This window comes from Streptomyces sp. NPDC060184, from assembly GCF_042728795.1.
Lineage (GTDB): Bacteria > Actinomycetota > Actinomycetes > Streptomycetales > Streptomycetaceae > Streptomyces.
This window is the reverse complement of the sequence record NZ_JBHWYX010000023.1, coordinates 55,200-112,458: the sequence shown is the minus strand read 5'-3', so window position 1 is coordinate 112,458 and position 57,259 is coordinate 55,200. Positions and strand designations below refer to the sequence as shown.

The window sequence follows — 57,259 nt, the reverse complement described above, 5'->3', positions numbered from 1 at the left end:
GCCGGCGCCTTCGTCAACACCTCGGTGATCTGGGAGTCGCGCGGACAGGCGCACCTTTTCGGAGCCCGTGGTGTCTCCGGAATCCTGAACGTCGAAATCACCCCGGAACTCGCGGTCCGTCTCGCCGGCGCCTACGCGACCACCCTGAAGAAGGGGTCGACCGTCACGACCGCACGCGACCACTCCCGTGGTGCGCGAGCGCTGAAGCGCGCGGTCATCTCCGCGCTTCAGGCCAGCGCGATCGACGTCCGCGACCTGGAGAACGTGCCGCTGCCGGTGGCCCGTCAGCAGACGGCCCGCGGAAGCGCCGGCGGGATCATGATCAGAACGTCTCCCGGTGTCCCCGACTCTGTCGACATCATGTTCTTCGACGAGCGGGGTGCCGACCTTTCGCAGGCCCGGCAGCGGAAGCTGGACAGGGTCTACGCCCGCCAGGAGTACCGCAGGGCTTTCCCCGGCGAGATCGGGGACCTGCACTTCCCGTCGAGCGTCTTCGACTCGTACACGGGCTCCCTGCTCCGCAACGTCGACACGACCGGCATCGCCGAATCGGGGCTGAAGGTCGTCGTGGACGCCTCCAACGGCAGTGCGGGGCTCGTTCTGCCCAGCCTCCTCGGACGGCTCGGCGTCGACTCGCTCACCATCAACCCGGGACTCGACGAGTCGCGGCCCACCGAGTCCGCCGAGACCCGGCGCGCCGGGCTGGTCCGGCTCGGCGAGATCGTGTCGTCTGCGCGGGCCGCGTTCGGCGTACGGTTCGACCCGGTCGGTGAGCGGCTCTCCCTCGTCGACGAGCGGGGCAGGATCATCGAGGACGACCGGGCGCTGCTGGTCATGCTCGACCTGGTGGCGGCCGAGCGGCGGAGCGGACGGGTGGCGCTGCCGGTGACCACCACGCGGGTCGCCGAGCAGGTGGCCGCGTACCACGGCACGCAGGTGGAGTGGACGACGACCTCGCCGGACGACCTGACCAGGGTCGGCCGCGAGGAGAGCACGATCTTCGGCGGCGATGGGCGCGGTGGATTCATCGTCCCCGAGTTCAGCAGCGTCTTCGACGGGTCGGCCGCCTTCGTCCGGCTCATCGGGCTGATCGCCCGGACCCAGCTCACCCTGAGCCAGATCGACGACCGTATCCCGCGCGCCCATGTGCTCCGCCGCGACCTGGCCACCCCCTGGGCGGTCAAGGGGCTCGTGATGCGGCGGGTCGTCGAGGCCGCCGGCGACCGGGACGTGGACACCACCGACGGGGTCCGCGTCGTCGAGGCGGACGGCCGCTGGGTCATGGTGCTGCCCGACCCGGCCGAAGCCGTCACCCACCTGTGGGCCGAGGGTCCCGACGACGCCTCCGCCCAGTTGCTGCTGGACGAGTGGGCCGCGGTCGTCGACAGCGCCGGGGACTGATCGCCCGCACCCGTTCCGGGGAGCCGCCGCACGCCGGTGGTTCCCCGGACCCGTGTGGTCAGGCCCATTCGGCGGTAGCCGGGGTGACGTGCGACGATGTGCGGCATGCCGCAGCCGCCCCCCGAACGGAGTAGTTCCGCTCCGCCCGCCCGCCCCGACGCCTCCATGTCGCTGCTGACCCAGGTGATGGACCACAGCCTGGACGAGGGGTACGCCGAGGCGGCGGCGCGCCGCGAGTCCGGCGGGGCCGCGGGGCTGCCCCGCTCGCTGCGGGCCAAGCTGGGCCTCGCCGCCGGACTCGTGGTCATCGCGGTCGTCGTCACCCTCGGTGCCGCTCAGGCCAGGGTGTCGGCCCCGGTGGTGGCCAAGGAACGCCAGGAACTCATCGACCGCATCGACGGCGAGACCCACGCCGCCGACTCCCTCGAATCCGAGGTGGAGAAGCTCCGCACGGACGTCGGGGAGCGGCAGCGGGCGGCTCTCCTCCAGCACGGCGGGGACCAGGGCGAGCTGGTCGCCCTCCTCTCGGGGGCCACCCCCGTCGAGGGCCCCGGGGTGAAACTCGTCGTGGACGACGCCGACGAGACCGACCAGGGCGACGACGGGCCGCGCGGCACCAGCGGGTTCGCGGACACCGGCCGGGTGCGGGACCGGGACCTGCAGCGGGTCGTCAACGGCCTCTGGGAGTCCGGCGCGGAGGCCGTGGCCATCAACGGGCAGCGGCTGACGGCACTTTCGGCGATCCGTGCCGCTGGAGACGCCATACTGGTCGACAACAGGCCCCTCGTGCCGCCCTATACGGTGCTCGCGGTGGGGGACGGGAAGAAGCTGGCCGCGACGTTCCGGTCCAGTGCGGACGGCCAGTACCTCCAGGCCCTGCACGACGGCTTCGACATCCGGACCAGCCTGTCCGACCAGAAGACGGTACGTCTCCCGGCCGCGCCGAGCCTGATCGTACGCACAGCAGAACCGAAGGCCGCAGACACCGGCAGTGGTGCGGCAGACACAGGGAAGGGCACATCGTGATCGCCGTACTGGGCCTCGTCGTGGGAGTCGTGGTCGGACTGTTCGTCCGGCCCGAGGTACCGGCGGTGGTCGAGCCCTACCTCCCGATCGCCGTGGTGGCCGCGCTCGACGCGGTCTTCGGCGGACTGCGCGCGATGCTGGACGGGATCTTCGTGGACAAGGTCTTCGTCGTGTCGTTCCTGTCCAACGTCGTGGTGGCCGCGCTCATCGTCTTCCTCGGCGACAAGCTCGGCGTGGGCGCGCAGTTGTCGACCGGTGTGGTCGTCGTCCTGGGCATCCGGATCTTCTCCAACGCCGCCGCCATCCGCCGGCACGTCTTCCGGGCCTGACGCCGATGAACGACGAAGAGACGCCCCGGGACGAAGCGATGGACCACCAGGCTCCGGAGACGGCTGCCGTACGCCCTGCGCAGGAGAAGGGGCTGAGCGGACGTCAGCGGCTGCGCGCCGGGCTCTGGCCGCCCCGGGTCACCCGGGCCCAACTCGTGGTGGCGCTGCTGCTGTTCGGGCTGGGACTGGGCCTGGCGCTCCAGGTACGGTCCAACAACGACGACAGCGCGCTGCGCGGCGCCCGCCAGGAGGACCTGGTACGCATCCTCGACGAGGTCGACGACCGGACCCAGCGGCTGGAGGACGAGAAGCAGCGTCTCGACGCCCAGCGGACGGAACTGGAGAACAGTTCCGACCAGGCAGAGGAGGCGCGCAAGCAGACGCTGGAGAAGGAGCGGCAACTGGGTATCCTCGCGGGTACCGTCGCGGCCCACGGGCCGGGAATCACGCTCACCGTCGACGATCCGACCGAGTCGGTCGCCCCGGACATGCTGCTGGACGCCGTCCAGGAGCTCCGTGCGGCCGGCGCCGAGGCCATCGAGGTCAACGGGGTACGCGTGGTCGCCAGTACCTACTTCTCCGGGGACGCCGGGTCGGTGAAGGTCGACGGCCGTGCGGTCGAGGCGCCGTACGCGTTCGAGGTGATCGGCAGGCCCGAGGATCTGGAGCCGGCGCTCAACATCCCGGGCGGGGTGGTCCAGACGCTGGAGAAGGAGCAGGCGACGGCGGTGGTGGAACGGGCCGACGACATTGCGGTGGACGCCTTGCGACCTGCGAAGCAGCCTGACTACGCTCGGTCGTCGTCGTAGTGGTTCACCGGCGGGGCAAGGCCCTCGGCAACTCCAAGCAGGTGTGCGGGGTTACGGGGGGTCGCCGCACCGTATCCATGGTGCGTGGTGGAAACTGTCGGGTGGATACGGACGTTGTGAGAATGTCCGGGTCGGCAGGTGTGTTCAGTCAGGGTTCGTCCTGCCCCACGGGCGGGTCTATGTCGGTCAAGGGGAATCGCCCGTGAAGTTTTTTGCGAAGTTGTTCGGAAAGAGCGCACGCGAGGACAGCAACAGTGCTGCCCGCCATCGCGCGCCGCGGCACGGCCAGGAAGAGGAGCAGGGCGGCGACCGTCCCCTCTTCCGCGACGAGTTGTCCGCCTCGGGCGGCGGCTCCGGAGCGCAGGCGGGTGCCCCCGGCATAGGTTCCGGTGACTCCGGGCCGAGCACCGGATTCCACCCCGCCCCGGCGGGCTCCGGCGTGGCGCTCTGCGCGAGGTGCGGTCACCGGAATCCGGCGACCAGCCGGTTCTGCTCCAACTGCGGCGCGCCGCTGAAGGGCGGAATCCCCGAGCGCGCCTCCGAGACCACGTCGACGATCTCGATCTCCGGACTGGAGGCGTACGACGCCGAGGTCACCGGCCAGACCATGCTGCCCTCGCTCTCTCCCGAGGCGCAGGCGGCCGTGGACGCGCTGCCCGCGGGGAGCGCGCTCCTGGTGGTCCGCCGCGGCCCGAACTCGGGCAGCCGCTTCCTGCTGGACGGCGACCTGACGACGGCCGGCCGTCACCCGCAGAGCGACATCTTCCTCGACGACGTGACCGTGTCGCGGCGTCATGTGGAGTTCCGCCGGGTCGCGGACGGTAGCTTCACCGTGGGGGACGTCGGCAGCCTGAACGGCACCTACGTCAACCGTGAGCGCATCGACTCCGTCGCACTGACCAATGGTGACGAGGTCCAGATCGGTAAGTACCGGCTGGTCTTCTACGCGAGCCAGCGGAGCGTGTGACCCTGCCCCGGACCACCACGTCCGGGGGAACCCCAGGAAGGCCCATGCTGCGAACATCCCAGGGCGGTGCCGGTAACGGCACCGCCGCCGCGGACCGCCGCGCGGTGAGCATCGGCGCGGTGCTCGCCCAGCTCCGCGAGGAGTTTCCGGAAGTCACGATCTCGAAGATCCGCTTCCTGGAGGCGGAAGGGCTCGTCGAGCCCGAGCGCACGCCTTCCGGATACCGGAAGTTCAGTTCCGAGGATGTGGAGAAGCTCGCGCAGGTGCTGCGCATGCAGCGGGACCACTACCTCCCCCTGAAGGTCATCCGGGAGTACCTGGACGCCCTCGCCCGGGGGGAGCAGGTCGCCCTGCCCTCTCCGGGGGGCCAGAAGGACCTTGCCGACAGCTGCTGGGACGCGGCGACGGCCGGGGCGCCCACAGCGGCCCGTATCGGCCGTGCCGAGCTCCTCGCCCTCACCGGCGCGGACGAGCGGCAGCTCACCGAATGGGAGTCCTACGGCCTCATCGTGGCCGAGCCCGAGGGCGGGTACGACACCGAAGCGGTGAACGTCGCGAAGCTCGTTTCCGACCTCGGCCGATTCGGTCTCGAACCGCGGCATCTGCGCGCCGTGCGGGCCGCCGCCGAGCGGGAGGCCGGGCTGGTCGAGCAGGTGGTGGCACCCCTGCGCCGGCACCGGAATCCGCAGACCAGGGCACGTGCCGAGGCCACCGCACAGGAGCTCGCCGAGCTGTCCGTGCGGCTCCACGCGGCACTCGTGCAGACCGCCCTGCGCATGCGTTCGCACTGACCTCGGCGGAGCCCGACTACCCAAACATGGCGAGCACGTCCTAGGGTTGCTGTGTGAACGAGCTCGACGTTGTCGGTGTCCGGGTGGAAATGCCCTCCAATCAACCGATCGTTCTCCTGCGTGAAGTGGGAGGCGACCGGTACCTCCCCATCTGGATCGGTCCCGGCGAGGCCACGGCCATCGCCTTCGCCCAGCAGGGGATGGCTCCTGCCAGGCCGCTGACCCATGACCTTTTCAAGGATGTCCTCGACGCGGTCGGCCAAGAGCTCACCGAAGTCAGGATCACGGACATCCGGGACGGGATCTTCTTCGCGGAGCTGGTCTTCGCCAGCGGTGTGGAGGTGAGCGCACGGCCGTCCGACGCCATAGCGCTGGCGCTGCGCACCGGAACGCCGATCTACGGCAGCGACGGCGTGCTCGACGACGCGGGAATCGCCATCCCGGACGAGCAGGAGGACGAGGTCGAGAAGTTCCGCGAGTTCCTCGACCAGATCTCGCCCGAGGACTTCGGTACCAACAGCCAGTGACCCGTCCCGGCCGGGCGGCGGGCGCGCATTCGAGAAGCCCTTCCCGGTCCGACGTCACGGGAAACCACCCTCAGGGTGATTATCACTCGGCGTGCCGAGTGTGGCGATCGTTGACGCACCCCCGGTGACTGCCTACCTTCGAGGGGGCAGGTCAAGGACGGAGGTCGGCGTGAGAAGCAGCGGCGACGGTGCGGCGGCGGGCGGGCCGTATCCGCAGCACGGCAGTGGGGCCGACCACACCATCAGGCAACCGGTTCACCCGGTGGCCCCGGTGGGGGACGGTGTCCCAGGGGCGAACGGCATCGGCTACCGCGGGCCCACAGCGTGCGCGGCGGCCGGGATCACCTACCGGCAGCTCGACTACTGGGCGCGCACGGGACTGGTCGAACCGAGCGTCCGGCCGGCCTACGGCTCGGGCACCCAGCGTCTCTACAGTTTCCGGGACGTGGTGCTCCTCAAGATCGTGAAGCGTTTCCTGGACACGGGCGTCGCCCTGCAGAACATCCGCACCACGGTGCAGCATCTGCGGGCCCGGGGATTCCAGGACCTCGAACGCATGACGCTGATGAGCGACGGAGCCACCGTCTACGAGTGCTGCTCGCCGGACGAGGTCGTGAACCTGCTCCAGGGCGGCCAGGGCGTCTTCGGCATCGCCGTGGGGGTGGTGTGGCGGGACGTGGACGCGGCCCTCTCGCAGTTGCACGGGGAGCGCGTGGACACGGGGGAGACCCTCGTCGGCCACAACCCCACCGACGAACTGGCCCGGCGCCGCAACCGCGCCGTCTGACGCTCCGCCGTCCGAAACCGGGGACGGACACGCTTCCGGATGCCCGGCCCCCGGCGAACGGGTGCCGGGCGGTGTCGTTGTCAGTGGCGTAGGGCACCATCGGCGGTGTGAGATCCGCGCCCACCATCCTCCACCTCGACATGGATGCGTTCTTCGCCTCCGCCGAGCAGGCCGCCAAGCCCAGCCTGCGCGGCAAGCCGGTCGTGGTGGGCGGCGTCGGCCCGCGCGGGGTCGTCGCCACCGCCTCGTACGAGGCGCGGCGCTTCGGCGTGCACTCGGCGATGCCCACCGCCCAGGCGCGCCGGCTGGCGCCGAACGCCGCCTACCTGGTGCCGCGCTTCTCCCTGTACCGCTCGGTCAGCGACCAGGTGATGGAGCTCCTGGGACGGCTCTCCCCGCTGGTCGAGCCGCTCAGTCTCGACGAGGCCTTCGTGGATCTGGAAGCCGGTGGGGCCGCCGACGACTCCGCGTCGGCCCGCGCCACCGGCGAGCGGCTGCGGGAGGCCATCCGCACGGTCACCGGACTCAGCGGGTCGGTGGGGCTCGCCGGGTCCAAGATGCTGGCGAAGATCGCCTCCGAGGAGGCCAAGCCGGACGGGCTGATGCTCATCGAGCCGGGCACCGAGCGGGAGCTCCTGGCGCCCATGCCCGTACGCACCCTGCCCGGGGTCGGTCCGGCCACCGGGGACCATCTGCGGCGCGCCGGGATGACCACGGTCCACGACCTGGCCGAGGCGGGCGAGGACGAGCTCGTACGACTGGTGGGCAGGGCCCACGGGCTCTCGCTGTACCGGATGGCGCTCGGCCTGGACGACCGGCCCGTGGTCGCCGAACGCGACGCCAAGTCCGTCTCGGTCGAGGACACCTTCGAGGTGGACCTCCACGACCGCACGCGGGTGCGGACGGAGGTCGAGCGGCTGGCCGGCCGGTGCGTCGAGCGGCTGAGGAAGGCCGGGCGCTCCGGGCGCACCGTCGTGCTCAAGGTGCGTCGCTACGACTTCTCCACCCTGACCCGCTCCGAGACGCTGCGCGGCCCCACGGACGACCCCTCCGTGGTGCGTGAGGCCGCCGCCCGCCTCCTGGAGGGGGTGGACACCACCGGCGGAGTGCGGCTGCTGGGCGTGGGGGTCACGGGCCTGGCGGACTACACGCAGGAGGACCTCTTCGCGCAGGCGGCGCAGGCCGAGCGCGAGGCCGGGGAACCGGCGGAGCCGGCCTCCGGGGCGGGCGCGCAGGTGGACCCGGTGGCGGAAGCCCGCCGGGGGACGTCCGACCCACCGTCCGGGCTCCCGGGTGCACCGCCCGGCCCGCCGGGGAGCACCGCGGCCGACGCGCCCGGGGACGAGGCCGCCGGGCTCGCCGCGCGGCGCTGGTCCCCGGGCCACGACGTGCGGCACGGGACGTACGGGCACGGCTGGGTCCAGGGCAGCGGCGTCGGCCGGGTCACCGTGCGGTTCGAGCGGCCGGGCGACCCGCCCGGCCGGGTGCGCACGTTCCGGGTGGACGACCCGGAACTGCACCCCGCCGATCCGCTGCCACTGGTGGCGGAGCCGGTGGACTACTCGTCCTGGCCGGCCAGCCTGCCGAAGTCGCGGTCCGGGCCGGGATCGGTCACGGAGGAGGAGTCGAGTCCGTAATGCCGGTACAGCTGAAGCTCCTGCTCGGGCGAGAGGTGCCGCCCGACACCGAAGTCCGGCGCGTCCCGGATCAGCGCGCGGTCGAACGGAACACGCAGGGTGTCCTCGACGAACTCGCTCGGCTCCAGCGGGACGAAGGCGTCCCTGCTGAACAAGCCGGTGCGGACGGCGGCCCACTCGGGGACGCCGGTGGCGTCGTCGAGGTAGACCTCGTCCACCGTGCCGATCTTGACGCCTGCGCGGTCGAATGCCTTGCGGCCGATCAGGCTGCGCGGATCGATGTCGGTCTGCACGGTGCCTCCCGCTGGTCGCGACGACTGGGGCCGGGCCGTGTCGTCGAAGTGCCGTCTGCCGGGCGGCGCCCGGCACGCGCGCTCGCCGCGTCGCCGGAACCGTCCCCGTACGCCCCGTACGGGGACGGTCCGCCGCCCTGCGATCGCACGCACCGGGCGCCGTCCGGCCCGGCCTCCGGCCGAGCGACGCCACTTCGGCGACGCGGCCCAGCAACTACTCCACTGCCACTACAGAAGTGCAGATTCCGGATATCGGCCACTCGAAGAAACGGCGAAGATCCCCGCTGGTAGGCTGGCACATGGCTGCTGACCCCGTGCGGGAGAGCCTCCGGTGTCGATTCCGGAGGCGCCGAAGGAGCAAATCCTCCCCGGAATCTCTCAGGCCCCCGTACCGCATGGACGAGGTCACTCTGGAAAGCAGGGCGGTCCCACCCGGCACGTGCCCGGTGCGGCCCGCCCTCACCGACGGTGAAAGCCGGTACGCCCCAGGGCGCGCCGGTGAAGCTCTCAGGTCGAGATGACAGAGGGGGAGGCCGTACGGGCAGCCGCGCCGCGGTGCCCCTCGCAGGTCGTGTCAGACCAGGAGGCCTCCATCATGACCCCCCGCCGCACCCCGCTCTCCCAGCTGGAGCAGGGCATCCCCTTCGAACAGCGCCACATCGGGCCGGACGGTGAGGCCCGGGCGAAGATGCTCGCGCAGGTCGGATACGGCTCGCTCGACGAGCTCACCGCCGCCGCGGTGCCCGACGTGATCAAGAGCGCCGAGGCGCTGAACCTGCCGTCGGCGCGCACCGAGGCCGAGGTACTGGCGGAGCTGCGCGCGCTCGCCGACCGCAACCAGGTGGTCGCCCCGATGATCGGGCTCGGCTACTACGGCACCTTCACGCCCCCGGTCATCCTCCGCAACGTCCTGGAGAACCCCGCCTGGTACACGGCGTACACGCCCTACCAGCCGGAGATCTCGCAGGGCCGGCTGGAGGCCCTGCTCAACTTCCAGACCATGGTCGCCGAGCTCACCGGCCTCCCCACCTCGGGCGCCTCGCTGCTCGACGAGGGCACAGCCGCCGCCGAGGCCATGGCGCTCGCGCGGCGGGTCGGCAAGGTCAAGGGCGGGGTCTTCCTCGTCGACGCCGACACCCTGCCCCAGACGATCGCGGTCATCGAGACCCGCGCCGAGCCGACGGGCGTCGAGGTCGTCGTCGCCGACCTCACCGACGGCATCCCGGCGGACATCGCCGAGCGCGGCGTCTTCGGCCTGCTGCTCCAGTACCCGGGCGCCTCCGGGGCGGTACGGAACATCGGCCCCGTGATCGAGCGCGCCCACGAGCTCGGCGCCGTCGTCACCGTCGCCGCCGACCTGCTGGCCCTCACCCTGCTCACCTCGCCCGGCGACCTCGGCGCGGACATCGCCGTCGGCACCACCCAGCGCTTCGGTGTCCCGATGGGCTTCGGTGGACCGCACGCCGGCTTCATGGCCGTACGCGAGAAGTTCGCCCGCTCGCTCCCCGGCCGTCTGGTCGGTGTGTCGGTGGACGCGGACGGCGACAAGGCCTACCGCCTGGCCCTCCAGACCCGCGAGCAGCACATCCGCCGCGAGAAGGCCACCAGCAACATCTGCACCGCGCAGGTCCTGCTCGCCGTGATGGCCGGCATGTACGCCGTCTACCACGGCCCCGACGGGCTGCGGACGATCGCCCGGCGCACCCACCGCTACGCGGCGATCCTCGCCGACGGTCTGCGGGCCGCCGGCGCCGAGGTCCTGCACGACTCCTTCTTCGACACGCTGACCGTGCGGGTGCCCGGCAAGGCCGCCGAGGTCGTCGCCGACGCCCGCGCCCGCGGGGTCAACCTGCGGCTGGTCGACGCCGACCTGGTCTCCGTCGCCTGCGACGAGACGACCACCCGCGCCCACCTCGAATCCGTCTGGGCCGCCTTCGGCGCGCGGGGCGACGTCGAGGCGCTGGACGCCACCGCCGGTGACGCGCTCCCCGAGCAGCTGGTGCGCACCGACGACTTCCTCACCCACCCGGTCTTCCACCAGCACCGCTCGGAGACGGCGATGCTGCGCTACCTGCGGCGGCTCGCCGACCGCGACTACGCGCTCGACCGCGGAATGATCCCGCTCGGCTCCTGCACCATGAAGCTGAACGCGACCACCGAGATGGAGCCGATCACCTGGCCCGAGTTCGGTGCGCTGCACCCCTTCGCCCCGGCCGAGCAGGCGGAGGGCTTCCTCACCCTCATCCGCGAGCTGGAGGAGCGCCTCGCCGAGGTCACCGGTTACGACGCGGTGTCGATCCAGCCCAACGCCGGTTCGCAGGGCGAGTTCGCCGGTCTGCTGGCGGTCCGCGCCTACCACCGTGCCAACGGCGACGACCAGCGCACCGTCTGCCTCATCCCGTCCTCCGCGCACGGCACCAACGCGGCCAGCGCCGTGATGGCCGGGATGAAGGTCGTCGTGGTGAAGACCGCGGACGACGGCGAGGTCGACATAGAGGACCTGCGCGCCAAGATCGAGAAGCACCGCGACGAGCTTGCCGTGCTCATGATCACGTACCCGTCCACGCACGGTGTCTTCGAGGAGCACGTCGCCGCCATCTGCGGCGAGGTGCACGACGCGGGCGGTCAGGTCTACGTCGACGGAGCCAACCTCAACGCGCTGGTCGGCCTCGCGCGCCCCGGCAAGTTCGGCGGCGACGTCTCGCACCTGAACCTGCACAAGACCTTCTGCATCCCGCACGGCGGCGGCGGCCCCGGCGTCGGCCCGGTGGGCGTGCGCGCGCACCTCGCGCCGTACCTGCCCAATCACCCGCTCCAGCCCTCCGCCGGTCCGGAGACGGGCGTCGGCCCGATCTCGGCCGCTCCCTGGGGCTCGGCCGGCATCCTGCCGATCTCCTGGGCGTACGTCCGGCTGATGGGCGGCGAGGGGCTCAAGCGCGCCACGCAGGTGGCGGTGCTCGCGGCGAACTACATCGCCAAGCGGCTGGAGCCGCACTTCCCGATCCTGTACACCGGCCCGGCCGGCCTGGTCGCGCACGAGTGCATCGTCGACCTGCGGTCGATCTCGAAGGAGACGGGCGTCAGCATCGACGACGTCGCCAAGCGGCTGATCGACTACGGCTTCCACTCGCCGACCATGTCGTTCCCGGTCGCCGGAACCCTGATGATCGAGCCGACCGAGAGCGAGGACCTCGCCGAGATCGACCGGTTCTGCGACGCGATGATCGCGATTCGCGGCGAGATCGAGAAGGTGGCCTCGGGGGAGTGGAGCGCGGACGACAACCCGCTCGCCAACGCCCCGCACACCGCGAACGCGCTCGGAGGGGAGTGGAACCACTCCTACAGCCGTGAGGTCGCCGTCTTCCCGGCCGGCGTCTCGGCCGCCGACAAGTACTGGCCGCCGGTGCGCCGCATCGACGGCGCCTTCGGCGACCGCAACCTGGTCTGCTCCTGCCCGCCGCTGGACGAGTACGACCACTGACGGGCACAGCGGGCGTACGAGCGCCCGGGCACACGCGGACATGCGTCGGGGCCGGTTCGGAGATCTCTCCGGGCCGGCCCCTGTCCGTACCGCCGGGGCCCACGGGTCCTCGGACGGCTCTCGGCCGGCCTTCTCAGGCGGCCTTCACCACGCGGCCGGTGGCCAGCGGGCGGTGCGGGGCGATGATCTGTCCGTCCGGGAGGAGTTCGCCGGTGTCCTCGAAGAGCAGCACGCCGTTGCAGAGCAGGCTCCAGCCCTGCTCGGGGTGGTGTGCCACGAGCCGGGCGGCCTCCCGGGCGGCTGATTCGGCGGTGGGGCAGGGGGGTTGATGCTGGCACATGGAGGGTTCTTTCGCTGTGTCGAGTGGTGGACGCGGGGTGTGCGGGTGAGTGCCGAACGGCCCTTTGGTACAGGCCGGTCGGTCTCAGTGTTGCGCCACGCGCCGCGTTCCGCAGGGATTTCGGCTCAGCTCGTTTCACGCTCCGCCGTGGTGTCACCCGCGCGGACGGCTCACCGCGCGACCCCCGCCTCTTCGGGGGGTCCGGGGTAGTCCGAGTGGGCCATGGGCGCGTCTCGCCGGGGTGTGCGCCGAGCGGGCGGACGTGCGAAGGCCCGCCCCCGCGCGAGGCGGGGACGGGCCTGCGGGAGCGGCGGGTCAGGCCGAGCCGACGAGGGGCCCCGGGCGGGGCGCGATGCGCAGGGAGAGCACCGGGAGCAGATCGGCGGCCCGGTAGGGCCGGTGGGCGGCGATCCCGGTCGGTGCGGGCGCGAGGGGAACGAGGATGTCGTTGGGCGCGACCGTGCCGGAGGCCGGGTCGGCTCCGGTGTCACCGTGCAGCCAGAGGGTGAGCATGTAGAGCTCGGGTACGGAGAGCAGCCTCGGCTGGTGGAGCGTCGCCGTCGACTCGGCCTGGCGCAGGGCGCGTTCGGTCGAAGCGAGATAGGGGCCCTCGAAGAAGTGCGAGAAGGCCCAGCCGTCCGCGGTGAGGACGGTGTCGGCGGCGGCGACGACACCCGACTCGGCGCGGATCAGGAACCGCCAGCCGGTGAGTCTGGTCGCCGGCGCGGGTGCGTCCGCGGCCGACCGGTCGAGAACGTGTACGGGCAGGGGGAGTTCGGGGCTCAGCGGTCCCTGGACGGAGCGCAGAGCGGGGGTGTGGGCTTCGCGGACCGCGGTGGGAGAACCGAGTGCCGTGAGAACGCTGCGCAGTGCGGGCGCGGGGGCCGGGGGAACATGCAGCGGCATGGTGGGTCGCCTCTCGCTTCGGAGACACGGTGATGCGTGGGTGGGTGCAGACGGCGCTGTCGGCGTGCGGGACGTCAGAAGGAGGCTGGTCGACGGCTGGACGCATCGACAATCGGCCTCGTCAGCGGAGTTTATATGACAAGTGTTCGCCCGGTGTTTCCACTAGCTGTCGGTCATATGACGTGCAAGGACCTTTTGCGTCTTTGAAATGCGGAGTTTCTGGTGATTCGCGATGGGTGCCCCAGCTTCCGCCTGCGGGCTTTCACATTTCGCGGTCGGCTCAAAAAGATCGGTGTTTCCGCCACCTGTGCGAAGGGAACGCGGGTCAGAATGAGCCGCCCGCCGCATGCCTCCGGAATGTGCCTGATGACCGAGCGGCCCCAGCCTATCCGGTGCCGGACGCTTCCGCAGGCGTTATGGATCACCTCTGCGGGGCATTATCGATCGAGATGCGAGCGACCTGGCCGCGGGCCGCCACTGATGGAGGGACTCTTCGATGGGGGAGAAGGTCGTGGCGCACGCCTTTGACCTGTCCGACCGCCCGGCGTACCGGCGCAAGCTGACCCGGTGTCTGGAAGGGCTGGAGAGGCTGCTGGAGGAGCGGAGGTTCGACCGTCCCCGAAATTTCATGGGGCTGGAGATCGAGCTGAATCTCGCCGCCTCGGACGGCACGCCCCGGATGATGAATGCCGAGGTGCTCCAGCGGATCGCCAGCCGTGATTTCCAGACGGAACTCGGGATGTTCAACCTTGAGGTGAACATCGTTCCGCACCGGCTGAGCGGCCGGGTTTTCGATCAGCTGGCGGAAGAGCTGCGCACGGGTCTTGCCTATGCCCATCGCAAGGCCGCCGAGGTCGACGCGGGCATTGTCATGATCGGAATTCTTCCCACGCTGGGACCGGACGACCTGGTCTTCGGCAACCTCTCGGACGTGGACCGCTACACCCTTCTCAACGACGAGATGGTCGCCGCGCGGGGCGAGGATTTCGCGATCGACATCGAGGGCGTCGAGCACCTCGTGTGCGCGTCCCCGTCGATCGCCCCCGAATCGGCCTGCACCTCCGTGCAGTTGCACCTCCAGGTCACCCCCGCGCGGTTCCCCGACGTGTGGAACGCGGCGCAGGCGGTCGCCGGGGTGCAGATCGCGCTCGGCGCGAACGCGCCGTTCCTGTTCGGCAAGGAACTGATGCGCGAATCGAGGCCGCCACTGTTCCAGCAGGCCACGGACGTACGGCCGCCCGAACTGCGGAACCAGGGAGTGCGCCCGCGGACCTGGTTCGGGGAACGCTGGATCGGTTCGGCGCACGAACTCTTCGAGGAGAACGTCCGCTTCTTCCCGCCGCTGCTGCCGATCCTCTCCGACGAGGACCCGCTGCGGGTGCTCGACGAAGGGGGCGTACCGACACTGGCCGAACTCGTCCTGCACAACGGGACGATCTACCGCTGGAACCGGCCCGTCTACGGAGTCGCGGACGGGGCGCCCCACCTGCGGGTGGAGAACCGGGTGCTGCCCGCCGGCCCGACCGTCGCCGACGTGCTCGCCAACGCCGCCTTCTACTACGGGCTGGTGCGCGCGCTCGCCGACGAACCCCGCCCGGTGTGGAGCAAGCTCTCCTTCGAGGCCGCCGAGGAGAACTTCGACAACGCCTGCCGGTACGGCATCGAGGCCGAACTGCTCTGGCCGCGCCCCGGCCGGTCCGGCGGCGTCGCGAAGGTTCCCGCCGTCAAGCTCGTACGGGACGAACTGCTGCCCCTCGCGTCCGCCGGGCTCGACGCGTGGAACATCGAGCCCGCCGACCGCGACCGGTACCTCGGCATCATCGAGGAGCGGTGCCGCCGCCGTACCAACGGAGCCTCCTGGCAGGTCGACACCTACCACCGGGCGCAGGAGGCGGGCCTGGGACGGGAAGCCGCTCTCGCGGCCACCACCCGCAGGTACGGCGAGCTGGCGCGCAGCGGCGAACCGGTGCACACCTGGCCCGTCGGCTTCCCCAAGCCGTGAGCGCGGGCGCGCGGCGGTCGGGGAAGTCCGCCGCCCCGTGCCCGCGCGGGTCGTACGCCTGCCGGGCGGGCCGGTGCGGACGCCCCGTGCCGCGGCCGGGTGGACCGCCGCCGTCTACTCCGGGACGCCGGCCTGACTGGCCGTCATGATGGCCTGCAGGATGACCGACTGGATCTCGGCGGGGTCGCTCACCTCGTAACCGCCGCCGCCCGTCACCTTCGCGATCTCCGCGACCTCCTCGCGGTCCGCGTCCGGACCCACGGCGATGGCGAGGATCGGCACCGGGCGCTCCGGGTCCGCGAGCGCCCTGAGCTGCTGGACCAGGCCGGTGCGCGAGATGCCGTGGTCGTCCTGGTCGGAGCCGTCCGTCAGGATCACCAGGGCGTTGAACTTGCCCGGCACCCAGCTCGCCACCGCCGCCCGGTACGCGGCGAGCGTGGTGTCGTAGAGCCCGGTGGCGCCGTTCGGCACGGGCTCCAACTCGTCGAACGCCGCGGCGAGTTCCTTCCGATGGGTGGTGCCGTTCGCGGTGCGGTCGCCGAGACGGCGCGTCGGGGTCAGCTCGCGGTAGTCCTTCTCGCCGTCGAGCGTGGTGGCGAACTCCCACAGGCCGATCTCGTCGTCGTCCGTGAACTGGCTCAGCGCCCGCAGCAGCGACTCCTTCGTCACCTCCATCCGCGACTCGCCGCTGCCTGGGACCGGGGTCGCCATCGAGCCCGAGGCGTCGACCACCGTGGAGAGCCGGGCGCTCTGCACCGTGATGGTCCACATGCCGAGCACCTCCTGGAGCTCGGCGGCGGTGGGCGCGGTCGCGGGAGCCCCGGCGTACGGCTGCGGGTCCTCGCCGCCCGCCGCCCGGACGACCCGCGCCTCCGCGTCGCCGTCGGGGGACCGGAACCCGTGGGCGGGCAGGACGGCGCCGGGCCCGCCCGCCCCGCTCTCGCGGAGCAGCGTCATAAGGCGCAGCGCGGTCCGGCTCTGCTCCACGCTCATCGCCGTCTCGTCCACCAGCGTGTACGGGTAGTTGAGCTGCGGAGCCCCGTCCTTCGGGTAGAAGAGGTCGACCTTGCCGCCCGCTCCGGCCTTCTCGTTGTGCGTGAAGGCCGCCTGCTCCGACAGGATCAGCGCCTGGTTCCGCTTTACGTCGTTCCGCTCGGCGGCCACATCGTCGTGCGCGAGTGTCCCGGCCGCCTGCGGGTCGCTCCGCGACATCCGCTCGGAGAGGAGCTTCGCGGTCTGCGCGGCCCGGGTGTCGCTGTCGCCGCCCTGGTCCGCGGAGGCCGCGCCGATGGCCGCGAGCGCCAGCAGCCCGGTGGCGCTGCGGGCCGGATCGGCCGCCCCGAGCCGTACGGCACCGTCCGACCCCAGGGCGGCGGCGACCAGTTCGGCCCAGCCGAGCTGCTTGTCCGGCCAGCCCAGGGCCTTCGCCGCGGACGGCACCACCGCGAACCCCACCGGGGAGGTGGCCACCGAATCGCCGGGCGTGAGCGGGATGCCGTCCCCGGCCCCCTTCGCCCGGTCCAGCCAGAGGTCCGAGTCCGGAAGCCAGACCTGGTACGGGGCCTTGCCGCCGGCCGCCACGGTGTTGGCGACCTTGTACGAGTCGGCGGCCACCACCCGGACGTCCATGCAGCGGCCGTCCGTACGCACCTCGTCCTCGCGCGCCCGGTCGGCGACGGCGCGCACGGCGGGGGCGATGTCGGGCGAGGCGGCCACGGTGAGCCGGACCGCGTCGCTCCCGCACGGCTCGGAGAACGGGATCAGGCCGCCGCGCGCGACCACCGCCGTCCCGGCCGCGACCGCGACCGCGAGTGCGCCGGTGACGGCGATCGCGCGGCGGCGGGGCGGTGTCGACGCCGCCCCGGGTCTGTCCGCCGCGGAGCGGTCGGGCAAGCTGTGACGTCCCATGTCGGTGGTGCCCTCCTTGAGAATGAAACAAGGAAAGGGGGACCACACCATCGGTGATGGTGCTCGTCCCCCGGCCTGTCGCGCATGATCTTCGTACTTGCTTTCGAGACCCTAGCGGTGCGGCGGGTGGCATGGGACGCGATTGCAGAACTAAAGGCGGTGTACCGGTGGAGGTGGGGCGTGTGGCTGATTCTTGTCCCCAAGAGTCGCTTTCCCGAAGGACTTTGCGGTCCGAGACGGTGTTGGTCCTCGCGCTGTCGTTGGGCGCGAGCGGGGTCTCCGCACTCATCAGTTTTGTCGGATCACTGACGAAACCAGGGGGTTTGAAGGACCAGGCGGCCACCCTCAACGGCTCGTACGCGCCGGGACGTCCATGGCTCGATCTGGCATGGCAAACGTTTGGGATCGCAACGGCTCTGGTACCCGTCGCGCTGGTGGCGCACCTGCTGATCCGGGAGGGCGCGAGCCTGCGGACCATCGGCTTCGACCGCACCCGGCCCGGCTCCGATCTGCGGCGCGGCGTCGCGGTGGCGGCCTGCATCGGCAGCGCCGGACTCGCCTTCTACCTCGTGGCGCGGGCCACCGGCTTCAACCTCACGGTGGTGCCCGAGTCGCTCCCCGAGGTGTGGTGGAAGTTCCCCGTACTCATCCTCTCAGCACTGCAGAACGCCGTGCTGGAGGAGGTCATCGTGGTCGGCTACCTGCTGCGCAGGCTCGACCAGCTGGGGTGGACGCCCCGGGCCGCGCTGCTGGGCAGTTCGGTGCTGCGCGGTTCCTACCACCTGTACCAGGGGATCGGCGGCTTCCTCGGCAACATGGTGATGGGCGTCGTCTTCGTCCTGCTCTACCGGCGCTGGGGCCGGGTCGGCCCGCTGGTGGCCGCGCACGCGCTCCTCGACATCGGGGCCTTCGTCGGGTACGCGCTGCTCGCCGGGAAGGTGGACTGGCTGCCCACGCCCTGAGGCACCGCGCCGCGGCCGGGCTTCGGTCGCGGGCGCAACGGGCGGTGCGGGTGGGGTCGGAGAGCATCGTGTCCCGGACGGCGGGGGCTTTTGCGGGTGATGCGGCGGGATCCCTCGCCGGGCCGTTCCGGGCCGGCGTTCCGGGCCGGTCGTCCACGCCGGAGCGCTGCCTCGTGCGTGCCGCCCGTCCCGGCGCACGCTGCCGCGTACCGCTCAAGCCGTCCGCTCGGCTCAGCCGTCCGTCAGGCGAGGAGTTCTCCGTCGATGACGGTCACGGCGCTGCCCGTGAGCAGCGTCCGGTCCCCGCGCAGTTCGGTGCGGACCAGCCCGGTCCGGGCGGAGCCCTGGAGACCGGTCAGCGCGTCACGGCCGAACCGGGCCGACCAGAACGGGGCGAGCGCGGTGTGAGCGCTGCCCGTCACCGGGTCCTCGTCGACGCCGACCCGGGGGAAGAAGCCCCGGGAGACGAAGTCGTACCCCAGAGTGGGGTCCTCGGCGGCAGCGGTGACGATCACACCGCGCCGCGAACACCGCACGAGGGCCGCGAGGTCGGGCGTCAGCCCGCGTACCGTCGCCTCGTCGTCGAGCTCGACCAGCAGATCACCGATGTGCTCGGCGGTCGCCAGGACCACGACGGGCTCGGCGCCCAGTGCCCGGGCCAGACCCTCCGGCTCAGGCTCGGGCGTGAGGGAGGAGGTGGGGAAGTCCATCGTGTAGGCGGCGCCGGGACGGGCGACGGTGGTGAGCACCCCGGACCGGGTGGCGAACCGTACGGCGCCCGATGCCGTCCCCGTCGTGTGCAGCACGTGCGCGGTGGCCAGCGTGGCGTGCCCGCACATGTCGACCTCCGTCGTGGGGGTGAACCAGCGCAGCGCCCAGTCGGCGTCTCCGCCCGGCGGCAGGGGATGGGCGAAGGCCGTCTCCGAGAGATTGACCTCGGCGGCGATCCGCTGAAGCGTGCCCGCTTCGGGGAAGGCCTCGGTGTCCAGCAGGACGACACCGGCGGGATTGCCGGCGAAGGGCTGGTCGGTGAACGCGTCGACGATACGAATTCTCATGGGGCGACCGTACCGAGGACGGTTCTCAGGGGCTCGCCCCGCCCGCCTCCTCGGCGCGCGTCGCCCGCGCGGCGGCTGCGGCGTCCAGCAGGAGCCAGCCGTCGATCTCCACCGGCCCCCGCTCGTCCGGCCGCCACCCGTGAGCCCTCGCCGCGTCGAGCAGCGAGCGGACCGCGCCCGGCTCGTGCAGATTCAGCGAGCTGCCCCGGACCGCTCCCACGTCCCCGGAACCCAGGGGAAACCCGCCGGGCACGTACCGGTCGGGCCCACTCGCGAAGACGATGCGCAGGGGCCCGCCGGTGCCGGACGGCTGAGGGGAGAGCGTGAGGACCTGGCGGCAGTCGAACGGCCGGCCGTGCTCGTCCCTGCGGTGGCCGTGGCGCTGCCACCAGAGGTACGTGCGCCCGTCGGCGACCAGGCGGCGAGAGCTTCCGGATTTGCGTGGCACGGGGCCGAGGATACGCGGCACCGCCCGGCCGCTCCCCTTGCTGCATCCATCAGTTGGCGCCGACGGGTCCGCTCGGACCGCGTGGATCGGGCCTCCGTCCGCCGCCGTTCGCTCACGTGGGCAGCGCCGCCGTGAGATCGACCTCGACCAACTGCCCGGCAAAGCCGAGCTGTACGACTCCGAGCAGCGTGCTCGCGGTGGTGAACGCAGGTCCGATCGACGAACCGACCAGGCGTCGCCAGGCCGCGCCCAGGGCCCCGCCATCGGTACTGACCACGTAGATCACCGAACGGACGACGTGGTCCGGCCGGGCGCCGACCGCGCTCAGGGCCGCGAGGGCGTTGGCGGCCACCTGGTCGATCTGTGCGTCGATGTCACCCGGCCCGACCAGCGCGCCGGAACGGTCGAGAGGGCATTGCCCCGCCAGGAACGCCGTCCGGCCCGCTTCCACGACCGTGATGTGGTGATAACCCGGGGTCGGATGGAGCTGTTCGGGATTGATGCGAGTGATCTCGGGCGTCATGCGCGAGAGTCTGGCGAATCCGGCCGGTGTCGTGCACCGGGTTTTCGTCCTGAGGCTCGCCATCGGCCCCGGTCGTCTCCGCGAACTCCTGGGGAGCGGTCTCCTCACCAGGGGCGGGCGTCCTGCGTGGGCAGCGGACGCAGCTTCGGCCGGCGTTCGAGCAGGCGACCGGCGAGAGCGGAGCTGAGACTGCCGACGGCGTGCAGCAGCGCATGGTGCGGGCCGACGACCAACCGCACCAGGAGGCCTGCGAGTTCATCGGGAACCATGGACGGTACGGGCACGTCGAGCGCCCTGGCCAGGGCGAGGAGGGACCCCGCGTCGGTGGCCGTGGATCCCGACCAGACCGCTCCCTGCCGCCGCGGGCAGGTCACGACCGGTCGTGCGGGCGGGACGACGGAAAAGGGCCCCGCGACCACCGCTCACACCGGGTGGGACTGTCGCGGGGCCCTGAACTCGGCCGTCCTCGTACGCACGGCCTCAGTTCTCGTCGGCCAGGATGAGGTAGAGCTTCTTCTTGGCGTCGTTGATGACGGCGAGCGCCTTCTGGCGCTGGTCGGCGGAACCGGTCTTCCAGACCTGGCCGAACGCCTCCATGAGGCCGAACCCGGCCTGCCGGATCTCGTTCACGCTCTCCCAGTCGACACCTCGTCCGGCGTCCTCCCACGGCGCGTCGGGGCCGGAATCGGCCTCGGCGCTCCCGGCCTCGGTGAGCGTGAACAGCTTCTTGCCGCCCTCGCTCGCGCTGACGATCAGGCCCTCGTCCTCCAGCAGCTGGAGCGTCGGGTAGACCGAACCGGGGCTGGGCCGCCAGGCCCCACCGCTGCGCTCGCCGATCTCCTGGATCATTTCGTAACCGTGCATCGGGCGGTCCTTGAGCAGCGCCAGGATCGAGGCGCGTACGTCACCGCGCCGCGCCCGCCCCCGGCCGCCGCCCCGTCCTCCCCGGCCGCCGCCGAAGGGGCCCCCGCCGAACGGTCCTCCGCCGAAGGGGCCGCTGCCGAACTGCGGCCCGAAGGGGCCGAAGGCGGCGCGCCGGCCGTCGAAGTCTCCGCGACCCGGACGCCCGGGGCCGCCCTGTCCGCGACCGCCTCGGCCGCGCTCGTTGTCGAATCCGTGTGAACGCATGACGCGCTCCTTCCGTTGTTCGGATGACCAGTACGTTCGTACCGATGCTTCAACGATATATCGGAAACTATCGCTCGGCAAGGATGTGCGCGGATCGGCGTCCGCGGCCCGTCCGGAGCACCCGTGGCCCGTTCCGGCGGCGAAGGGCCCGGCGGTCGTCCCGGAAAGGGGAGGCGACAGGGGTGACCGGGGCGAATGCGCCTGACATGATGTGCCGATGCAGGCGTCTCAGGGGAGAAGCGCCGGTCTGGGACTCGCCCTGGCCTCGGCGTTCGCGTTCGGTGGCTCGGGGGTGGCGGCGAAGCCGCTCATCGAGGCGGGTCTCGATCCGCTGCACGTGGTGTGGCTCAGGGTGGCGGGCGCGGCGCTCGTGCTGTCCCCCGCAGCCTGGCGGCACCGGAACCTGCTGAGGGAGCGGCCCGCGCTGCTGGCCGGCTTCGGGCTGTTCGCCGTCGCGGGGGTCCAGGCCTGCTACTTCGCCGCCCTCTCCCGTATCCCGGTGGGCGTGGCCCTCCTCGTCGAGTACCTCGCGCCCGCCCTCGTGCTGGGCTGGGTCCGGTTCGTGCGGCGCCGGCCGGTCACCCGTGCCGCCGCCCTCGGGGTGCTGCTCGCGGCGGCCGGGCTCGCCTGTGTCGTCGAGGTCTGGTCCGGGCTGCGTTTCGACCCCCTCGGCCTGCTGCTCGCCCTCGGGGCGGCCTGCTGCCAGGTCGGCTACTTCGTCCTGTCGGACCCGGGTGCGCCCGTCGCCGGTCAGGAGGGCGGCGGAGAGCGTCGCGAGCCGCCGCATCCCGTGGGGGTCATCGCGTACGGGCTGCTGGTCGGTACGGTGCTGCTCACCCTGGCCGCCCGCCCCTGGGGCATGGACTGGTCGGTGCTCGGCTCCACCACCCGGATGAACGGCCACGGGGTTCCGGCCTGGCTCCTGCTGGCCTGGGTCGTGCTGCTGGCGACCGTGCTCGCCTACCTGACCGGAGTGGTCTCCGTGCGGCTGCTCTCCCCGCAGGTCGCCGGGGTCGTCGCGTGTCTGGAGGCGGTGGTGGCGACCGTGCTCGCGTGGGTGCTGCTCGGCGAGCACCTGTCCGGGCCTCAGCTGGTCGGCGGACTCGTCGTACTGGCCGGTGCCTACATCGCGCAGTCCTCGGCCCCGAAGGCCCCGTCGGGGCCGGTGGCCTCGGGGCCGGTCGACCCCGGTGCGCGGGGCGCGGCGGGAGAGGGTGTCGACCGCATGCGCACCGGCGGGGCGGCGTCCGCCTGACGGCCGTGGGGCCGTTCGCCGTCATTCGCCGTGTCCGTCGTGCGGCGCCTGTGGGGCCGTTCGTCGTCATGGGCCGTGCCTGTCGTACGGCGGCCGTGGGGCCGTTCGCCGTCACGGGGTGCGCTCTTCTTCCGTGGCTCGTTCCGATGCACCCGGGTGATCGTCAATTACGGATTGACGGTCGAAGGGCGTCAATCTACGCTTGACGCATGACGCCACTCAACATCAGCCTCGCCGACCTGATCGCCCGTCTCGACCAGGAACTCCCCGACGTCGACCCCCTGGCCCGTATCAGCGAGGCGCACCTCCGTGCGCAGACCCTCTCCGACCTCGGTGAGCAGCTCATCGACCACTACGTCGGCAAGGCCAAGCAGCGCGGCGCGTCGTGGACCGAGATCGGTGCCGCCATCGGGGTGACCAAGCAGGCCGCCCAGCAGCGCCACGCCCCCAACCCGTTCGAGCGGTACACCCATCTGAACCGGCACAGCATCGTGCTGGCTCAGGAGGCCGCCCGTACGTACAAGCACGAGTTCATCGGCACCGAACACATCCTGCTCGGGCTGCTCGGCGAGCCGCGGGGCCTGGCCCATGAGGTGCTGACGGCGAAAGCCGGGTCGGAGCAGCGCGTCCGCGAGGCGATCGACGCGGTGATCCCGCCGGTCGGGGAGAAGACGCAGCGTGGGCACATCGCCTTCCGGCCGGAGGGCAAGGAGGCCATCGAGCAGGCGATCCGCGCGTCGGCCGAGCTCGGCAACGACTGGGTCGGTACGGAACACACGTTGCTCGGCCTGATCCGCGTCGAGGGCAGCCCGGCGGCGCGCATCCTGCGCGACCTCGGCTTCACCCAGGACGAGCTGCGCGCGTCGGTGCGGAGCGGGATCGCCCGTCGGTCCGCCGAGCGCGAGGAGTAGGGCGAACGGGCGGCGCCGCCGGTGCTGTTGCCGCCCGTCGTGGGGGTGCGCGCCCGGAGCCGCGCCGGGGTTCGGCTCGGGGTGTTCGGCTCCGGACGTACGGCTCGGGGCGCACGGCTTCGCCCGGGCGGCTCCGCGTATGCGGCTCCGCGCGGACGTTCCCGCGCACGGCTCAGCGCGCCGCGAGGTACTCCGGGAGGGGGATCGACGGGTCGAGGTCGTCGGACGGGACCGGTTCGCCGTACGTCCGGGCGACCGGTACCACGCCCGCCCAGTACGGCAGTGCGAGGTCCTCGGGTGCGTCGTTGGGCCCGCCGGTGCGGAGCTTCGCGGAGACCTCCTCCAGGTCCAGCCGGATCACCGCAGTGGCGGCGAGCTCCTTGGCGTCGGCCGGCCGCGAGTCCTGGGACCGGCCCGCGACGACCTGGTCCACGATGGCGTCGAGCGCCGTCCGCCGCTCCTCCGGGTCGGTCACGGTGCGGGCGATGCCGTGTGCCACCACCGAGCGGTAGTTGATCGAGTGGTGGAAGGCGGAGCGCGCCAGGACCAGCCCGTCGACCTGGGTGACGGTCAGGCAGACCGGCAGACCGGGGTCCGCGGTGTTCGCCATCCGCAGCGGCCGTGAACCGGTCGAGCCATGGATGTACAGCCGCCGGCCGACCCGGGCGTACAGCGTCGGCAGCACCACCGGGGCGCCGTCGCGGACGAAGCCGAGGTGGCAGAGGTACGAGCTGTCGAGTATCGGGTGCACGACCTCGGGATCGTAGGAGGCCCGCTCCTTGGAGCGGGTGGGGATGGTGCGCCCGGTCGCCGCGTAGGGGACGCGGTCCTCGGCCCGGGCGGCCTCTGTGGCCTCCTCCGCGGCCTGGGGGTCGACGGGCGCGACGGTCTCCGACATTGCGTCCTCCATTGCACTAGTGCATAATGTTGTTTGTGCTAGGAGAGTACATGATCACAGGCGGGCGTGCGGCGGATATTGCCGCGAGCGTGGAGCGAGGGGTGGGCTCGGGTGAGCTCGCGCCCGGACAACTTCTGCCTCCCATGCGGGAGTTGGCGGCGCGACTGGAGGTCAATCCCAATACGGTCGCCGCCGCCTACCGCACCCTGCGCGAACGCGGGGTCATCGAGACGGACGGCCGCCGGGGCAGCCGGGTGCGCCCGCGCCCCGCCACCACCGCGCGCGGCTCGCTGCGCGTCGAGGCGCCCCCGGGGGTGCGGGACGTGAGCAAGGGGAACCCGGACCCCGCCCTGCTGCCCGAACTGGCCGACGCCCTCGGGGAGGCGGTCAGGACGCACGGTGAAAACCCGGGCTTGTACGGCGAGTTGCCGGTGCTGCCCGAGTTCGCTGCCCTCGCGCGCGCGGCCTTCGCCGCCGACGGCGTCCCCGAGGGTGAGATCGTCGTCACCTCCGGCTCGCTGGACGCGATCGAGCGGGTACTGGCGGCCCACCTCAAGACCGGGGATGCCGTCGGACTCGAAGACCCGGGCTGGGGGAGCCTGTTGGACCTGGTCCCCGCGATCGGACTGCGCGCCGTACCCATCGGGGTCGACGAGGACGGACCCGTACCCGCCGCCGTGGAACGGGCCCTGCGGGCGGGCGTCCGCGCCCTCGTCGTCACCGCTCGCGCGCAGAACCCGACCGGTGCCGCGATCGGCGAGCGGCGGGCACGGGAGCTGCGCGCGCTGCTCGCCGCGCACCCCGACGTCCTGCTCCTGGAGGACGACCACGGACACGCCTTCGTCGACGTGCCGCTCCACTCCCTGGCCGGAACGACCCGCCACTGGGCGGTCGTCCGGTCGGTGTCCAAGGCGTACGGGCCGGACCTGCGGGTCGCGGCGCTCACCGGCGACCCGATCACCGCGGACCGGGTGGCGGGGCGGCAGCGGCTCGGGCCCGGGTGGGTGAGCAGACTGCTTCAGCGTGCCGTGGTCCATCTCTGGAGCACGGGCGCCGTCGACACACCTGTGGTCGCCCGGTCGTACGGGGAACGTCGCTCGGCGCTCGTCGCGGCGCTCGCCGATCGGGGCGTGGTCGCGTACGGCCGCACCGGGATGAATGTCTGGGTGCCGGTCAGCGACGAAACCGGAGCCGTCACCCGGCTGCTGCACGCCGGATGGGCGGTCGCGCCCGGCGCGAGGTTCCGGACGAACTCCCCGCAGGGGGTGCGTATCACCGTGTCGCCGCTGACCCCGGCCGAGATCGGCCCGCTCGCCGACGCGGTCGCGGCGGCGGCCGGCCCCGCCCGGCCGATCAGCTACGGCTGAGCGGCCCGACGGGACCGGGCCGCGGTCCGGCGGCGGTCAGCCGAGGCCCGCCAGCTTGCGGAAGTCCCAGGAGACGACGGCCTTCGGGGTGATCCGCAGCCAGGCGTGCCGGCCGTCGTGCGGCATGGCGTCGATCCCGAAGTACTTCATCGGGAACAGGCTTTCCACGGAGGCGAGTTCCGGGCACGGCTCGCCCGTGCGCGGCGCCTCGCCCACCGGAACGGCCCTGCCCCGCAGCTCCACGCCGCGCAACTCCCCGTACGCGTCACCGTCGTCGACGACCACCGCCACCCGGGAATTGTGGAGCAGGTGCTCCCAACGCAGGCTGCGGGTCAGCGAGTGGAGCCAGATCGAGGTGCCGTCCCACACGAACCACAGTGCCCCGACGTGCGGTTGACCGTCCGCACCGACGGTGGCCACCCGGCAGGTGCGCTGCTCCCTCAGGTAGGCGTCGCGCTCCTCGTCGGTCATCATGATGCGGCGGCCTCGTCGTTGAGCGGCGGCCATGGGGCATCCTCACCTTCCCGTCGTCCCAGCGGGATCGTCCGATCCCAGGATCATCGGGTCCCCGGCGCCGCCGCGCAATGCCGGGGACCGGCCCTTCTCGGGAGACTCCTTCAGGATTTCTCGGGAGGCATTCTCGGCCGCTCCCGGGCTCTTCTCAGGCCAGCGTGATCGATCCGTCCGCGACCGTGATCCGCTTCGCGGGCAGGGCGACGGTCGCCGGACCGCCGGTCGGCTCGCCCGTCGCCGGATCGAAGGTGGACTGGTGGCAGGGGCAGGTGATCGCGCCGTCGGTCACCCCGCTCACGGCACAGCCCTGGTGGGTACAGGTGGCGGAGAAGGCCTTGAACTGCCCGGCGGTCGGCTGGGTCACCACGACACCCTGATCCGCGAACACCTTGCCGCCGCCCTCGGGGACATCACCGGTGCTGCCGAGAACCGTGCCGCTCTTCGCGCCGGAAGCGCCGGAGCCGCCGGAAGCGCCGGAGCCGTCCGTCTCGTCCGACGTGCCGGACGCTCCGCACGCGCTGAGAGCCGCCACCGCCCCGGCCGCGCCCACCGCGACCACCACGGCACGTCTCCCGGGCCGGAGCCCTCGCCCCTGCGGTCCGCGTTCCGGCGTTCCGGGTTCCTGGGGTGCGTGTTCCTGCGTCGTGCTCATGCCGGGGGATTCCCTTCGTCGTACTGCGGGCTGGACCACGGGAACGTACCGGCCAGGACCCGCGTTCCTGGGAGGCCGACACTCACAGGTTCGGCCCGGGTCCGGCCCGCCGGGCCCGAGCCCGCGCCGCGCTCCCCGCCCGTTCCCACGTACCCCGCACCGCTGCGCCGCGACGGTCCACGAGTCGCCCGGCCGCGAGGGCGGGGCGACGATGGGAACGGACCCCGGGGGCCTTCGTGGGACGGGAGAGACCGTGGTGCGCACCGATGTACTGATCGTGGGCGCGGGGCCGGTCGGGCTGACCGCCGCACTGGAGCTGCGCCGCCGAGGCGTCGCGTGCCGGGTGATCGACAGACTCCAGGCCCCGGTTCCGCACGCGAAGGCGGTGGGAATCCAGCCGAGGACCTTCGAGCTGTGGCACCGCGCGGGGGTGATCGACGACGCCCTCGACGCCGCCGTCCCGATGCGCGGCCAGCTCGCCTACGTCAACGGCGAGGAGCGGAGCCGTATCGACCTGGAACTGCCACCGGACGTGCCGTACACGTTCGCGTCGCTGCCGCAGTACCAGACCGAACGGATCCTCACCGAACACCTGGAACGGCACGGCACGCGAGTCGAGCGCGGCACCGAACTGGTCACCTTCGTCCAGGACGACGGCGGTGTGTGGAGCACCGTCCTGACGGCGTCCGGCGCGACCCGGGACATCAGGTCCCGCTACCTCGTCGGGTGCGACGGGGCCCACAGCGCGGTCCGCAAGGGGCTCGGGCTCACCTTCGAGGGCGGTGCGCTCGCCGAGGAGTACATGCTGGCGGACGTGGATACCGACTGGAGCATGCCCCCGGGGTACAGCGTCCGCTCGACCCACCTGGGCGACGACGGCATCCCCGACGACCTGCTCGTCTGCATCCCGCTGCCGGGCCGCTCGCGCTACCGGATGTCGATGCTGGTGCCGCCCGGACTCTCCACGGCGGCCGGCCCGCCGGGCCGCGTCGCCCACGGGGCGCAGGAGGGGCCGCGCCCCGGACTCGCCGACATCCAGGCCGTCGTGGACCGGCTCGCACCCGAACCGGCCACCGTCTCGGAGATGCGCTGGTCGTCCGTGTTCCGCATCAGCCACCGCATCGTCGACCGGTACGGCGAGGGCCGGGTGTTCGTCGCCGGTGACGCCGCGCACATCCACCCGCCGACCGGTGCCCAGGGCATGAACACCGGCATCCAGGACGCGGTCAACCTCGCCTGGAAGCTGGCCCTGGCGACGTCGGGGCTCAACGCCCCGGCGCTGTTGGAGAGTTACGACGCCGAGCGCAGACCGGTGGGGGAGGAGGTCGTCGGCCGCACCGTAGCGCACGCCACCGGCGGCGGCGTGCGGACCGGCTCCGACGATCCGGCCCACATCATGATGCGCGAGGCCCAACTCCTCGTCGGCTACCGGGACGGCCCGCTCACCGGAGCGCTCTTCGGGGTGAGCGGCGCCCCCGACTCCGGTGACCGTGCACCGGACTGCGGAGGGCTCGTCGGCCCCCTCGCGACGTACCCGGTGCGGCTGTTCGACCTGCTGCGGCGCGGTCCGGACCACACCCTGGTGCTGTACGGACCGGACGCCGCCGCGCTGGACCGGTTCGGCGGAGCGGTCGCCGAGGTCTCCCGGCGTACGCATCGCCGGGTGCCCATCGTCGCGGTACTCGGCTCCGGCGGGCGGGCGGACGGGAACACCAGGGTCCCCGTTTGGAGCGACGGCGGGGCGGAGTTCCGCCGCATCTACCGCCCCGATGGGCCCACCGGCTTCCTCGTCCGCCCGGACGGGTACCTCGCCCTGCGCCTCGGGCCGGACGCCGTACCGGAGTTGTCCGCCTACCTCTCCCGGGTGCTGCGGGTCTGAGGCCGGGAGGCCGCCGTCCGCCCGGCGTGGGTGGCCGGGTGCCGGGTGCCGGGTGCCGGGCGTGCGTGGCCGTGCGGCCTACCGGCGGAGCGCCCGCGCGCCCGCGTACCGTGCGCTGCCGCCCAACTCCTCCTCGATACGGATGAGTCGGTTGTACTTGGCGGTGCGGTCGGAGCGGGACAGCGACCCCGTCTTGATCTGCCCGCAGCCCGTCGCCACCGCCAGGTCCGCGATCGTGGTGTCCTCGGTCTCGCCCGACCGGTGCGAGATGACGACGGTGTAGCCCGCGCGGTGCGCGGTGTCGACCGCGGCCAGCGTCTCCGTCAGAGTGCCGATCTGATTGACCTTCACCAGAACCGAGTTGGCGATGCCGGAGGCGATGCCCTCGCGCAGCAGGATCTCGTTGGTGCAGAACACGTCGTCCCCGGTGAGTTGGCAGCGCGACCCGACGCGCGCGGTGAGGTCCCGCCAGCCCTCCGGATCGTCCTCGGCCATCGGGTCCTCGATCGAGACGATGGGGTAGGCGTCGATCAACTCGGCGAGGTAGTCGGCGTTTTCGGCCGGTGATCGCCGTACGCCCTCCCCGGCGTAGTCGTAGACGCCGCCGCGGAAGAACTCGGACGAGGCCGGGTCCATGGCCAGGGCGATGTCCGTACCCGGGCGGTACCCGGTGCGCTCGACGGCGGCCACCACGAAGTCCAGAGCCTCCTCGGCCGTACGCAGGGACGGCGCGAATCCGCCCTCGTCGCCCACGCCCGTGGAGTGCCCGGCGGCGAGCAGGTCGCGGCGCAGGGTGTGGAAGACCTCCGAGCCCATCCGGACGGCTTCGGCGAACGTGGCGGCGCCGACCGGGACGATCATGAACTCCTGGAAGTCCAGGGGATTGTCCGCGTGCGCGCCTCCGTTGACGATGTTCATCATCGGGACGGGCAGCAGTCGGGCGTCGGACCCGCCGAGGTACCGGTACAGCGGCAGACGGTGGGCGGTCGCCGCGGCCTTGGCGTTGGCCAGGGAGATGCCGAGGATGGCGTTCGCCCCGAGCCGGGCCTTGGTGGCGGTGCCGTCCGTGGCGACGAGGGCGGCGTCGAGGCCGGCCTGGTCCTCTGCGTCGCGGCCGATGACGGCGGCGGCTAGCTCCGTGTTGACGTGGTGCACCGCACGGTCGACGCCCTTGCCGTGCCAGCGGGCCGGGTCGCCGTCGCGGAGTTCGACGGCCTCGCGGGCCCCGGTGGAGGCGCCGGAGGGCACTGCGGCCCGGCCGAGTGAGCCGTCTGCCAGTTCCACGTCCACCTCGACGGTGGGGTTGCCCCTGCTGTCGAGTACCCGGCGGCCCGTGACGGAAGCGATGGCGGTCATGGGAGGAGTCCTTCCCGTTGGTCCACGCCGGGTCCTGCTGCGACGACGGTGGCGCTGAACCCGGCGAGCAGGACTCTACAGCAATGCTGTGCAGTTGCGCTGTGCAGTTGTGCTGATCAGTTCTGCTGGGCAGTCGCGCTGTGCAGTTCTGTTGGGCGGCTGTGCCGTGCGGTTCTGCCGTGCCGTCCCGCTGGGCAGTCGTGCTGGGCAGTCGTGCTGCGGGGTGCCGCCGTGCGGATCGGCCTTCACCGTCTGCGATAAAGTGCGGTATGCCCCTCCCGGAATCCGCCGCCGTCGCTGCCGAACTGCGCACAGCGATGGGGAAGCTCACCAGGCGCGTGAAGCTCGAAGACCAGATGCCGCTCGGTCAGGTGGCCGTGCTCGGCGAGCTGGACCGTAACGGCGCCATGACGACCAGCGAGCTCGCGACCGGTCAGCGGGTGCGTCCGCAGTCCATGGCGCGGGCCGTCGGACTGCTCATGGAGCAGGGGCTGATCACGCGCAGCGCTCACCCGACCGACGGCCGCAAGAGCCTGGTCGACCTGTCGGACGCGGGGCGTGCCCTCCTGGAGGAGGAGCGGGAGCGCAGGGCCGACTGGCTCGCGCGGGCCATCGAGGCGGAACTGAGCGAGGAAGAGCGGGAGTTGCTGGCGCGCGGGATCGGGCTGGTGGAGCGCCTCGCGGCGCACTGAGAGGTGATCGCGACTCCCTCGGCCGGTGAGCGTCCTCCTGAGTCCGCGGACCGTGCCGCAGACGGCAACCGGCCTCCTGGTGAACACGGTTGGCGTGGCGCGGGGCCCCGGTCCGCGCGTGGCAGGATCTCCCCCGGGCCGCAGTGGCTGCGGCCCGGGGGAGGGGAACAGCATGTCGATCGACGCCGACGAGTTCACGGCCCGGCTGAAGGCCGAGCGGAACGACCCGGCCCGCGAGGAGCGGTTGCGGCAGGACCGTCGTAAACGGCGCCGCACGATAGGGATTTGGGCAGGAGCGGGGGTTGTCCTGGCCGGTGGATTCACGTTCTGGCTGGTCGACGTCACCTCCGGTGAACGGCCCGCCGAGGAGCCGTTCGCGGCGGGGGCCCTCAACGAGGCACTGTGGCCCGATTCCTGGCCCGCCACCACTTCCTCGCCCTTCCGGGGCTCTCCCGCGTCCGGATGGGACAAGGCGGACGAGGACTGGGGCATGCCGCTTCCCCCGGTCCACCCCGTCGACGGGCTCGGCGAGGAACAGGTCACGTCCGGCCTCGGTGTCGTACGTGACTTCCTGAGGGAGACCAACGTCTCCGACGAGGTCCTGCTCGGAGAGGTCCCCGAGAAGGCCCTCGCGCTTCTCGCGCCCGACGACCCGGCCCGGACCGGACTCGAAACCGCGGTCGCCCACCCCACGGAGGGTCGCAGCCCGCTGGAGGCGTTCACCCGCTTCGACCCCGAGGAGGTCCTTGTCCTCGGGGGTGTCAGGGACCAGGGCTCGATGACCTACGAGGCCGCACCGGGCGGGGGCCTCCTGGTGCACGCCGACTACACCTTCGTCTACGCGGTCACAAAACCCGAGGACGGCTGGGAGGTTGTCCCCGGCCGGCCGGAGGCGGCCAGGGTGGTCGTACGGCGCCGGCTCACCGCGACGGTGCGGGAGGGGAAGCTTCTGCTGGGACCCGCCGGCCACGTGATCGCCAACACCGCCTGTCCTGGCCCGGATGACGGGTTCATCCACCCGCTCTTCTACAAGGAGCGGGCCAAGGTGAAGGGCGGGAAGGAGTTCGACCCGTACGCGGACGGCGCGACCTTCCCGGAGGCGTCCGCGGGCGTCTGCTTGAGGCCCACCCGGACCTGACTCTCATCCGGGCCTGACTCCCATCCGGGCCTGAGCCGCATCCGGGCCTGAGGTCCACCTGGACCCGGGGCCCGTGGAACGCGATGGCTCTGCACGCCGACGGCCCGTCCGGGAAACTTCCCGGACGGGCCGTCAAGTCGCGTTTCACATCGGCCGGTTCAGCGGCCGACCGCGTATCCCTGCATGCCGCGCGGGTTGGCGGCGGCGGACAGTACGCCCGTCTCGGGGTCGCGGGCGACCGCGCAGAGCCGGCCCTCCGACCAGGCGTTGCCGACCGTGACCTCGTGGCCCCGGCGGCGCAGTTCCTCCACGACCTCCGGGTCCATGCCCTCCTCGACGGTGACGCTGCCGGGGCGCATGCCGCGCGGGTAGAACGAGCCCGGGAAGCTGTCGTTGTGCCAGTTGGGGGCGTCGACCGCGCCCTGGAGGTCGAGTCCGCCGCGCACCCGGTCGCGCAGCACGGCCGCCAGGAAGAAGTGGACCTGCCACTGGTCCTGCTGGTCGCCGCCGGGGGTGCCGAAGGCCAGCACCGGGACGCCGTCGCGCAGGGCGAGGGACGGGGTGAGGGTGGTGCGGGGGCGGCGGCCGGGGGTGAGGGTGTTGGGCAGACCCTCGTCCAGCCAGGCCATCTGCAGCCGGGTTCCGAGCGGGAAGCCCAGCTCGGGTATGACGGGGTTGGACTGGAGCCAGCCGCCGCTCGGGGTCGCCGAGATCATGTTGCCCCACCGGTCGACGACGTCGACGTGGCAGGTGTCGCCACGGGTGGCGCCGTCCTTGGCGACGGTCGGCTCCCCGACGCCCGCGGCGGCGAGGCCCATGGCGTCGAAGCCGGGCTCACCGGCGGCGACCGCGTGGGCGTGGGCGCTGAGGACCGGGGTGCCGCCGTCGGGGCTGCCCGGACGCAGCTCCCGCGAGGCGCGGTCGGTGATCAGGGCGCGGCGCTCGGCGTTGTACTCGGGGGAGAGCAGGGTCTGGAGGGGCACCTCGGCGGCGTCCCCGTACCAGGCCTCACGGTCGGCCATGGCGAGCTTGCAGCCCTCGATGAGCAGGTGCACGTACTCGGCGGAGCCGTACGCGGGCAGCTCCTCGGGGAGCAGGGCGAGCTGCTGGAGGAAGGCGGGGCCCTGGCTCCAGCCGGCGGCCTTGGCGAGGGTCCAGCCGTTCCATTCGTACGTGGCGGGGGCCTCGTACGTGGCGGACCAGCCGGCCAGGTCGGCGGCGGTCAGCGTGCCGGTGTGCCGGGTACCGGTGGTGTCCATGGTGGGCCGGGCGGCCTGCCGGACCATCGCCTCCGCGATGAAGCCCTCGCGCCAGATGGTCCGGGCGGCCTCGATCTGCGCGACGCGGTCCTCGCCGCCGGCCTTCTCGGCCTCGTCGACGAGCCGCCGCCAGGTGGCGGCGAGCGCCGGGTTGCGGAACAGCTTGCCGGGCTGCGGGGAGGCGCCGTCGGCGAGGTAGACCTCGGCGGAGGACTTCCACTCGTTCTCGAAGAGCTCCCGGACCGTCTCGACGGTCTGGCCGACGCGCTCGACGGGGGCGTGCCCGTCCTCGGCGTACCCGATCGCGTACCGCAGCACCTCGGCGAGCGTCCGGGTGCCGTGGTCGCGCAGCAGCACCATCCAGGCGTCGAACGCGCCGGGGACGGCGGCGGCCAGCGGGCCGGTGCCGGGCACCAGCTCCAGGCCGAGGGAACGGTAGTGGGCGGCGCTCGCCCCGGCGGGGGCGGGCCCCTGGCCGCACAGCACCCGCACGTCGCCGTCCTTCGGCGCCAGGATGATCGGCACCTCGCCCGCGGGACCGTTGAGGTGGGGTTCGACCACGTGCAGGACGAAGCCCGCGGCGACGGCGCCGTCGAAAGCGTTGCCGCCGCTCTCCAGGACCGCCATCGCGGACTGCGAGGCGAGCCAGTGGGTGGAGGACACCATGCCGAAGGTGCCCTGGAGGGTCGGGCGGGTGGTGAACATGGATGCGGCTCCTTGCTGCTGCGTGCGGGTGCGCGTGCGGATGCGATGCGGTGTTCGAGTGGTGGTGCGCGGAGAATACGGGGTGGCTACGGGGTCTCCGTGGCCGCCCCCGCGGTCGTGTCCGGGGTTGTGCCGGGGGCGGGTACGTCCGCGGACGCGTCCGGGGACGTACCGTCGTCCGCGACCAGGTGGCACGAGACCTGCCGGCCGCCGGGAAGCTCGCGCAGCACGGGTGCCTCGGTGCGGCACCGGTCGGTGGCCAGCGGGCACCGGGTGTGGAAGTGGCAGCCGGATGGCGGGTCGAGCGGGCTGGGGAGCTCGCCGTTCAGCACGATCCGCTTGCGCGAACGCTGGTCGACCGGGTCCGGTACCGGCGCCGCGGAGAGCAGCGCCTGGGTGTACGGGTGCTTCGGCGAGGCGAACAGCTCGGCCGTCGGTGCCTGTTCGACGATCTTCCCCAGGTACATGACGGCGATGCGGTCCGCCAGGAACTCCACCGCCGCCAGGTCGTGGGTGATGAAGAGGCAGCCGAAGCCGCGGTCGCGCTGGAGGTCGGCCAGCAGGTTGAGCACCGAGGCCTGCACGGACACGTCGAGCGCCGAGGTCGGCTCGTCCGCCACCACCAGATCGGGGTCGCAGGAGAGCGCGCGGGCGATGGAGATGCGCTGGCGCTGACCGCCGGAGAGTTCGTGCGGGTGCCGGTCGGCGTGTTCCGGGCGGAGCCCCACCTGGGCGAGGAGCTGTTCGACCCGGGTCCGTACCGCCTCGCCGCGCGCGATCCCGTGCAACCGGAGCGGCTCACCGATGATCTGACCGATCGTCATGCGCGGGTCCAGCGAGGACGACGGGTCCTGGAACACCAGGTGGAAGTCCTTGCGCAGGGGGCGCAGGGCGCGGCGCGACATGTGCGTCACGTCGGTGCCGTTGATCTCGACCGTGCCGCCGGTCGGCTCGTCGAGGCGCACCGCGCAGCGACCGACGGTCGACTTGCCACTGCCTGACTCGCCGACGAGGCCGACGACCTCACCGTGCCCGATGGTGATCGAGACACCGTCCACGGCCCGGACGGTGCCACCGCCGGGCGCGCCGAAGTGCCTTTGCAGAGAGGTGATTTCAAGCACCGGGTGCTGCGGGTCCGAGGGGTCTTCGCCACTCGCGCGAGGTGCGGGGACGGTCTGCGGAGTGGTCACTGTCCGGTCTCCTGGTCGGGGCGCGCGGCGCCGGCCGGCACGGGGGTGGAGGTCTCGTCCGCGGTGAAGGGGTGCCAGCACGCCACCCGGTGGGCGGCGTCCGTACCGGCTGAGAGGCCGGCCGGGGGAGCGACGGCGTCGAAGCCGGGCCGCTTGCCGGTGCAGGTGTCGTCGGCGCGGGCGCACCGGGGCGCGAACGTGCAGGCGTCGGGCCGGGTGTCGAGGTTCGGCACCATGCCGGGGATCTCGGGCAGCCTGCGCTTGCCCTCGCCACCGGGCCGGAGCACCGCACCCAGCAGCCCCCGGGAGTACGGGTGCCGGGCACTCGCGAACAGGTCGTGCACCGGGGCCTGTTCGGCCGGACGGCCGGCGTACATCACCAGCACGCGGTCGGCCGCGTCGGCGACCACGCCCAGGTCGTGGGTGACCAGGACGATCGCGGTGCCGAGACGTTCGCGCAGCGACTGGAGCACGTCCAGGATGCCCGCCTGCACGGTCACGTCGAGCGCGGTCGTCGGCTCGTCGGCGATCAGCACCGACGGGTCGCAGGCCACGGCGATGGCGATCATCACGCGCTGGCGCATGCCGCCGGAGAGCTGGTGCGGGTACTCGTCGACCCTGCGGTGCGGGGCGGGAATGCCGACCAGGGCCAGCAGTTCGACCGCGCGCGCCTTGGCTTCCTTGCGGCCCAGACCCTGGTGTCTGCGGATCACCTCGCCGATCTGCCGGCCGATGGTGAGGACCGGGTTCAGCGAGGTCATCGGCTCCTGGAAGATCATCGCGAGGTCCTTGCCCCGGATCTTCTGGAGTTCCTTCTCGGGGGCGCCGACCAGCTCGCGGCCGTTCAGCCGGATCGATCCGCCGATCCGCGCGGTGGGCGGCAGCAGGCCCATGGTCGCCATCGACGTCACGGACTTGCCGCAGCCCGACTCCCCGACCAGCGCGAGGACTTCACCGCGCGCGAGGTCGAAGGAGACCCCGTCGACGGCGTGCACCGTGCGGTGCTCCGAAGGGAAGGCGACGGTGAGATCGCGGACGCTCAGCACGGGCTCGGCACCGGGGCCGGTGTCCCGCACGGGAGGGGAGAGGGTCTCGGTCATCGGGTGCCTCCGCGGGGGTCGAGGACGTCACGCAGTCCGTCGCCGAGCAGGTTGAACGCCAGCGTCGCGGCGACGATGGCCAGACCCGGGAAGACGGCCAGCCACGGCGCGAGCGCGAGGAAGGACTGGGCGCCGGAGAGCATCACGCCGAGCGAGGGCGCGGGCGGCTGCACACCGAGGCCGAGGAAGCTCAGCAGCGCCTCGCTGATGATCGCGGCGGGGATGCCGACCGTGGCCTGCACGATGAGCGCCGAGGTGGCGTTCGGCAGGATGTGCCGGAACAGGACCGTGCCGTCGCCGCCGCCGTTGGCCACCGCCGCCGCGACGTAGTCGACGTGCTTCAGCCGCAGCGTCTCCGCCCGGGTGATGCGGATGACCGCGGGGATCTGCGAGATGCCGATGGCGATCGTGGCGTTGGTCAGTGACGGGCCGAGGATCGCGGCGAGTCCGACGGCCAGTACCAGGAACGGGAAGGCGAGCATCGTGTCGGTGATCCGGGAGACGACGCTGTCGGTGAGCCGCCCGTAGTAGCCGGCCGCGAGGCCCAGCGGCACGCCGATCAGGAACGCGAGCACCACCGCGAGCAGTCCGACCTGCATGGACGCCCGGGTCCCGTGGATGATCCGGGAGAGCTGGTCGCGGCCGAGGTCGTCGGTGCCCAGCCAGTGCGACCAGCTCGGCGCGTCGAGGACGTTGGTGAAGTCCGGCTGCGCGGGGTCGTACGGGGCGATCAGCGGCGCGAAGAGCGCCGTGAGGACGAAGACGGCGGCGATGATGCCGCCGATCAGCGCGAGGCGGTTCTTGCGCAGGGCGCGCAGCTTGCCGCCGCCCGCCTTCCGCGCGGTGGCCTGCGCCGGGGTGGCGAGTGCGGTCGTCACTTGGCACCTCCGAGCCGGATACGCGGGTCGATGACCGAATAGACCACGTCGACCAGCAGGTTGATGAGGATGTACGCGGCCGAGGTGCAGAGCACCACCGCCTGGAGCGTGGCGTAGTCGCGGGTGAAGACGGCGTCGATGGTGAGCTTGCCGAAGCCCGGCAGCACGAAGATCTGCTCGGTGACCACGGCCCCGGAGATCAGGTGGCCCAGCTGGAGGCCGAGCACGGTGACGACGGTGACCAGCGAGTTGCGCAGGGCGTGCCCACCGACGACCGCGCGGCGGGAGAGCCCCTTGGCGCGGGCGGTGCGGACGTAGTCCGCGGAGAGCGAGTCGAGCATCGCGCCGCGGGTCTGGCGCATCACCACGGCGGCGAGGCCGGAGCCGAGGACGATCGAGGGGAGCACCATCCGGCGCAGGTTGTCGAGCGGATCGGTGCCGAAGGGCACGTATCCGGAGGCGGAGAACACCGGGATGGCGATGGCGAATCCGAGCACCAGCACGATGCCGAGCCAGAAGGTCGGGATCGAAAGACCCACCAGGGCGATGGCGTTGGCCAGCCACTCCTCCGGCTTGCCGCGCCGGACGGCGGCGATCACGCCCGCGCCGATGCCGATGACGATCGCCAGCAGCAGCGAGAGCGCGGCGAGTTCGAGGGTGACCGGGAGGGCCTGGCCGATGGCCTGGGAGACCGGAAGACCCGTCCGCGACGAGGTGCCGAGGTCCCCGGTGAGGGCGTGCCCGATGAACCGGCCGTACTGGACCACGATGTTGTCGTTGAGGCCGTACGCCTCACGGATCGCGGCGAGCGCCTCGGGGCTGCGCTCCTCGCCGGCGAGGGCGAGCGCCGGGTCGCCGGGGAGCGCCCGGATTCCGGCGAACACCACGATGCTCACGAGGATCAGGGTGATGAGCGACTGGCGCAGGCGCGTCAGCAGGAATTTCGTCAACGGATGTACCCCGCGTTCGTGACCCGGACCAGTCCGTCGCCGAAGACGCGGACGCCCGCGACGTCCTTGGAGGCGACGACGTAGTTCTTCTGCCGGTAGAGGTAGATCATGGAGTGGTCGTCCTGGACGCGCCGGGTGATCTCGTCGTAGATCTCGGTGCGCCGGGCCGGGTCGGAGATGGAGCGGCCCTCGTCGATCAGCTTGTCGAGGGCCGGGTCGCCGATGCCGTAGGCGTTCATGGCGCCCGCGGTCTTCAGGAAGTTGGAGACGTTGCCGTCGGGGTCGAGCCGGCCGGACCAGCCGCTGGTGAAGATGTCGTAGTCACCCTCGTCGGTCTCCGAGATCATGGTCGTGTACTCGGTGGGACGCAGGGAGAGCTCGAAGCCCGCCTCCTTGACCATGGCCTGGAGCACCTGGCCCACCCGTCCCTGTTCGGGAGTGGTGGAGGTCTTCAGCTCGACCTTGACCGGGAGCTTCACCCCGGCTTCCTTCAGCAGCTTCTTGGCCTTGGCGACATCGCGCTTGGGGCAGTCCTCGGGCTTGACCCCGGGGGCGATGCCGGACTGCGGGGAGATGGGGCCGCAGGCCGGTTCGTACATGCCCTGGAAGACCACGGTGTTGAGGAGGTCGCGGTCGATGGCGAGGTCGAAGGCCTCGCGGACGCGCACGTCCGAGGCGAGCGGGGTGTCGATCTTCCCCGGCTTCTCGCCGAGACCGTTCACGTTGCCCACGTTGACGCCGATGCCCTGGAACCCCAGCGAGGGAGAGTTGAAGAGCTGGAGGTTCGGCTCGGTGAGGGCGCTCTGCACGTCGACCGGGCCCATCTGGTCGCCGATCTGGACGTCGCCCGAACGCAGGTTGGCGAGGCGGACGTTGCCGTCGGATATCGGCTTGTAGACGACCTTGTCGAGGTGGACCTTGTCCGCCGCGTAGTAGTTCGGGTCCTTCTCCAGCACGATCCGGTCGCCGCCGACCCGCTCCACGAAGCGGAACGCGCCGACGCACGAGGGGTGGTTGGTGAAGTCCTTGCCGTACTTCTTCAGCGCGGTCGGGGACATCACCATCCCGGCCCGGTCGGCGAGGACGCCGGTGAGCGGCGTGTACGGGTGGTCGAGCGTGATCCGCACCGTGGACGAACCGACGGCCACGGCCTTCTGGACCGGGCCGAGCTCCGTGGCGCGCGCGGAACCGGGCAGGTCGCGGTGGCGCAGCAGGGAGGTGACCACGGCCGCCGCGTCGAGCGGGGTGCCGTCGCTGAACTTCGCGCCCTTGCGGATGGGCAGGGTGACGGTCAGTCCGTCCGCCGAGACCTCGGGCAACGACGTGGCGAGCTGGGGCACCAGGGCGCCGTTCTCGTCGATGTCGTAGAGCTTCTCGCACATGCCCGCGAAGACAGTGCGGCCCACGAGGGTCTGGGCAAGGCTGGGGTCGAGTTTGTCCGGGTCGGAGTTGAGCGCGACGGTGAGCGTCCCGCCGTCGCGTACGGGCCGCTCATCGGTTTTCCGTACGCCTCCGACCTCGGTTGCCGAGGACTGCAGCGACGTGCAGCCCGAGACGAGTGACACCAGCGCAACTGCCACGAAGGCAACCGCTTTTCGGCGCACGGGGGCCTACCTCCCACCTGGGGGTCATCAAGGAATATCGCAGACCGTATTTCGCATACAGTCAACAAGCAAGGCCGTTGTCCGCATCCCGGACACTTTCGGTGGTGAGGGCAACTTTGTCGCGGTAAATGTCCGCTATGGGCTTGTGCGGCTCCTGTCGAGTGGCCCTGGTGAGCGGCCCGGTCGGGCCGACCGGCCGGTGCGGAGGCCGACCCGCGGGCGCAGGTGCCGCATGCCGTCGCTCTTCGGCCATGGCTTGAAGTGAACGACCCGATAACGGCTGGCACATGGCGCCGGGGTGGTGGTCGAATCGACATCGGAGCCGTTATATCGAACATGCGTTCACTTCTTGAGGTGTGGCGCCCTCGCTCGGGGCCGCCCTGCGGGAACGTGTCCGCAGATCGTGCCCGCAGATCGTGTCCGTGGAGCGGGTCCGGAGAGCGCGTCCGCAGAGCGCGGGCGTTCGCTTCGGCGGGTGGCCGAAGCGGCAAGCAGCCGACGGCGACAAGGGGATGAGCAGTCGAATGAAGAGATCCACGGGGATGGTGTGCGTCGCTGTCGTGTGCGCCCTGCTCGGTCTGCAGACGGGCGCCGGCAGTGCGAGCGCCCAGGTGCGCGCCGAGCCGGGGGCGGTCGCTCGGGCCGGGGCCGCCGCGGTCGGATTCACGGAACTGCCGCACGTCGGCGGCGTGGCTCCCGGGAACGACGACGCCGCAGGCGGCGCGGCGCGCGTGGCCACCGTGCGGGCCGTTGCCGAGCGGGTTCCCCGTCACGACTACAACCGTGACGGCCGGAGCGACGTGGTGGCCTGGTACGACTACTCGGACGGCAGCGACGCCCTGCACACCTTCGCAGCCACCCCCGACGGCAGCCTTTCCGCGCCCCTCAAGGGGTGGGAGGCGGCCGAGGGCAACTACTGGGCCGAGCACATGAAGTACGTCACCGGTGATTTCAACGGTGACGGGACGGGCGACGTCGCCGCCTTCTACGGCTACGACGACGGAAAGGTGTCCCTGTTCACCTGGCTCGGCAAGGGGGACGGGACGTTCGGCGCCCGCCTCACCTCCTGGACCGCGGACCCCGGCAACTGGACCTTCGACGCCGTCACCGCCGAGGCCGGGGACTTCGACGGTGACGGCCGTGACGACATCGCCGCCTGGTACGACTACCGCAACGGCGACGACAAGCTGTTCACCTTCCTCGCCCGGACGGACGGCGGTTTCGCCAGTCCCTTCGCGTCCTTCGCGCGCACCGCGGCCGACGGATGGGAGGTCGGGCGCATGAAGTTCGCCACCGGCGACTACGACGGCGACGGCCGCGACGACCTGGGTGTGCTGTACGGCTATGCCTCCGGCACCGTGACGCTGATGTCCTTCACCGGCGAGCCCGGAGGAGGCTTCGCCGAGCCGGTCCGCGGCTGGGAGTCCGCCACCGGCTGGACGTTCAGCCGGGCGACCGTGCACTCAGGCGACTTCGACGGTGATGGCCGTGACTCCATCGCCGCCTGGTACGACTACGCCGACGGGCACGACGCCCTGATCGGCTTCGACTTCGACGCCGAAGGCAAGTTCGGCAATCGCCGCGAGATCCTGAACCGGCCGGCCGGCTGGTACGAGCGGTCCCGTATGAAGATCGTCACCGGCGACTACAACGGTGACGGCCGCGACGACCTCGCCACGGTCTACGGCTACACCGACCTCCGGTCGGGCGCGGTGAAGACCATCACCTTCACCGCCCAGGCGGACGGAACCCTCGCCGGTGACCTGCACGGCTGGGAAGCCGGGACGGGGTGGATCTTCGACAGGACGCGTCCGATCGAACGCCACTCGGAAGGGCTGCCGGTCTGCCCGACGATCTTCGGCCACGGCGGCTATCCGACGGGGGAGAAGGGCGGGGAGCGGGACCAGGTCCGTCAGCCGAATCACCCCGAGGGGCTTGCCCAGCAGAAGAGCTGGGGAGCGGCCGGTGTGGAGGCGGACCTTCAGCTCACCAAGAACGGCACCAAGGGCGTGATGTGGCACAACACGTCGACCAGAGGTCTGACGGGGCCGGACGCCGACGCGAACGCGATCTGGTGGGCCACCGGAGCCGACCAGCTCAAGGGCCGGACCATCGACCGGGGCCCGTACGAGGGCGAGACCGTGTACACCTTCCGGGAATGGCTCGACAGCGCCAGGAGCCAGCACATGGCCGCCTTCGTGGAACTCAAGGGAGAGGCCGGGCAGTCACTCCTCAGTGAGGACGCCTCCATCCGGGAGACCGCGTGGAACGAGGTCATCGCCCCCATCGAGGAACGGATCGCCTCACAGCAGATCATGATCTACACAGGGAGCGACAACCCCGACCTGCAGGCGGAACTGGAGAAGCGGGTCGAGGCGGCGGGCCTGGATGTCGTGCTCAGGAACCACCCGCGCTGGGTCGACGGAATCGGCTGGGAGGAGCCGGCCCCGGCAGCCTCCGGCAACTACGCGACCTGGCTGAACAGGCTGAGCCGTTACGGCCTGCCGACCACCTCGGTTCCGATGGCCACCACGTGGCCGAAGGAGCTGAAATCCTGGTTGAGCGGCAGGTGCGTCTCGGCCTGAAGCGTGGACCGGGCACGCGTGTGAGCCCGCTCCGCGTGCTCGGTCCGTTTCCCCTGTGAACCGACAGCCCCCAAGGGCGGGCCGGGCAGCCTCAGGGCGGCCGTTCCGTCGTGGTGGAGTCCCGGCGTGGCGCTCACGGTGCGTTGACACGCGCGGGGCTTTTGGCGATGCTCTCGGAGAGCGCTCTCCACACCCTGCGGAGAGCGCCTCACGAGGGGGAACTCGGTGAAGCAGGAAGAGATCGACCGGCTGCTCGACACGCTGGACGCGCGCCAGAAGGTACGGCTGCTCACCGGCGCCACCACCTGGCGCACCGCCGACGAGCCCGCCGTGGGGCTGCGCGGGATGACGATGTCCGACGGGCCGGCCGGGGTGCGCGGGGAGAGCTGGGACGAGCGGAACACCTCCGCGCTGCTGCCGTCCGCCTCGGCCGTCGGCGCGATGTGGGACGAGGAGCTGGCCGAACGCCTGGGCGGACTGCTCGCCGCCGAGGCGAAGCGCAAGGGCGTGGACGTCGTACTGGCGCCCACCCTCAACCTCCACCGGTCCCCGCTGAGCGGGCGCCACTTCGAGTGCTACTCCGAGGACCCCGAGCTGACCGCCCGCACCGGCGCCGCCCTGATCCGGGGCATCCAGGCGCGGGGCGTCGCCGCGACCGCCAAGCACTACGTCGCCAACGACTCCGAGACGGACCGCCTCACCGTCTCCGTCGACCTCGACGAGCGCACCCTGCGCGAGGTCTACCTCGTCCCCTTCGAAGCCGCCGTACGCGCCGCCGGGGTACGGGTGGTGATGTGCGGCTACAACGCGGTCGACGGCACCACCCTGGCCGAGAGCCCACTGCTGGCACGGCCGCTCAAGGAGGAGTGGGGCTTCGACGGCGTCCTCGTCTCCGACTGGGGCGCGGTGCGCTCCACCGTGCCCGCCGCCCGCGCGGCCCTGGACCTGGCGATGCCCGGCCCCGAGAGCCCCTGGGCCGACGGCCTCCTCCGGGCGGTCGAGGAGGGACGCGTCCCCATGGCCGCGATCGACGAGAAGGTGGTCCGGCTGCTGCGGCTCGCCGACCGGGTCGGCGCACTTGACCCGGCGGCCCCCGCGACCCCGGCGACCCCCACGACCCCCGCGGAGCCCTCGCGGTCCCCGGAGGAGCCGTCGCGCTCGGAGGATCCCCGGGCCCTGCTGCGGCGCGCGGTCGCGGCCGGATGCGTGCTCCTCGGCAACCGGGGCGTGCTGCCCCTGGACCCGGCTTCGCTCACCTCCCTCGCGGTGATCGGGGCGCAGGCGGCGGACCCCCGGGTGCAGGGCGGCGGCAGTGCGGGCGTCCACCCCCGGCACGTCTCCACCCCGCTCGACGCCCTCCGCGACGCGCTCGCCCCCACCGCCCGGGTCGTGCACGCGCCCGGCCCCGTCCTGGGCGCGCCCCCCTTCCTCGGCGGCCCCGGGTGCCACGACCCGCGCGACGGCCGGCCCGGCGCGCTGCTGCGAGTGCTCGGCGCGGACGGCGCCGAACTGTACGCCGGGCACCGGGAGTCCGGCCGCCAGATCGAGCCCCCTCTGCCGCCCGGCGCGCACACCGTGGAGATCAGCGCCCGGCTGCTCCCCGGCACCGGCGGGACCTGGACCTTCGGCGTCGGGGGGTTCGGCCGGATGAGCCTCACCGTCGACGGGGCTCCGCTGGTCGACGGGGTGTTCCCGCGCGAGACCGACGACCCGGCCGTGGTGCACGTCAACCCGCCGAGCCAGTACGGGGAGACCGAGCTCACCGCCGGCCGGCCCGTGCTGGTCGTGGCCCGCCGCGAACTCGCCGACGGGACCGGCCGCGCCACCCTGGTGACGGCCGCGCCCCCGAGGCCCGACCGCGCCACCGCCCTGGCGGAAGCGGTGGACGCGGCCCGCGCGGCCGACGCGGCCGTGGTGTTCGTGGGCACCACGCAGGACAGCGAGTCGGAGGGCCACGACCGGACCACCCTCGCGCTCCCCGGCGACCAGGACGAACTCGTCCGCGCGGTGATGGCCGCCCAGCCGCGTACCGTCGTCGTCGTCAACTCCGGCGGCCCGGTGGAGATGCCGTGGCGGGACGCGGCCCCCGCCGTCCTGCTGACCTGGTTCCCCGGGCAGGAGGCGGGGACCGGACTGGCCGACGTCCTGTTCGGCGCCGCCGAACCGGGCGGCCGACTGCCGACCACCTGGCCCGCCACCCTCGCCGACGCCCCGGTCCGCGCGGTCCGGCCGGTGGACGGCGTGCTGCGGTACGCCGAAGGCCCGCACATCGGCCACCGGGCCTGGCTGCGCGAACACCGCACGCCCGCCTACTGGTTCGGCCACGGGCTCGGCTACACCACCTGGGAGTACGCAAGCGCGTCCGTCCCCGGGGAGAAGGAAGCGGCCGACGGCGAGGGCACGGCCGTCCTCGACCGCCCGGAGGGGGAAACGGCCGGCGGCGGGGCGGCCTTCACCGTCTCCGTACGGCTCCGCAACACCGGCGGGCGGCGGGGCCGGGAGGTCGTGCAGGTGTACCTCGCCCGGCCCGGCTCGGCGGTGGAACGCCCCGTACGGTGGCTGGCCGGATACGCCTCGGTCGAAGCCGCACCGGGCGAGACCGTCACCGCCGCCGTACGCGTACCGCACCGCGCCCTGCAGCACTGGTCCCCGAAGGAACAGGCGTGGCTCACCGAGCCGGGCACGTACGAGGTGTACGCGGGGCCGTCCGCCGGGCGGCTGCCCCTGGCCGCCACCGTGGACGTCCCCGGCACGGCGGACGGAGACCCCGTCGGAGAGCGCTTCCCGTACCGCTGACGGGCGTTCGCGGACCGCCGGTAGGGTACCGGCATGACCAGACGCGCCCCCAGGCTCGAAGACGTCGCGCGGGAGGCGGGCGTCTCCCGCGCCACCGTGTCCCGCGTGGTCAACGGCATCCGCAACGTCGACCCGGCCATCCAGGACGCGGTACGGGACGCCATCGCGCGGACCGGCTACGCCCCCAACGGAGCCGCCCGGGCCCTGGTGACCCGGCGCGCCCGGACCCTCGCCCTCGTGGTCTCCGGCGCGGGGGACGACTCCGAGGACGGGCAGAACCTCTTCGCCTCCCAGGCGCTGGCCGACCCGTTCTTCGGACGGGTCGTCAGCGGGGTCGTCGGCTTCCTGCGGCCCCGGTCGATGTACCCGGTGCTGATGTTCGCGGAGACGGACGCGGCCCGGCGCGACGTGGCGGAGTACCTCCGGCAGGGCCGGGCGGACGGCGCGCTGATCTTCTCCACGCACGCCGAGGACCCGCTGCCCGCCCTGCTGGCGGCGGAGCGACTGCCCTGCGTGCTCTTCGCCCGCCCCGGTGTCCCCGCCCCCGTCACCTACGTGGACCTGGCGCACCGGGACGGCGCCCGGATGGCCGCCGAACACCTGCTGGCCAGGGGCTGCCGACGGGTCGCCACCATCACCGGACCCCTGGACCTGCCCGCCGCCCAGGACCGGCTGGCCGGGTTCCGCGAGACGATGGAACGCCACGGCCATCCGTACGTACCCGTCGCCGAAGGCGGGTTCACCGCCGACAGCGGGGCTGCCGCGCTCCGTCGGCTGCTGCGTGAACACCCGTCGATCGACGGGGTGTTCGCGGCCAACGACGTGATGGCCCGCGGCGTCTGCGAGGCCCTGCGGGAGCTCGGCCGCCGGGTCCCCGAGGACGTCGCGGTCGTCGGGTTCGACGACTCCAGCGCCGCGCTCGCCGCCGAACCGCCGCTCACCACGGTCCGGCAGCCCATGGAGGAGATGGCGGCCCGGATGGCCTGTCTGCTCCAGGAGGAGATCGAGGGCACACGGACCGAGCCCACCGCCGTCATCTTCGACCCCGAACTCGTGGTGCGCGCCTCCGCCTGAGCGGGCGCGGTCCGGTAACAGGCCGCGGGGGAACCACAATTCGAGATGCCGACACCAGAACTGACGGTGTGTCCGAACCGCGTGACCCGGCCCGCCCCGTAGCGGGGCGATAGGGGGGCGGGCCGGGGGTTCGCGGGGCGGACACGGCGAGCGGAGACTGCCCGCATGCCGTGTCCGCCGGATCTGCGGTCTGCGGATCTGTGGATCTGTGGATCTGCGGGTCTGCGGGTCTGCGGGTCTACGGAAGGCGGTAGTCCGCGGTCAGCGCGGCACCGGCCTCCGGGTGGTTCTGGTCCCAGCCGCGGGCGTCGCACTGCAGACCACCGACGATGCAGTGGTCGACCATCGCCTTGAGCGTCGGCTCGTTCCACGCGTTGAAGAAGTCGTAGTGGAACGAGTAGCCGCGCCCGCTCGCCAGCCTGACCTGCGACATGTCCCCGTCGACGGGGAACGCCATCTTGAACTCGACCATCGGCAGGGCCACCGGGTGGTCGGCCGGGCAGACGTTGTCGTTGGTGCCGGGCTTCACGACCGGATACGCCATGTGGGCCTGGTGGTTCGGCGTGTCCAGATGCAGACCGTCCCAGCAACTGGGCGCCTGCATGCGGATGTTGAGCTGGCTACCGGCCGGGCAGGTGGCCGGGAAGTCGATGTTCCCGAAGGACTCCCCGCACTCCCAGCCCTCCACCCAGCCCTTGAGCGCGCGGAACTGCTCCGCGCTCTGCAGCGGACTGCCGACGACGTAGCGCAGCCCCTTGGGGAAGGGGCGGACGCTGGTGTAATCGGTGACGCCCGCCTTGTAGTAGATGACCTGCTGGCCGATCGGCAGGATCTTGGTGTCGCCCTTGAAGAGCGACGGCATCCAGTACGCCGAGGAGTCGCCGGGCACCTTGCAGGTGGTGTTGCCGCCGTACAGCGAGGCGGTCACGGACTGGGCATTGGTCGTCGTGTTGCCCATGAAGGTGTGGTCGTGGGACGCCCCGGCCTGGCCGGGGAAGACGATCGGGTCGTCCGGCGCGGTGTGGGTCACCGAACAGTTCGCCTGGAACTCGTGGAAGTACCGCGGGGTCGGGGTGGCCCACGACGGGGTCACGCCGGTGACGGGCGGGACGGCGGGGATGTAGCCGTCGCCGTCCACGTCGTCGGCCGAAGCGGCCGAGGCCGCGGCGGCGACGTGCCCCATGTGGGGGGAGACCGCCGTACCCGCGTCCGCCACCGCGCTGGTGGACGCCGCGCCGGACGGGAGCGCGCTCAGGGTCGAACCGACACCGAGGACGGTGGCGGCCAGGGCCGTGCCGACCAGGATCGCCGAGAGCCGTCTCGCGGCGCCCTTCTTGTTCTTCGTGCCTTTCATGGAGTGCCTCTCCGCTGGAGGGGGATGGGATGCCGCCGGTGCCGGTCGGGCACCGGCGGCACGGAGGAGGGGGCGGGCAGCGCCGTCCGTCAGGCGTACACGCCGAACTCGTGGAGCGAGTAGCCCCAGCCGGTGCCCCGGGCCTTCAGGGCGAGGCGGACGTGGCGGGCGGTCTGCCCGAGCGCGACGGTGTCGATGTCACCGTTGCCGGTGGTGGTCGTGTACACGGTGCGCCAGGTGGCCCCGTCGTCGGAGAGCTGCACCTCGTACGAGGAGGCGAAGGCCGGGTCCCACTGGAGCTGGAGCGTCCGCAGGGCGGTGGGGGCGCCCAGGTCGACCTGGATGGACTGCGGGTCGCTCCAGTCGCTGGCCCACCGGGTGTCCGGGTTGCCGTCGGTCGCCTTGGCGGGGGTGCAGGGGCAGTCGCCGTACGAGGCCTGGAAGGAGGAGGCCGTGGTCGGCTTGTTCAGTGCCACGTTGGTGCCGTCGACGGGCGGCGCCACCACCTTCACCGACTTCGTCTCGAAGCCCGCGTTCCCGTGGCCGTCCTCCGCGCGGATGTAGACCTTCCAGACACCCAGCTTCTCGGGAGCCGTCACTGCGAAGGTGCCGTTGCCGGTGGACCGCCACGCGGCCTCCACCAGCCCCTTGTCGCCGTTGGCGTAGTTGCCGCTGAGGAAGATCTTGTACGTCACCGGGTCGTTGTCCGGGTCGCGGACGTCGGCGCGGACGGTGAACTCCTTGCCGGCCGGGGCCGCCGAGGCCGGCGAGACGGTCATGTTGCTGATCACCGGCGGCGTGTTGTCCCCGGCGGTCGAACCCGCGTACGCCTGCTTCACCGCGTAGTAGGAGAGCCGCTTGAACCCGCCGGGCAGCAGGTTGAACCAGATCCCGCCGAAGTCGTGCTCGGTGCCGTAGTGGAACATCGTCGCGCCGAGCGCCACACCCCGGTGGGCGGTGACGCAGTTCCACGCGTTGGTGTACCCCGCGGCGGTCTGCACGTCGGTCTTCTGCTCGGGGATGCCGTTCGCGTCGTTCGCGACCTCCCACTCACCGGCCGGGCCCGTCTCGGTGATGATGTAGGGCTTGGTGTAGCCGCCCGCCACCCAGTCCCGCTGCACGTTGCAGACGTCGCCGTACGAGTTCATCGCGTACAGGTCGAGGTCGGGCGCGTTGCGCTTGTAGTACGGCCAGGCGCCGGTCCACGCGTCGGTGGAGGTCACCGGGTGGTCCGGGTCGATCGAGTGGATCTTCTTGGCCACGTCGTTGACGAAGGTCGTGTACGCGTTGCGCTGGTTCTCCAGCTCCGTACCGCTGTAGCAGTTCTGGAGTCCGAGGACCGACTCGTTGCCGACGTTCCACATCAGGGTCGCGGGGTGCGACTTGTAGGCCTCCACCCACTTGGCGAACTCCGCCAGCGAGTTGTTCTTGTAGGTGGTGTCCGTGACGTAGTTGACGCAGCCGCCGCTGCCCGGGCCGCCGCCGGGCTGCAGCCAGAAGCCGTTGATGATCCGGATGCCGTTGGCCGCCGCCGCGTCGAGCAGCGGCTTGGTCGAACCGTCCGTGCCCCAGGTGCGGATGGTGTTGACGCCCATGGACTTCACGTCCGGCAGGTACTTCGGGGAGTCGGCCACGGACGGGCCCCAGGTCAGTCCCTTCACGGTGTACGGCTGGCCGCCCACCTGCAACTGCCAGTTCCCCTGCGAGCCGGTCACCTTCACGGCGCCGCCGGTGGCCGGCGGGGGAGTGGTGCCGGTGCTGCCGTAGACCTGGAACTCCCAGAGAGAGTAGCCGTATCCGCCGGACCGCTCGGTGCCGAGCATCCGGACGTACCGGCCGGAACCGGAGAGGGCGAGGTCGTCCGTGCCGCCGTCGCCCTGGGTGACCGTACGCAAGGTCCGCCAGTCGGTGCCGTTGTCGGACGCCTGGATCTCGTACGACTTGCCGTAGGCGCCCTCCCAGGTCAGGACGGCCCGGCTGAGGCCGGCGGTGGCGCCGAGGTCGATCTGGATCCACTGCGGATCGCTCCACTGGCTCGCCCACCGGGTGCCCGTGAGGTTGCCGTCGACGGCCGCGGCGGCGGAGTAGCCGTCGCCCTCCTGCGACGAGGCGGTGGCGGGCCGGCCCTGGGACAGCAGGGTGTCGGCGGCCGTGGCGCCCGGTGCCGCGAGGAGGGTCAGCGAGGACGCGACGAGGGCGCCGAGGGCGGTGAGGGAGACGAGTCGGCGACCGGCCCGTGGGCGGCCGAGAACAGCGAGCGGTGGTCTGAACACGTGGGCTCCTGGCGGGTGCTGAGGGGAGACCGGCTTCCCGCGGCCGGTCTTGGAGAGCGCTCTCCCGAGAGTGTCGCGGGGGCGTGTCCCTGTCAATGAGATGGGCGAGACCTCTGTGTGCGCCTTCGGAGTCCCGGCCCGCGGTGTCGGTATTCCTGCCGGGCTGGGCGGAGTCGACGGGAGTGGCCGCAATCGCCCGTGATACGGCCGGTTTGACCGTTGGACTCCGAGTCGGCCTGGTCGTCGAGGAGTCCGGGCGGATGCGGCTGACTTGCCGGTGGACGTACCGGGTCGGGGTGGGTGTCGATCCGGTACGGCTGTGGGCCCGGCGGGCGTGCGACCGGCGTGCCGCACGGGGCGTTCGTCCTGGTGGGCGGCGCTGAGGGGGTGTCGAGGGTGCGTGAACGGTGATCGGCCGTCGCGCTGCGGTCGTTCCGCGCGTCGTCGGCCTGCGGATTGCGTTGAGTCTTCCGTCGTCCCGGCGGTGTGGACGTGCCGGTGCCGCCGAGGCGTGGAGGGCCGGAAATCGACGCCGACGTGCTCGTGCACCCGAGCTGCGGGCGTCGGGAAGGGAGGGCGGTTGCCATCTCAAGGATGGCTGATTCATGTCTTGTGCGTGAAGCCTGTATAGCTGCAGGCACAGCACGGGACGTCAGTCATTGCCTCGCCTCCATGATCAGGAGCTTGTGATGTCGAAACGGTGGTGATCTCATCAGGCAGTTGTTCCGTACACGTACGGTCTGGGGCGGGGGCGCGGTGGGCATGGTGGGACGCCGATTCGGCGGCTTGACGGACAGGCCTACGAGGACGGTGTCCGCGCCGGCGGGACCGGACATGCTGTCGGCGGCGCTTCCGGTCGCCGGGCCCCGGCCCGCCGCGCGGGCGGCAGCCGCCCGCGCCGCGTCTACGGGGCCGGCAGAAGGCCAGAAGGATCTGGCCACGGCGAAGGATCCCGGTCAGCGGGTCGAGGTCGTCGGCGAGCGCGCGGAGCGGAGCACCGTCTTCGCGAACCCCGGAGCCCACCCGTGCCCTTCCGGGGGCCCTGAAAAAGAGGGATGACGCACGATGGTTCTGTATGTGGGCGTTCTCGGCTTCTTCCTGGTGGGAAACGGCTTCATGACCTGGAAGGCCGCTCAGCTCTGGCGTGATCCGGGCGTGGCCGACTTCTTCGAAGGGGCGTTCACCTCGCTGCCGTTCGGTCCAGACACGCGCAGAGGGATGGTGCGGTCCACCGGCATCACCGTGCTCACGTTGTGGGGCGTGGTGGTGCTGCTTCTGACGGGGTCCGACCCCGGCGCCGACGACCCGGTGTCCATGTGGGTCGTCGTCGTGGACGTGTTGATCATTCTGGCGTTGGCGCTCTGCGAGGTGTGCGTGATCCTCTTCAACGCCCCGAAGTTCGCCGTACCGCCGCACATGCGGGCCGAGCCCGGAGTCTTCGCGGCGCGCCGGGCGCGCAAGGCCGGGGGCTCGCGGGGGCCCGGAGCCTGAGGGGCCGAGCCCGACACCGTACGGCCGCCGCACCGGAGGAGCCCGGCGTGGCGGCCGTACGGCCGTGTCCGTGCCCGGACCCGCTCCGGACCCCGGCTTCCCGCACCCGGTGTGCCCGGACCGGGCCCGTACTTTGATACTGCTTACATGCGGTCACGCGGAGGGAACTCCGCCACCCGTGACAGAAGGCTCCACGGTGGAAGGCAATACAAGGTGACGATCGTCGCATATCAGGGGGAACCGGGCTCCAACTCGGCGACCGCCGCCCACGCGTTGTTCCCGGGCTGCGGTGAACTGCCCTGCACGGGCTTCGAGCAGGCGCTGGACGCGGTCACGCTCGGCGACGCCGACGTCGCGGTGATCCCGGTGGACAACTCCGCCGCGGGACGCGTCGCCGACGTGCACCATCTGCTGCCCGAGTCGGGCCTGTTCATCGTCGCGGAGTACTTCCTCGCGATCCGCTTCGACCTGATGGGCGTCCCGGGCGCCTCGCTCGATCAGGTGGAATGCGTACGCAGCCACGTGCACGCCCTCGGCCAGTGCCGGAAGCTGCTGCGCGAGGGCGGCTGGCGCACCCACGTCAGCGACGACACCGCCGGCTCGGCCCGCGAGGTGGCGGAGCTGGGCGACCCCCGCCACGCCGCCCTCGCCCCGCCCGCCGCGGCGGAGCTGTACGGGCTGGACGTGCTGCGCCCGGAGGTCGAGGACGACCCCGAGAACACCACCCGCTTCGTGGTGCTCTCCCGCGACTCCGGATCCTGGCCGGAACCGGACGGCACCACGATGACCAGCCTCTTCTTCTGCGTGCGCAACATTCCCAGCGCGCTCTTCAAGGCGCTCGGCGGGTTCGCCACCAGCGGCGTGAACCTCACCAAGATCGAGAGTTACCAGATGAGCGCGGGCCTCAGCCCCAGCCGCTTCTACGTGGAGATCGAGGGTCACCCCGACGAGCCGCACGTCGCTCTCGCCCTGAACGAACTGCGGTTCTTCTCCTCCGAGGTGCGGGTGCTCGGGGTCTACCCCTCGCACTCGCACCGACTGCGCGGGCGCACCGCCTGACCCTTCCGCGGCCCCGCCGCCTTGCGATCGCACGCACCGGGCGCCGCCGCACCCGCTCTCCGGGCGGACGGCGCTCCTTCTGCGACACGCGTTACTGGACGCCGGCCGAGGGCAGACCCCGGGGATCGGCGGCGCGGGCGCCTGCGGGAAGGGGACCCGCCGGAGGCGGACCCGCCTGGTACGCGCCGGCCGGCTGCGGACCGTCGGGCCGGGGGACGTAGACCGGCGAGTCCGACTGGTAGAAGAGGTCGATGTCGGCCTCCTCGCCGCCGACGATCAGGGTGTCCCAGGCCCCGCTCTCCTGGAGGGTGCGCAGCGTGGCCGGGGCGACCGAGGCCAGGTGGGAGCGGAGCTGCTCCATGGTGGGCATGCCGGGCAGTCGGGGAGCGAGACGGTCGCGGATCGCCGCCATGCGGTCCAGTAGCTCGTCGAGATCGTTCCGCTCCGACGCCCTGCCCGCCTCCCGCCCGGTGTCCTGTTCCGCTTCCCTCGCTGACTCCGCGCTGCGGGCGATGATGTCCTTGATGGCACGGGTGACGCCCTGCTCGTCGGTGGTCACCATCGCGTTCCAGGCCCGGCTCTTGTGCCGGTACTGCAGCATGGACATCGCCGCCTCGTGCCGGATGAAGTCCGCGTCGCGCAGGGGTTTGCCCCGCCAGACGCGGCCCAGCGACCGGGCGAGGGAAGTGGCCGAAGCGAGCCCGCTGTTGAGTCCGCGGCCGGGCCAGAAGTGGATGGCGTTGGCGGCGTCGCCCAGCAGGAAGCCGTACGTTCCCGGGGTCGTCGCGGTCGGGCGCAGGAGCTGGGCGGTGAACCGGGGGCGCTGCACCATGTCCAGCCGGAACGACGTGATCGCGGAGAGATCGTCCTCGGCCACCCCGAACAGGTTCAGGCCCTGCCGGATCTCCTTCCACAGGGGCGAACTGCGCAGCAGGGCGGGCAGGAAGAGCGTCCCGTGCGTCGAGCAGCGGAACTCGTTGTCCTCCTCGCGGTTCATCAGGCAGGGACGCGCCGCGATGCACTCCTCGAAGACCTGGCGGACCGGGTCGATGCCGATCACACCCTTGGCCTCCTCTCGGGTGAGCCGCATGTTCAAAAAGCCCTCGCCCCGCAGGGAGTTGAGCAAGAACCGGTTCTGCGAAACGGTCAGCAGCACGCTCATCGGGTCCGACAGCCGCGACTTGACCCGCAGCCCCAGCACGACGTCCTGGAGGTGTTCGCCGTCGAGGGAGTAGATGGACGAGTCGGCCGTCCCGAAACGGTCCGCGAAGTGGTCGCGGGTGCGGGAACGCCCGCCCTCCCCGATCACCAGGACATGTTCCTGGGCGAGCCGGCTCTTCCGCTCCACCGGGTCGAAGCGGTGCGGGACGAGCTGGATCGCCGGCCGCGTGTTGGCCAGGGCGAGGAGTCGGTCCTCGATGTAGGCGATCCGGATGTTGCGGGGCGGGCGGCCGTCGACGGAGTCCGGCCCCACCGGCCACATCTCCGAGTACGCGCTGTCGTCGCCGAACAGTGCCGCGCGCACCTCCTCGGAGAGCGCGAGGTACTGCCGGCTCTGGACCGTCACCACCTGCAGGCGGCGGACGTTGCCCTGGGACTCGTCCTTCCAGACGACCTCGGAGCCCTTGCGGGTCCACCGCCCGTCGTAGACGGTGATCGCCACCCGTCCGCGCAGCGTCTCCTCCAGGGCCAGTGCGAAGGCGAGCCCCACCGGACCGCCGCCGGTGACCGTGACCCGCAGGATGCCGGGGTTGGCCGCCGCGTTCAGCCGGGGAAGATGCAGCTGGGAGAGGTCGATGACCGTCTCCATGACGTCCTGCGCCTCGAAGAGGAAGGTTTCGTCACCGATGCGCACGCAGTCGTTCGGGCGCAGTACGTGGCGGGTGACGCGCTGGTCGTTGACGAATGTGCCGTTCCTGCTGTCACGGTCGTGGAGGACGTAGGCGCCGTCCTCCCTGACGATCTCGGCGTGCAGCCGCGAGGCGCTGGGGCTCACGATCACGACCCCGTTGTCCCCCTTGCGCCCGAACGTCAGGGGCGCGGCCCCCAGGACCACGCTCTGGCCGGCGAAGGGGCCCGTACGGCCCACGATGACTGATGGCATGGCACACTCCTTGTGAACGACGCCCATCTCCAACGGGCCGCCCCGCGCCGCCGATCCGGCCCGCGAGCGGTCCCGTACCCCCCGTGCTGACGAGCCCGGCGGCCCGGCGCGTCCCGCACGCCGTACCCGCCGCCCACACCGTCCACAACGGTCTCGCCCGTCCCGTTCCCCACCCCTGACGCACCATCAATACCCGCTGTCACAGGCTGCGTTGACCGGTCACCGGCGAGTGTCCGAAGTCTACGGGACCGCCCCGGGCGCCGCTTCGAAGTGGCGAAGGTGACCACGGCGCACGGGGGCACCGCCGCCGGGGCGCGCATCGGACCGTAGGCGTCAGGAGGTCTCCGGGCCCGCCGTCCCCGCCGCCCGCCCGTCGCCCAGGGGCCACGCCTCGATGTCGCGGTAGTGGATCGGCCCGCTGCTGCGGCCCGCGTTGCTGCCGACCAGATGCAGACGGGCCGCGAGCCACTCACCGCCGCTGAACCCGGCGAGCCCCGCCGCGATCTCGCCCGCCGAGGTCAGGTCGCCCCGACGGGCACGGGCCAGGGTCAGATGGGGCCGGAAGGTACGCTCCACGAAGTCGACCCCATGCTCACGGACGGCGGTCCGCACGTCGGCGGCGAGCCCGTGCAGCGCGTCGAGATCCCCGCCGATCCCGCTCCACAGCACCCGGTCGTCGAAGCTCCCGCTGCCCCGCAGTGCCAGCCGGGGCGCCCGGTGAGCCGCCGCCAGGCCCGCGAGGAGCGGGCGCAGCGGGGGAACCGTCTCCACCGGGAGCTCGCCGAGGAACGCCAGGGTGATGTGCCAGTCCTCGACCCGGTTCCACCGCATCCGCGGGTGCGTGCCGTAGGCGGGGCGCAGCTCCCGTTCGAGCTCCTCCTTGGCGGGGTCGGGCGGGGCGAGGGCGATGAACACGCGAACGGTCGCGGGTCGGATCTCTTCGTTCACATCCGACTTCGTACCGCATCCGGCCCTCGGCGCGACGACCGGGGGGACGGCCGGGGTGGGAGTAGGCCGGGTGCCGGGACGGCCGGGGTGGAGCCGGCCGGGCTGATCGACGCGGGCGACCGCCGGAGCCGTCGGCGGTAGCGTGGGAGGGCAGGGCCCGGCGGTGTCGACGGTGCCCGGCGGTGTCCGGCCGAGGCCGATTCCGTGCCGCCGAGTCAGGTGGGAAGCCGTGTCAGGGAGGAGAGAGCATGCCCGTCCTCACCCGGTTCTCCCGGTTCCCGAAGTACCTCAACCCCGTCCTGAGGCCGCTCGCGCGACGGGTTCCGCCGCTCGCCGTGCTGCACCACCGGGGCCGCCGCAGCGGCACCCCGTTCGACATGCCGGTCCAGGCCTTCCGGACCGGTACGGGGTTCATCGTCGGTCTCGCCTACGACGCGGACGCGGACTGGGCGCTGAACATCGTCGCCGCGCAGGGCGGAGCGATCAGCCGGGGCGGACGCCGCTACCGGATCAGCCGGCCCCGCAGGCGAGGCCCGGAGGCCCGCGCGGACCTGGCCAGGTCGGTCGGTTTCGTCATGCGTAAGCTCGACGTCGACGACTTCCTCGCATTCGACGCGACCCGCATCCAAGCCGCCGACCTTCCGACGGGCCCCGGGCGGCGGCTCGGACCGTGACCGTGCCGGGCTTCTGCGGCGCAGGCGCGGTGGCTCGGGCGGGTTTTCGCGGGACCGTCGTACGGCCGGAGACGGAAAAGGGGCCGTCCGGACACCCAGCCCCCTTCGGTCACCCTGAGTTACCATGCTCTCTTGGCAAGGTCGACAAGAATAGGTGGCCCGAGAAAGTGCTCGAAGAGGTTGTAGCGACCCGCTACGTCACGCCCCTGCGTGAGGGGGGCTCGCTCCCCGGGATCGTCGAGGCCGACGACCTCGGTACGTACGTCATGAAGTTGCCCACATGGTGGCGCTGACCTGCGGATTCATGGCTCATTAGGTCTCTGAACTGCAAGGATGAGTATTTCCCAGCCTTTCGGTTTCGTTCTGGGTTGTGCAGCCGGTTCTCCCCACACGCTCCCCAGGGCCTTCGATACTCCCCAGATTCTCCCCAGCGGTCCCACGTGTAGCGAGTGCTGCGCCCGGGAGCAGGTAGGTGTGCCTGGCTACGCCGGTGTCACGCTGGGTTGTTGCACCGTCGTGCGCCCATTTGCCGCTGACCGAGGGGACTGGGGAGGCAAACGGTGGTTGTCTCCGATCCGGAATGGCGCATGCTGTAAAGGTCGACCAGCGAGGTTCAGTTGGCGTATGAGAGGCGCGCAGTGCCGAAGTCGGGGCCTTCGTGGTCCGAGGGCGTCAGCAGTGTCCGCGAGGGCGGCCTGAGAGCTACGCAGCGCAGTAGGCCCACCGAGTTGGGCTTGGCGGGCCCATCGGGGAGACGTAGGGTGCGGTGGGGTCCCGCCTTCCCGGCTCACCTTCGCTCGCGCGGGGCGGACCAGTAGTAGTTGACGGGATCGATGCGCTCGCCCGGTTCACCTCCGCTGGCGCGGAGAGGACCCCTTTTTGACCTGCGGCGTTAGAGGGGGTTTGCCATTTCTTGACTTTCTCTACGGAGGGCGGCGAGGGTGAGCCTGCCGAAGTCGACGGTTTCGCGGCGGCGGGTGCCCGCAGTCCTGAGGGTGAAGCCTTGTTCGTTGTCGGCGGGGTGGGCGAGGACGGCGATGCCGTCGTGGGTGCGGGCGGCGTCGGCGGCCCAGAGTTCGTCGCGGACTTTGGCGGAGACGGTGCCGACGTAGAGCTCGGGGGTGACTTCGAGGAGCCAGTGGGTGAGGGCGCCGCGCGGGTGGTCGGGGACGGCGGTGGCCGAGATGACGATCATCGAGGACATGAGTGGCCGTGCCCTTCAGGTGTTTGG

The 57,259-nt window shown here is 71.9% G+C and carries 48 protein-coding genes, 1 pseudogene and 1 riboswitch (1 of these 50 running past the window's edge); of the genes and pseudogenes, 25 read left to right on the top strand and 24 right to left on the bottom strand.

All coding sequences use genetic code 11. From position 1 onward, the window contains the following. The 9 genes from ACFWEE_RS17625 to ACFWEE_RS17585 all read left to right on the top strand — a co-directional run. Positions 1-1,401, top strand: the 3' portion of a protein-coding gene (locus tag ACFWEE_RS17625; protein WP_386890054.1) for a sugar phosphate nucleotidyltransferase. It extends 1,095 nt beyond the left edge of the window; only the last 1,401 of its 2,496 coding nucleotides appear in the window; its start codon lies off the left edge, out of view; the stop codon is at positions 1,399-1,401. 105 nt (positions 1,402-1,506) lie between these two features. Further along, positions 1,507-2,427, top strand: a complete 921-nt coding sequence (locus ACFWEE_RS17620) for a DUF881 domain-containing protein (protein ID WP_386890052.1) — start codon at positions 1,507-1,509, stop codon at positions 2,425-2,427. Next, the gene (locus tag ACFWEE_RS17615) at positions 2,424-2,756 is read left to right on the top strand and encodes a small basic family protein (RefSeq protein WP_031069011.1); all 333 of its coding nucleotides are present in this window, start codon (positions 2,424-2,426) and stop codon (positions 2,754-2,756) included. The genes ACFWEE_RS17620 and ACFWEE_RS17615 overlap by 4 nt, the downstream gene beginning before the upstream one ends. 38 nt (positions 2,757-2,794) lie before the next feature. Continuing rightward, complete coding sequence (locus ACFWEE_RS17610) at positions 2,795-3,565, top strand: DUF881 domain-containing protein (RefSeq protein ID WP_386890062.1); 771 nt, start codon at positions 2,795-2,797, stop codon at positions 3,563-3,565. A 202-nt stretch (positions 3,566-3,767) separates the two neighbouring features. After that, positions 3,768-4,532 (top strand): FHA domain-containing protein, encoded by a 765-nt coding sequence (locus ACFWEE_RS17605; protein ID WP_386890051.1) that lies wholly within the window; start codon positions 3,768-3,770, stop codon positions 4,530-4,532. 44 nt (positions 4,533-4,576) lie between these two features. Next, entirely contained in the window at positions 4,577-5,323 is a 747-nt protein-coding gene (locus ACFWEE_RS17600) for a MerR family transcriptional regulator (protein WP_386890049.1), read from the top strand. 53 nt (positions 5,324-5,376) lie between these two features. Further along, positions 5,377-5,850 carry a bifunctional nuclease family protein gene (locus tag ACFWEE_RS17595; protein WP_327174595.1) on the top strand — a complete coding sequence of 158 codons (474 nt, stop codon included), beginning with the start codon at positions 5,377-5,379 and terminating at the stop codon, positions 5,848-5,850. Between the two features lie 169 nt (positions 5,851-6,019). Then, positions 6,020-6,637 (top strand): MerR family transcriptional regulator, encoded by a 618-nt coding sequence (locus ACFWEE_RS17590; RefSeq protein ID WP_386890047.1) that lies wholly within the window; start codon positions 6,020-6,022, stop codon positions 6,635-6,637. Positions 6,638-6,744: 107 nt separating this feature from the next. After that, complete coding sequence (locus ACFWEE_RS17585) at positions 6,745-8,274, top strand: DNA polymerase IV (protein WP_386890046.1); 1,530 nt, start codon at positions 6,745-6,747, stop codon at positions 8,272-8,274. Here the strand turns inward: ACFWEE_RS17585 and ACFWEE_RS17580 are convergent. Then, positions 8,196-8,567, bottom strand: a complete 372-nt coding sequence (locus ACFWEE_RS17580) for a PRC-barrel domain-containing protein (RefSeq protein WP_327174592.1) — start codon at positions 8,565-8,567, stop codon at positions 8,196-8,198. The two genes, ACFWEE_RS17585 and ACFWEE_RS17580, sit on opposite strands and share 79 nt — an antisense overlap. 307 nt (positions 8,568-8,874) lie before the next feature. Beyond that, positions 8,875-8,971: riboswitch (glycine riboswitch) on the top strand. A gap of 191 nt (positions 8,972-9,162) precedes the next feature. Between ACFWEE_RS17580 and gcvP the strand changes: the two genes are divergently transcribed. Further along, positions 9,163-12,048, top strand: coding sequence for an aminomethyl-transferring glycine dehydrogenase (gcvP, locus tag ACFWEE_RS17575; protein ID WP_386890045.1), 2,886 nt, complete (start codon positions 9,163-9,165; stop codon positions 12,046-12,048). A gap of 133 nt (positions 12,049-12,181) precedes the next feature. Here gcvP and ACFWEE_RS17570 read toward each other — a convergent pair whose 3' ends face one another. After that, positions 12,182-12,388, bottom strand: coding sequence for a DUF5999 family protein (locus ACFWEE_RS17570; RefSeq protein ID WP_266702118.1), 207 nt, complete (start codon positions 12,386-12,388; stop codon positions 12,182-12,184). 315 nt (positions 12,389-12,703) lie between these two features. Continuing rightward, positions 12,704-13,294, bottom strand: a complete 591-nt coding sequence (locus ACFWEE_RS17565) for a hypothetical protein (RefSeq protein ID WP_386890043.1) — start codon at positions 13,292-13,294, stop codon at positions 12,704-12,706. Between the two features lie 496 nt (positions 13,295-13,790). Between ACFWEE_RS17565 and ACFWEE_RS17560 the strand changes: the two genes are divergently transcribed. Beyond that, positions 13,791-15,296, top strand: coding sequence for a glutamate--cysteine ligase (locus ACFWEE_RS17560; RefSeq protein ID WP_386890041.1), 1,506 nt, complete (start codon positions 13,791-13,793; stop codon positions 15,294-15,296). Between the two features lie 114 nt (positions 15,297-15,410). Here ACFWEE_RS17560 and ACFWEE_RS17555 read toward each other — a convergent pair whose 3' ends face one another. Beyond that, a complete protein-coding gene (locus ACFWEE_RS17555) occupies positions 15,411-17,204 on the bottom strand; it encodes a VWA domain-containing protein (protein ID WP_386890039.1) in 1,794 nt (597 codons plus the stop codon). Positions 17,205-17,335: 131 nt separating this feature from the next. Here ACFWEE_RS17555 and ACFWEE_RS17550 point away from each other — a divergent pair, with 131 nt between their 5' ends. After that, entirely contained in the window at positions 17,336-18,166 is an 831-nt protein-coding gene (locus tag ACFWEE_RS17550) for a CPBP family intramembrane glutamic endopeptidase (RefSeq protein WP_386890037.1), read from the top strand. A 242-nt stretch (positions 18,167-18,408) separates the two neighbouring features. Here ACFWEE_RS17550 and ACFWEE_RS17545 read toward each other — a convergent pair whose 3' ends face one another. The 5 genes and pseudogenes from ACFWEE_RS17545 to ACFWEE_RS17525 form a co-directional block, all read right to left on the bottom strand. Then, a complete protein-coding gene (locus ACFWEE_RS17545) occupies positions 18,409-19,224 on the bottom strand; it encodes a PhzF family phenazine biosynthesis protein (RefSeq protein ID WP_386890035.1) in 816 nt (271 codons plus the stop codon). 25 nt (positions 19,225-19,249) lie between these two features. Beyond that, on the bottom strand, positions 19,250-19,672 hold the full coding sequence (locus ACFWEE_RS17540) for a hypothetical protein (protein WP_386890033.1): 423 nt from the start codon (positions 19,670-19,672) through the stop codon (positions 19,250-19,252). 112 nt (positions 19,673-19,784) lie between these two features. Continuing rightward, the gene (locus ACFWEE_RS17535) at positions 19,785-20,195 is read right to left on the bottom strand and encodes a RidA family protein (RefSeq protein ID WP_386890031.1); all 411 of its coding nucleotides are present in this window, start codon (positions 20,193-20,195) and stop codon (positions 19,785-19,787) included. Between the two features lie 200 nt (positions 20,196-20,395). Further along, positions 20,396-20,536, bottom strand: a pseudogene (locus tag ACFWEE_RS17530) (aminoglycoside phosphotransferase family protein); the annotation flags it as partial. Positions 20,537-20,675: 139 nt separating this feature from the next. Next, positions 20,676-21,323, bottom strand: a complete 648-nt coding sequence (locus tag ACFWEE_RS17525) for a PadR family transcriptional regulator (RefSeq protein ID WP_386890029.1) — start codon at positions 21,321-21,323, stop codon at positions 20,676-20,678. A 217-nt stretch (positions 21,324-21,540) separates the two neighbouring features. On the opposite strand from ACFWEE_RS17525, the gene ACFWEE_RS17520 reads away from it, so the two are divergent. Together ACFWEE_RS17520 and ACFWEE_RS17515 are read left to right on the top strand one after the other, a co-directional pair. Further along, positions 21,541-22,578 carry a DMT family transporter gene (locus ACFWEE_RS17520; protein ID WP_386890028.1) on the top strand — a complete coding sequence of 346 codons (1,038 nt, stop codon included), beginning with the start codon at positions 21,541-21,543 and terminating at the stop codon, positions 22,576-22,578. A gap of 209 nt (positions 22,579-22,787) precedes the next feature. After that, positions 22,788-23,489: a Clp protease N-terminal domain-containing protein gene (locus ACFWEE_RS17515; RefSeq protein ID WP_386890026.1), complete on the top strand. Its 702-nt coding sequence runs from the start codon at positions 22,788-22,790 to the stop codon at positions 23,487-23,489. A gap of 172 nt (positions 23,490-23,661) precedes the next feature. Here the strand turns inward: ACFWEE_RS17515 and ACFWEE_RS17510 are convergent, their stop codons facing one another. Then, entirely contained in the window at positions 23,662-24,387 is a 726-nt protein-coding gene (locus ACFWEE_RS17510) for a pyridoxamine 5'-phosphate oxidase family protein (protein ID WP_386890024.1), read from the bottom strand. Between the two features lie 35 nt (positions 24,388-24,422). Between ACFWEE_RS17510 and ACFWEE_RS17505 the strand changes: the two genes are divergently transcribed. Continuing rightward, a complete protein-coding gene (locus ACFWEE_RS17505; RefSeq protein ID WP_386890022.1) occupies positions 24,423-25,754 on the top strand; it encodes an aminotransferase class I/II-fold pyridoxal phosphate-dependent enzyme in 1,332 nt (443 codons plus the stop codon). Positions 25,755-25,790: 36 nt separating this feature from the next. Here the strand turns inward: ACFWEE_RS17505 and ACFWEE_RS17500 are convergent, their stop codons facing one another. Both ACFWEE_RS17500 and ACFWEE_RS17495 read right to left on the bottom strand, forming a co-directional pair. After that, entirely contained in the window at positions 25,791-26,261 is a 471-nt protein-coding gene (locus ACFWEE_RS17500; RefSeq protein ID WP_386890020.1) for a pyridoxamine 5'-phosphate oxidase family protein, read from the bottom strand. Positions 26,262-26,415: 154 nt separating this feature from the next. Then, positions 26,416-26,919 (bottom strand): Rieske (2Fe-2S) protein, encoded by a 504-nt coding sequence (locus ACFWEE_RS17495; RefSeq protein WP_386890018.1) that lies wholly within the window; start codon positions 26,917-26,919, stop codon positions 26,416-26,418. Positions 26,920-27,130: 211 nt separating this feature from the next. Between ACFWEE_RS17495 and ACFWEE_RS17490 the strand changes: the two genes are divergently transcribed. Further along, positions 27,131-28,798 carry an FAD-dependent monooxygenase gene (locus tag ACFWEE_RS17490; protein ID WP_386890016.1) on the top strand — a complete coding sequence of 556 codons (1,668 nt, stop codon included), beginning with the start codon at positions 27,131-27,133 and terminating at the stop codon, positions 28,796-28,798. Positions 28,799-28,876: 78 nt separating this feature from the next. Here ACFWEE_RS17490 and eno read toward each other — a convergent pair whose 3' ends face one another. Then, positions 28,877-30,154: a phosphopyruvate hydratase gene (gene eno, locus ACFWEE_RS17485; RefSeq protein ID WP_386890015.1), complete on the bottom strand. Its 1,278-nt coding sequence runs from the start codon at positions 30,152-30,154 to the stop codon at positions 28,877-28,879. Positions 30,155-30,423: 269 nt separating this feature from the next. On the opposite strand from eno, the gene ACFWEE_RS17480 reads away from it, so the two are divergent. Together ACFWEE_RS17480 and ACFWEE_RS17475 are read left to right on the top strand one after the other, a co-directional pair. Beyond that, positions 30,424-30,846 (top strand): MarR family winged helix-turn-helix transcriptional regulator, encoded by a 423-nt coding sequence (locus ACFWEE_RS17480; RefSeq protein WP_386890014.1) that lies wholly within the window; start codon positions 30,424-30,426, stop codon positions 30,844-30,846. Positions 30,847-31,018: 172 nt separating this feature from the next. Further along, positions 31,019-31,984, top strand: a complete 966-nt coding sequence (locus tag ACFWEE_RS17475; RefSeq protein ID WP_386890012.1) for a hypothetical protein — start codon at positions 31,019-31,021, stop codon at positions 31,982-31,984. A gap of 158 nt (positions 31,985-32,142) precedes the next feature. Here ACFWEE_RS17475 and ACFWEE_RS17470 read toward each other — a convergent pair whose 3' ends face one another. The 6 genes from ACFWEE_RS17470 to ACFWEE_RS17445 all read right to left on the bottom strand — a co-directional run bounded on the left by ACFWEE_RS17470 (position 32,143) and on the right by ACFWEE_RS17445 (position 39,646). Continuing rightward, on the bottom strand, positions 32,143-33,948 hold the full coding sequence (locus tag ACFWEE_RS17470; protein WP_386890010.1) for a gamma-glutamyltransferase family protein: 1,806 nt from the start codon (positions 33,946-33,948) through the stop codon (positions 32,143-32,145). An 86-nt stretch (positions 33,949-34,034) separates the two neighbouring features. Beyond that, entirely contained in the window at positions 34,035-35,069 is a 1,035-nt protein-coding gene (locus ACFWEE_RS17465) for an ABC transporter ATP-binding protein (protein ID WP_386890060.1), read from the bottom strand. 65 nt (positions 35,070-35,134) lie between these two features. Then, positions 35,135-36,238 (bottom strand): ABC transporter ATP-binding protein, encoded by a 1,104-nt coding sequence (locus ACFWEE_RS17460; RefSeq protein ID WP_386890008.1) that lies wholly within the window; start codon positions 36,236-36,238, stop codon positions 35,135-35,137. Beyond that, a complete protein-coding gene (locus ACFWEE_RS17455) occupies positions 36,235-37,116 on the bottom strand; it encodes an ABC transporter permease (RefSeq protein WP_386890006.1) in 882 nt (293 codons plus the stop codon). The genes ACFWEE_RS17460 and ACFWEE_RS17455 overlap by 4 nt, the downstream gene beginning before the upstream one ends. Further along, entirely contained in the window at positions 37,113-38,066 is a 954-nt protein-coding gene (locus ACFWEE_RS17450) for an ABC transporter permease (protein ID WP_386890004.1), read from the bottom strand. The genes ACFWEE_RS17455 and ACFWEE_RS17450 overlap by 4 nt, the downstream gene beginning before the upstream one ends. Continuing rightward, on the bottom strand, positions 38,063-39,646 hold the full coding sequence (locus tag ACFWEE_RS17445) for an ABC transporter substrate-binding protein (RefSeq protein WP_386890002.1): 1,584 nt from the start codon (positions 39,644-39,646) through the stop codon (positions 38,063-38,065). Before ACFWEE_RS17445 ends, ACFWEE_RS17450 begins: the two co-directional genes overlap by 4 nt. Before the next feature lie 548 nt (positions 39,647-40,194). Here ACFWEE_RS17445 and ACFWEE_RS17440 point away from each other — a divergent pair. The 3 genes from ACFWEE_RS17440 (at position 40,195) to ACFWEE_RS17430 (ending at position 46,125) form a co-directional block, all read left to right on the top strand. Continuing rightward, the gene (locus ACFWEE_RS17440) at positions 40,195-42,255 is read left to right on the top strand and encodes an FG-GAP-like repeat-containing protein (RefSeq protein ID WP_386890000.1); all 2,061 of its coding nucleotides are present in this window, start codon (positions 40,195-40,197) and stop codon (positions 42,253-42,255) included. A gap of 225 nt (positions 42,256-42,480) precedes the next feature. Beyond that, positions 42,481-45,051 carry a glycoside hydrolase family 3 C-terminal domain-containing protein gene (locus tag ACFWEE_RS17435; RefSeq protein WP_386889998.1) on the top strand — a complete coding sequence of 857 codons (2,571 nt, stop codon included), beginning with the start codon at positions 42,481-42,483 and terminating at the stop codon, positions 45,049-45,051. Positions 45,052-45,084: 33 nt separating this feature from the next. Further along, a complete protein-coding gene (locus ACFWEE_RS17430; protein WP_386889996.1) occupies positions 45,085-46,125 on the top strand; it encodes a LacI family DNA-binding transcriptional regulator in 1,041 nt (346 codons plus the stop codon). A 238-nt stretch (positions 46,126-46,363) separates the two neighbouring features. On the opposite strand, the gene ACFWEE_RS17425 is transcribed toward ACFWEE_RS17430, so the two are convergent. Together ACFWEE_RS17425 and ACFWEE_RS17420 are read right to left on the bottom strand one after the other, a co-directional pair. Then, positions 46,364-47,479 (bottom strand): DUF1996 domain-containing protein, encoded by a 1,116-nt coding sequence (locus tag ACFWEE_RS17425; RefSeq protein WP_386889994.1) that lies wholly within the window; start codon positions 47,477-47,479, stop codon positions 46,364-46,366. 89 nt (positions 47,480-47,568) lie between these two features. Next, positions 47,569-49,752 (bottom strand): discoidin domain-containing protein, encoded by a 2,184-nt coding sequence (locus ACFWEE_RS17420; protein ID WP_386889992.1) that lies wholly within the window; start codon positions 49,750-49,752, stop codon positions 47,569-47,571. Positions 49,753-50,817: 1,065 nt separating this feature from the next. Between ACFWEE_RS17420 and ACFWEE_RS17415 the strand changes: the two genes are divergently transcribed. Both ACFWEE_RS17415 and ACFWEE_RS17410 read left to right on the top strand, forming a co-directional pair. Next, positions 50,818-51,243: a hypothetical protein gene (locus ACFWEE_RS17415; protein ID WP_386889991.1), complete on the top strand. Its 426-nt coding sequence runs from the start codon at positions 50,818-50,820 to the stop codon at positions 51,241-51,243. A 213-nt stretch (positions 51,244-51,456) separates the two neighbouring features. Next, positions 51,457-52,302: a prephenate dehydratase gene (locus tag ACFWEE_RS17410; RefSeq protein ID WP_386889989.1), complete on the top strand. Its 846-nt coding sequence runs from the start codon at positions 51,457-51,459 to the stop codon at positions 52,300-52,302. A 91-nt stretch (positions 52,303-52,393) separates the two neighbouring features. Here the strand turns inward: ACFWEE_RS17410 and ACFWEE_RS17405 are convergent, their stop codons facing one another. Next, positions 52,394-54,406, bottom strand: a complete 2,013-nt coding sequence (locus tag ACFWEE_RS17405; protein WP_386889988.1) for an FHA domain-containing protein — start codon at positions 54,404-54,406, stop codon at positions 52,394-52,396. Positions 54,407-54,739: 333 nt separating this feature from the next. Further along, a complete protein-coding gene (thpR, locus tag ACFWEE_RS17400; protein WP_386889986.1) occupies positions 54,740-55,354 on the bottom strand; it encodes an RNA 2',3'-cyclic phosphodiesterase in 615 nt (204 codons plus the stop codon). A 248-nt stretch (positions 55,355-55,602) separates the two neighbouring features. On the opposite strand from thpR, the gene ACFWEE_RS17395 reads away from it, so the two are divergent. Both ACFWEE_RS17395 and ACFWEE_RS17390 read left to right on the top strand, forming a co-directional pair. Then, positions 55,603-56,028, top strand: coding sequence for a hypothetical protein (locus ACFWEE_RS17395; RefSeq protein ID WP_386889984.1), 426 nt, complete (start codon positions 55,603-55,605; stop codon positions 56,026-56,028). 167 nt (positions 56,029-56,195) lie between these two features. Continuing rightward, complete coding sequence (locus tag ACFWEE_RS17390) at positions 56,196-56,321, top strand: hypothetical protein (RefSeq protein ID WP_274543581.1); 126 nt, start codon at positions 56,196-56,198, stop codon at positions 56,319-56,321. A gap of 599 nt (positions 56,322-56,920) precedes the next feature. Here ACFWEE_RS17390 and cas2e read toward each other — a convergent pair. Further along, positions 56,921-57,232, bottom strand: coding sequence for a type I-E CRISPR-associated endoribonuclease Cas2e (cas2e, locus tag ACFWEE_RS17385; protein ID WP_386889983.1), 312 nt, complete (start codon positions 57,230-57,232; stop codon positions 56,921-56,923). Positions 57,233-57,259: the final 27 nt, after the last annotated feature.

Excerpts from the sequence above, each read along its gene's own strand:
- ACFWEE_RS17395 (WP_386889984.1), top strand. The coding sequence starts at position 55,603 with ATGCCCGTCCTCACCCGGTTCTCCCGGTTCCCGAAGTACCTCAACCCC.
- ACFWEE_RS17515 (WP_386890026.1), top strand. The coding sequence starts at position 22,788 with ATGACGCCACTCAACATCAGCCTCGCCGACCTGATCGCCCGTCTCGAC.
- ACFWEE_RS17565 (WP_386890043.1), bottom strand. The coding sequence starts at position 13,294 with ATGCCGCTGCATGTTCCCCCGGCCCCCGCGCCCGCACTGCGCAGCGTT.
- ACFWEE_RS17470 (WP_386890010.1), bottom strand. The coding sequence starts at position 33,948 with ATGTTCACCACCCGCCCGACCCTCCAGGGCACCTTCGGCATGGTGTCC.
- ACFWEE_RS17480 (WP_386890014.1), top strand. The coding sequence starts at position 30,424 with ATGCCCCTCCCGGAATCCGCCGCCGTCGCTGCCGAACTGCGCACAGCG.
- ACFWEE_RS17545 (WP_386890035.1), bottom strand. The coding sequence starts at position 19,224 with ATGAGAATTCGTATCGTCGACGCGTTCACCGACCAGCCCTTCGCCGGC.
- cas2e (WP_386889983.1), bottom strand. The coding sequence starts at position 57,232 with ATGTCCTCGATGATCGTCATCTCGGCCACCGCCGTCCCCGACCACCCG.
- ACFWEE_RS17500 (WP_386890020.1), bottom strand. The coding sequence starts at position 26,261 with ATGGCCGCCGCTCAACGACGAGGCCGCCGCATCATGATGACCGACGAG.
- ACFWEE_RS17535 (WP_386890031.1), bottom strand. The coding sequence starts at position 20,195 with ATGACGCCCGAGATCACTCGCATCAATCCCGAACAGCTCCATCCGACC.
- ACFWEE_RS17550 (WP_386890037.1), top strand. The coding sequence starts at position 17,336 with ATGGGACGCGATTGCAGAACTAAAGGCGGTGTACCGGTGGAGGTGGGG.
- ACFWEE_RS17570 (WP_266702118.1), bottom strand. The coding sequence starts at position 12,388 with ATGTGCCAGCATCAACCCCCCTGCCCCACCGCCGAATCAGCCGCCCGG.
- ACFWEE_RS17460 (WP_386890008.1), bottom strand. The coding sequence starts at position 36,238 with ATGACCGAGACCCTCTCCCCTCCCGTGCGGGACACCGGCCCCGGTGCC.
- ACFWEE_RS17440 (WP_386890000.1), top strand. The coding sequence starts at position 40,195 with ATGAAGAGATCCACGGGGATGGTGTGCGTCGCTGTCGTGTGCGCCCTG.
- ACFWEE_RS17415 (WP_386889991.1), top strand. The coding sequence starts at position 50,818 with ATGGTTCTGTATGTGGGCGTTCTCGGCTTCTTCCTGGTGGGAAACGGC.
- eno (WP_386890015.1), bottom strand. The coding sequence starts at position 30,154 with ATGACCGCCATCGCTTCCGTCACGGGCCGCCGGGTACTCGACAGCAGG.
- ACFWEE_RS17525 (WP_386890029.1), bottom strand. The coding sequence starts at position 21,323 with ATGCGTTCACACGGATTCGACAACGAGCGCGGCCGAGGCGGTCGCGGA.
- ACFWEE_RS17620 (WP_386890052.1), top strand. The coding sequence starts at position 1,507 with ATGCCGCAGCCGCCCCCCGAACGGAGTAGTTCCGCTCCGCCCGCCCGC.
- gcvP (WP_386890045.1), top strand. The coding sequence starts at position 9,163 with ATGACCCCCCGCCGCACCCCGCTCTCCCAGCTGGAGCAGGGCATCCCC.
- ACFWEE_RS17610 (WP_386890062.1), top strand. The coding sequence starts at position 2,795 with ATGGACCACCAGGCTCCGGAGACGGCTGCCGTACGCCCTGCGCAGGAG.
- ACFWEE_RS17560 (WP_386890041.1), top strand. The coding sequence starts at position 13,791 with ATGGGGGAGAAGGTCGTGGCGCACGCCTTTGACCTGTCCGACCGCCCG.
- ACFWEE_RS17520 (WP_386890028.1), top strand. The coding sequence starts at position 21,541 with ATGCAGGCGTCTCAGGGGAGAAGCGCCGGTCTGGGACTCGCCCTGGCC.
- ACFWEE_RS17430 (WP_386889996.1), top strand. The coding sequence starts at position 45,085 with ATGACCAGACGCGCCCCCAGGCTCGAAGACGTCGCGCGGGAGGCGGGC.
- ACFWEE_RS17555 (WP_386890039.1), bottom strand. The coding sequence starts at position 17,204 with ATGGGACGTCACAGCTTGCCCGACCGCTCCGCGGCGGACAGACCCGGG.
- ACFWEE_RS17600 (WP_386890049.1), top strand. The coding sequence starts at position 4,577 with ATGCTGCGAACATCCCAGGGCGGTGCCGGTAACGGCACCGCCGCCGCG.
- ACFWEE_RS17405 (WP_386889988.1), bottom strand. The coding sequence starts at position 54,406 with ATGCCATCAGTCATCGTGGGCCGTACGGGCCCCTTCGCCGGCCAGAGC.
- ACFWEE_RS17490 (WP_386890016.1), top strand. The coding sequence starts at position 27,131 with ATGGGAACGGACCCCGGGGGCCTTCGTGGGACGGGAGAGACCGTGGTG.
- ACFWEE_RS17475 (WP_386890012.1), top strand. The coding sequence starts at position 31,019 with ATGTCGATCGACGCCGACGAGTTCACGGCCCGGCTGAAGGCCGAGCGG.
- ACFWEE_RS17425 (WP_386889994.1), bottom strand. The coding sequence starts at position 47,479 with ATGAAAGGCACGAAGAACAAGAAGGGCGCCGCGAGACGGCTCTCGGCG.
- ACFWEE_RS17495 (WP_386890018.1), bottom strand. The coding sequence starts at position 26,919 with ATGAGCACGACGCAGGAACACGCACCCCAGGAACCCGGAACGCCGGAA.
- ACFWEE_RS17510 (WP_386890024.1), bottom strand. The coding sequence starts at position 24,387 with ATGTCGGAGACCGTCGCGCCCGTCGACCCCCAGGCCGCGGAGGAGGCC.